Annotated in this window: 49 protein-coding genes (1 of these 49 running past the window's edge); 17 read left to right on the plus strand and 32 right to left on the minus strand. The window is 40.7% G+C overall.

Features of this window, described 5'->3' with window-relative positions; all coding sequences use genetic code 11:
- The 7 genes from ASL19_RS18435 to ASL19_RS02215 form a co-directional block, all read left to right on the plus strand.
- The coding region (locus ASL19_RS18435) for a cadherin domain-containing protein (RefSeq protein ID WP_235528909.1) at positions 1–7,484 on the plus strand (7,484 nt) is incomplete at its 5' end.
- A 184-nt stretch (positions 7,485–7,668) separates the two neighbouring features.
- Complete coding sequence (locus ASL19_RS02190) at positions 7,669–8,580, plus strand: alpha/beta fold hydrolase (RefSeq protein ID WP_057177106.1); 912 nt, start codon at positions 7,669–7,671, stop codon at positions 8,578–8,580.
- Positions 8,581–8,725: 145 nt separating this feature from the next.
- Positions 8,726–10,156 carry a dihydrolipoyl dehydrogenase gene (lpdA, locus tag ASL19_RS02195; protein ID WP_057177107.1) on the plus strand — a complete coding sequence of 477 codons (1,431 nt, stop codon included), beginning with the start codon at positions 8,726–8,728 and terminating at the stop codon, positions 10,154–10,156.
- 66 nt (positions 10,157–10,222) lie between these two features.
- Positions 10,223–11,107: an indole-3-glycerol phosphate synthase TrpC gene (trpC, locus tag ASL19_RS02200; protein ID WP_057177108.1), complete on the plus strand. Its 885-nt coding sequence runs from the start codon at positions 10,223–10,225 to the stop codon at positions 11,105–11,107.
- Positions 11,108–11,206: 99 nt separating this feature from the next.
- Positions 11,207–12,361 (plus strand): alanine--glyoxylate aminotransferase family protein, encoded by a 1,155-nt coding sequence (locus ASL19_RS02205; protein WP_057177109.1) that lies wholly within the window; start codon positions 11,207–11,209, stop codon positions 12,359–12,361.
- A gap of 139 nt (positions 12,362–12,500) precedes the next feature.
- Positions 12,501–13,049: a GNAT family N-acetyltransferase gene (locus tag ASL19_RS02210; protein WP_057177110.1), complete on the plus strand. Its 549-nt coding sequence runs from the start codon at positions 12,501–12,503 to the stop codon at positions 13,047–13,049.
- Between the two features lie 11 nt (positions 13,050–13,060).
- Positions 13,061–13,594, plus strand: coding sequence for a hypothetical protein (locus ASL19_RS02215; protein ID WP_057177111.1), 534 nt, complete (start codon positions 13,061–13,063; stop codon positions 13,592–13,594).
- A 143-nt stretch (positions 13,595–13,737) separates the two neighbouring features.
- Here ASL19_RS02215 and ASL19_RS02220 read toward each other — a convergent pair whose 3' ends face one another.
- Both ASL19_RS02220 and ASL19_RS18780 read right to left on the minus strand, forming a co-directional pair.
- Positions 13,738–14,628: an outer membrane protein gene (locus tag ASL19_RS02220; protein ID WP_057177112.1), complete on the minus strand. Its 891-nt coding sequence runs from the start codon at positions 14,626–14,628 to the stop codon at positions 13,738–13,740.
- A 501-nt stretch (positions 14,629–15,129) separates the two neighbouring features.
- Positions 15,130–15,255: a hypothetical protein gene (locus ASL19_RS18780; protein ID WP_255356415.1), complete on the minus strand. Its 126-nt coding sequence runs from the start codon at positions 15,253–15,255 to the stop codon at positions 15,130–15,132.
- Between the two features lie 88 nt (positions 15,256–15,343).
- Here ASL19_RS18780 and ASL19_RS18075 point away from each other — a divergent pair, with 88 nt between their 5' ends.
- Entirely contained in the window at positions 15,344–15,493 is a 150-nt protein-coding gene (locus tag ASL19_RS18075; protein WP_181407034.1) for a hypothetical protein, read from the plus strand.
- A gap of 20 nt (positions 15,494–15,513) precedes the next feature.
- Here ASL19_RS18075 and ASL19_RS02225 read toward each other — a convergent pair whose 3' ends face one another.
- The 12 genes from ASL19_RS02225 to ASL19_RS02280 form a co-directional block, all read right to left on the minus strand.
- Complete coding sequence (locus tag ASL19_RS02225; RefSeq protein WP_057177113.1) at positions 15,514–16,062, minus strand: FKBP-type peptidyl-prolyl cis-trans isomerase; 549 nt, start codon at positions 16,060–16,062, stop codon at positions 15,514–15,516.
- A 12-nt stretch (positions 16,063–16,074) separates the two neighbouring features.
- Entirely contained in the window at positions 16,075–16,398 is a 324-nt protein-coding gene (locus ASL19_RS02230; protein ID WP_006278184.1) for a phasin family protein, read from the minus strand.
- Between the two features lie 144 nt (positions 16,399–16,542).
- On the minus strand, positions 16,543–17,490 hold the full coding sequence (locus ASL19_RS02235) for a F0F1 ATP synthase subunit gamma (RefSeq protein ID WP_006278183.1): 948 nt from the start codon (positions 17,488–17,490) through the stop codon (positions 16,543–16,545).
- A 90-nt stretch (positions 17,491–17,580) separates the two neighbouring features.
- Positions 17,581–19,101, minus strand: a complete 1,521-nt coding sequence (gene atpA, locus ASL19_RS02240) for a F0F1 ATP synthase subunit alpha (RefSeq protein WP_057177114.1) — start codon at positions 19,099–19,101, stop codon at positions 17,581–17,583.
- A 110-nt stretch (positions 19,102–19,211) separates the two neighbouring features.
- Positions 19,212–19,766: an ATP synthase F1 subunit delta gene (gene atpH / locus ASL19_RS02245; RefSeq protein WP_006278181.1), complete on the minus strand. Its 555-nt coding sequence runs from the start codon at positions 19,764–19,766 to the stop codon at positions 19,212–19,214.
- A 5-nt stretch (positions 19,767–19,771) separates the two neighbouring features.
- The gene (locus tag ASL19_RS02250; protein ID WP_006278180.1) at positions 19,772–20,329 is read right to left on the minus strand and encodes a F0F1 ATP synthase subunit B; all 558 of its coding nucleotides are present in this window, start codon (positions 20,327–20,329) and stop codon (positions 19,772–19,774) included.
- Positions 20,330–20,441: 112 nt separating this feature from the next.
- Positions 20,442–20,933, minus strand: coding sequence for a F0F1 ATP synthase subunit B' (locus ASL19_RS02255; protein ID WP_006278179.1), 492 nt, complete (start codon positions 20,931–20,933; stop codon positions 20,442–20,444).
- 142 nt (positions 20,934–21,075) lie between these two features.
- Complete coding sequence (atpE, locus tag ASL19_RS02260; RefSeq protein WP_006278178.1) at positions 21,076–21,321, minus strand: ATP synthase F0 subunit C; 246 nt, start codon at positions 21,319–21,321, stop codon at positions 21,076–21,078.
- A 197-nt stretch (positions 21,322–21,518) separates the two neighbouring features.
- Complete coding sequence (gene atpB, locus ASL19_RS02265) at positions 21,519–22,274, minus strand: F0F1 ATP synthase subunit A (RefSeq protein WP_006278177.1); 756 nt, start codon at positions 22,272–22,274, stop codon at positions 21,519–21,521.
- 76 nt (positions 22,275–22,350) lie between these two features.
- Entirely contained in the window at positions 22,351–22,740 is a 390-nt protein-coding gene (locus ASL19_RS02270; protein WP_167317752.1) for an ATP synthase subunit I, read from the minus strand.
- Positions 22,741–22,989: 249 nt separating this feature from the next.
- Positions 22,990–24,171 carry a bifunctional 2-polyprenyl-6-hydroxyphenol methylase/3-demethylubiquinol 3-O-methyltransferase UbiG gene (locus ASL19_RS02275; protein WP_057177115.1) on the minus strand — a complete coding sequence of 394 codons (1,182 nt, stop codon included), beginning with the start codon at positions 24,169–24,171 and terminating at the stop codon, positions 22,990–22,992.
- Positions 24,172–24,217: 46 nt separating this feature from the next.
- The gene (locus tag ASL19_RS02280) at positions 24,218–25,633 is read right to left on the minus strand and encodes an isochorismate synthase MenF (RefSeq protein WP_057177116.1); all 1,416 of its coding nucleotides are present in this window, start codon (positions 25,631–25,633) and stop codon (positions 24,218–24,220) included.
- 200 nt (positions 25,634–25,833) lie between these two features.
- Between ASL19_RS02280 and menA the strand changes: the two genes are divergently transcribed.
- Genes menA through ASL19_RS02295 form a run of 3 tightly spaced genes read left to right on the plus strand, consistent with a single transcriptional unit; the run spans position 25,834 to position 29,196 of the window.
- Positions 25,834–26,727: a 2-carboxy-1,4-naphthoquinone phytyltransferase gene (gene menA / locus ASL19_RS02285; protein WP_006278173.1), complete on the plus strand. Its 894-nt coding sequence runs from the start codon at positions 25,834–25,836 to the stop codon at positions 26,725–26,727.
- Between the two features lie 4 nt (positions 26,728–26,731).
- A complete protein-coding gene (locus ASL19_RS02290) occupies positions 26,732–27,745 on the plus strand; it encodes an o-succinylbenzoate synthase (protein WP_057177117.1) in 1,014 nt (337 codons plus the stop codon).
- Positions 27,727–29,196 carry a 2-succinylbenzoate--CoA ligase gene (locus tag ASL19_RS02295; protein WP_057177118.1) on the plus strand — a complete coding sequence of 490 codons (1,470 nt, stop codon included), beginning with the start codon at positions 27,727–27,729 and terminating at the stop codon, positions 29,194–29,196. Before ASL19_RS02290 ends, ASL19_RS02295 begins: the two co-directional genes overlap by 19 nt.
- Here ASL19_RS02295 and ASL19_RS02300 read toward each other — a convergent pair.
- From ASL19_RS02300 to ASL19_RS02310, 3 genes are all read right to left on the minus strand, one after another.
- Entirely contained in the window at positions 29,189–29,638 is a 450-nt protein-coding gene (locus ASL19_RS02300) for a thioesterase family protein (RefSeq protein ID WP_057177236.1), read from the minus strand. The genes ASL19_RS02295 and ASL19_RS02300 overlap by 8 nt on opposite strands.
- A gap of 28 nt (positions 29,639–29,666) precedes the next feature.
- Positions 29,667–30,878, minus strand: a complete 1,212-nt coding sequence (locus ASL19_RS02305; RefSeq protein ID WP_082604641.1) for a T3SS effector HopA1 family protein — start codon at positions 30,876–30,878, stop codon at positions 29,667–29,669.
- A gap of 134 nt (positions 30,879–31,012) precedes the next feature.
- Complete coding sequence (locus ASL19_RS02310) at positions 31,013–32,272, minus strand: phosphotransferase family protein (protein ID WP_057177119.1); 1,260 nt, start codon at positions 32,270–32,272, stop codon at positions 31,013–31,015.
- A 320-nt stretch (positions 32,273–32,592) separates the two neighbouring features.
- Between ASL19_RS02310 and ASL19_RS02315 the strand changes: the two genes are divergently transcribed.
- From ASL19_RS02315 to ASL19_RS02335, 5 genes are all read left to right on the plus strand, one after another.
- Entirely contained in the window at positions 32,593–33,921 is a 1,329-nt protein-coding gene (locus tag ASL19_RS02315) for an ATP-binding protein (RefSeq protein ID WP_235528910.1), read from the plus strand.
- The gene (locus ASL19_RS02320) at positions 33,902–34,912 is read left to right on the plus strand and encodes a hypothetical protein (RefSeq protein WP_057177121.1); all 1,011 of its coding nucleotides are present in this window, start codon (positions 33,902–33,904) and stop codon (positions 34,910–34,912) included. The genes ASL19_RS02315 and ASL19_RS02320 overlap by 20 nt, the downstream gene beginning before the upstream one ends.
- A gap of 77 nt (positions 34,913–34,989) precedes the next feature.
- Positions 34,990–35,673: a magnesium protoporphyrin IX methyltransferase gene (gene bchM, locus ASL19_RS02325; protein WP_057177122.1), complete on the plus strand. Its 684-nt coding sequence runs from the start codon at positions 34,990–34,992 to the stop codon at positions 35,671–35,673.
- Positions 35,674–35,706: 33 nt separating this feature from the next.
- The gene (locus ASL19_RS02330) at positions 35,707–36,462 is read left to right on the plus strand and encodes an ATP-binding cassette domain-containing protein (RefSeq protein ID WP_057177123.1); all 756 of its coding nucleotides are present in this window, start codon (positions 35,707–35,709) and stop codon (positions 36,460–36,462) included.
- Between the two features lie 34 nt (positions 36,463–36,496).
- Positions 36,497–38,071, plus strand: a complete 1,575-nt coding sequence (locus ASL19_RS02335; protein WP_057177238.1) for a glycine betaine ABC transporter substrate-binding protein — start codon at positions 36,497–36,499, stop codon at positions 38,069–38,071.
- Between the two features lie 24 nt (positions 38,072–38,095).
- Here ASL19_RS02335 and ASL19_RS02340 read toward each other — a convergent pair whose 3' ends face one another.
- The 12 genes from ASL19_RS02340 to ASL19_RS02395 all read right to left on the minus strand — a co-directional run bounded on the left by ASL19_RS02340 (position 38,096) and on the right by ASL19_RS02395 (position 52,777).
- Positions 38,096–38,590 (minus strand): DUF427 domain-containing protein, encoded by a 495-nt coding sequence (locus ASL19_RS02340; RefSeq protein WP_057177124.1) that lies wholly within the window; start codon positions 38,588–38,590, stop codon positions 38,096–38,098.
- A 34-nt stretch (positions 38,591–38,624) separates the two neighbouring features.
- Positions 38,625–40,181: a radical SAM protein gene (locus ASL19_RS02345; RefSeq protein WP_057177125.1), complete on the minus strand. Its 1,557-nt coding sequence runs from the start codon at positions 40,179–40,181 to the stop codon at positions 38,625–38,627.
- A 171-nt stretch (positions 40,182–40,352) separates the two neighbouring features.
- Complete coding sequence (locus ASL19_RS02350) at positions 40,353–41,954, minus strand: mechanosensitive ion channel family protein (protein WP_057177126.1); 1,602 nt, start codon at positions 41,952–41,954, stop codon at positions 40,353–40,355.
- 163 nt (positions 41,955–42,117) lie between these two features.
- Positions 42,118–43,230, minus strand: a complete 1,113-nt coding sequence (locus ASL19_RS02355) for a mechanosensitive ion channel family protein (RefSeq protein ID WP_057177127.1) — start codon at positions 43,228–43,230, stop codon at positions 42,118–42,120.
- Positions 43,231–43,560: 330 nt separating this feature from the next.
- Positions 43,561–44,541, minus strand: coding sequence for an L-histidine N(alpha)-methyltransferase (gene egtD, locus ASL19_RS02360; protein ID WP_057177128.1), 981 nt, complete (start codon positions 44,539–44,541; stop codon positions 43,561–43,563).
- A gap of 80 nt (positions 44,542–44,621) precedes the next feature.
- Positions 44,622–45,971, minus strand: coding sequence for a 5-histidylcysteine sulfoxide synthase (gene ovoA, locus ASL19_RS02365; protein ID WP_057177129.1), 1,350 nt, complete (start codon positions 45,969–45,971; stop codon positions 44,622–44,624).
- Positions 45,972–46,123: 152 nt separating this feature from the next.
- Entirely contained in the window at positions 46,124–47,281 is a 1,158-nt protein-coding gene (locus ASL19_RS02370) for an FtsW/RodA/SpoVE family cell cycle protein (RefSeq protein ID WP_057177130.1), read from the minus strand.
- Between the two features lie 85 nt (positions 47,282–47,366).
- Positions 47,367–47,573, minus strand: coding sequence for a phycobilisome linker polypeptide (locus ASL19_RS02375; RefSeq protein ID WP_006278152.1), 207 nt, complete (start codon positions 47,571–47,573; stop codon positions 47,367–47,369).
- Positions 47,574–48,044: 471 nt separating this feature from the next.
- On the minus strand, positions 48,045–48,530 hold the full coding sequence (gene apcB, locus ASL19_RS02385) for an allophycocyanin subunit beta (RefSeq protein WP_006278150.1): 486 nt from the start codon (positions 48,528–48,530) through the stop codon (positions 48,045–48,047).
- A 68-nt stretch (positions 48,531–48,598) separates the two neighbouring features.
- Positions 48,599–49,084, minus strand: coding sequence for an allophycocyanin subunit alpha (apcA, locus tag ASL19_RS02390; RefSeq protein ID WP_057177131.1), 486 nt, complete (start codon positions 49,082–49,084; stop codon positions 48,599–48,601).
- A gap of 133 nt (positions 49,085–49,217) precedes the next feature.
- Positions 49,218–49,361, minus strand: a complete 144-nt coding sequence (locus ASL19_RS18080; RefSeq protein ID WP_167379334.1) for a hypothetical protein — start codon at positions 49,359–49,361, stop codon at positions 49,218–49,220.
- A gap of 26 nt (positions 49,362–49,387) precedes the next feature.
- Positions 49,388–52,777 (minus strand): phycobilisome rod-core linker polypeptide, encoded by a 3,390-nt coding sequence (locus ASL19_RS02395; protein ID WP_057177132.1) that lies wholly within the window; start codon positions 52,775–52,777, stop codon positions 49,388–49,390.
- 269 nt (positions 52,778–53,046) lie between these two features.
- Here ASL19_RS02395 and ASL19_RS02400 point away from each other — a divergent pair, with 269 nt between their 5' ends.
- Positions 53,047–53,478, plus strand: coding sequence for a DUF29 domain-containing protein (locus ASL19_RS02400; RefSeq protein WP_040009658.1), 432 nt, complete (start codon positions 53,047–53,049; stop codon positions 53,476–53,478).
- Positions 53,479–53,490: 12 nt separating this feature from the next.
- Here the strand turns inward: ASL19_RS02400 and mrdA are convergent, their stop codons facing one another.
- The 3 genes from mrdA to ASL19_RS02415 all read right to left on the minus strand — a co-directional run.
- Complete coding sequence (gene mrdA / locus ASL19_RS02405) at positions 53,491–55,284, minus strand: penicillin-binding protein 2 (RefSeq protein WP_057177133.1); 1,794 nt, start codon at positions 55,282–55,284, stop codon at positions 53,491–53,493.
- A gap of 84 nt (positions 55,285–55,368) precedes the next feature.
- On the minus strand, positions 55,369–56,106 hold the full coding sequence (locus ASL19_RS02410) for a cytochrome b/b6 domain-containing protein (RefSeq protein WP_057177134.1): 738 nt from the start codon (positions 56,104–56,106) through the stop codon (positions 55,369–55,371).
- Between the two features lie 45 nt (positions 56,107–56,151).
- Positions 56,152–57,671 carry the 3' portion of a tetratricopeptide repeat protein gene (locus ASL19_RS02415; RefSeq protein ID WP_057177135.1) on the minus strand. The gene runs 313 nt beyond the window's last position, so the window shows 1,520 of its 1,833 coding nt (coding positions 314–1,833); its start codon lies beyond the right edge, outside the window; it ends in the stop codon at positions 56,152–56,154.

Raw genomic sequence — 57,671 nt, forward strand, 5'->3', positions numbered from 1 at the left:
CAGATACTGGTAACACCTTCACCTATAGCCTAGTTACGGGAACAGGTTCTATCGATAATAGTTCCTTCACCATAGATGGTGGTCAACTGAAAACTGCTGCTGCCTTTAATTTTGAAACCAAAAACAGCTACAGCATTAGAGTTCGCAGCACAGATCAAGGTGGACTGTTCTTTGACAAAGAGTTAACCATTAATGTTACCAATGTTAATGAAACACCCACGGACCTGACTCTATCAGCTACTAGCATTGCAGAAAATCAAGCAATTGGCACAGTGGTAGGTAACTTCTCTACCACAGACCCAGATACTGGTAACACCTTCACCTATAGCCTAGTTACGGGAACAGGTTCTATCGATAATAGTTCCTTCACCATAGATGGTGGTCAACTGAAAACTGCTGCTGCCTTTAATTTTGAAACCAAGAACAGCTACAGCATTAGAGTTCGTAGCACGGACCAAGGTGGACTGTCTTTTGAGAAACAGTTAACCATTAATGTTACCAATGTTAATGAAGCACCTAGCTTTGCTAATACCACTGCTACCTTCTCCACAGCGGAAAACAGAACTACTGTAGGAATCATCACTGCTACCGACCCAGATGCAGGCGACACCCTTACCTACAATCTCTCCGGTGCAGATGTGGCCAAGTTCAACATTGATAATACAACCCGGTCACTGACTTTTAAAACTGCTCCTGATTTTGAAGCGCCAGGTAGTGTAGCAGGAACTAACACCTACAGTGTGACCGTTATCGCCACCGATGGAGGGGGCCTAACTGCTACCCAAGCAGTTACTGTTAACGTCACCGATGTGGATGATACCCCTCCTGATGCTCCCCAAATTATCAATTTCATAGATAACGTGGCGCCAGTTACAGGAACCTTTGGCAACGGTACTACCACAGATGATCTCACCCCGACCCTGAATATCAAAGCGGAAGCAGGCAGTTCCGTACGGATGTTCCGTAATGGTCTTACCTATGGTGATGCTACTGCTGCCAACACTCCTGGGGATTATACCTTCACCACTGCTAACCTAGCTCCAGGAACTTACGATTTCACTGCCCGTGCTACGGATGCTGCGGGTAATGTCAGCTCTCTTTCCAACCCATTTACTCTGACTGTTGGTCTGCCTGGCTATCAGCGGTATAACTTTACTTACCGCTACGGTAATGGCGATAGCTATAGTGGTTATGTGTATGCTCCAGTGGGAACCTACACCCAGGGTCAAAACATACCTGTTTCCAATCGGAATGAAACTGGTCAAACAGGATCCTACACCATTGACTCTTTTGGAGAAATTACCACTAACATTTCCTTTAACAACCTGGTTTACCTTACCAGCTACAATGACGCTGATACAGGATTTGGACCAACAACTAATATATGGCCGCCACAGGGTACAGTTAGTGGTTTCTCTGGTTTGGGTTCAGAATATGGTTTTGCATACGATGCTAACTTTTTCAGCTCTGACCCTTATTTTAGCAACTTCTTTGAAGCCGATATAAGAAGTAATAATGTCTTCTTTGAATTTACTTATTATTATGGCGAAGACACAAATAATGACTATTACAAGGGCTATGGCTATGCCAGTCGAGATTACATTAACGCTCCAGGGCGATACCTTGCTATAAATTCAAAACCCAATGATACGGGTAAGACTGGTTATTATCAAGTCACTTCTGTTCAGAATAGCTTCGATTTTGGTTTAAGGAACATTAACACTTATATTTGGGTTAATGAGTATTTTGATATTCAAACTGACCAAGATGGAATTGGCACAGGGGGCTATGGAAAAGCCAATTATATTTGGTCCTATGGTGGTAACAGGGGTTTAGGTAGCGAAGAAGGCTATGCCTATAATTTAGGATTTGAGGGTGGTGATAATCAGTTTAATCATATCAATTCCGCAGATATTGCCACCACCAAGACTTTTCTTTCTATTCGTAACCCAGGGAATGCATGGCTGCAAACTCGTTTTGAAGGCAATCAAGGAACCCCCACAAACTACACCTTTGAAGTTGTCCGCCAGGGTAACCTGAATTCAGCCCTGAGTGTCAACTGGAATACTCAAAGCTTCTTCTTCCCGAATGCTGATGCTAACGATTTTGTCGGTAGCACACTCCCTTCAGGAACGGTTAATTTTGCACCGGGGCAATCCACTGCTCCTTTGACTATCAGCGTTCAAGGGGATAATACCATTGAATTTGCAGAATGGTTTCAAGCTGTTATTAACAACCCAGATCCTGCATCGATCTCGCTTTCACAAAATTATGCCCTGGCACGGATCTTAAATGATGATGGTCTATTCTGGGGTTGGGGTTTTGGAGATCCTCACTTGGTAACCCTAGATGGACTGGCCTATGACTTTATGGCAGTGGGCGAATTTGTCCTAGTGGAAACAACCCCTGGGTCCGATAACCCCTTCCAGGTGCAAGTCCGCTATGAACCGTATCCTGGTTCGGAAGTGGTGTCTATTACTACTCGTATGGCTGTTAAACTCGGTGAAAGACGGATTGAGTTGCAGCTAGGGTCAGACCAGCTCTTGGTGGATGGAGTAATTGTATCCATTGACCCTGCAGATATAAATGGCGATGGTAATATTGACCCTGCAGAGGGAGGTGTGGATATAAATGGTGATGGTAATTTTGATATACAGCGGAGGGCAATTACTAATGGCAACGAATACACCATTACCCTAAACGATTTAGGAGAGCAGGTTAGAGTAGAGATTTACGATGCCTTTATGGATGTAAATGTCTTAGTTGCTGAAAGTCCTACAGGTAGTACTCGAGGATTTAGAGGATTACTGGGCAATCGGAACAACGATAGGACAGATGATCTAACCGGGCGAGATGGCACCCTCTATTCTCAGCCAGTCAGTTTTGAGAATCTTTATGGAGCCTTTGCCAATAGTTGGCGGTTAGATGCGGTAGGTACAAACAATGGTAAGGATTCCCTTTTCTCCTATGGTGTGGGAGAAAGATTTGGCGGTTTTGACCGCAGTAATTTCCCTCAAGGCGTTATTGACCTGAACCAAGTTCCTGCAGATTTATTAACAGCAGCACGCACTGCTGCTGCAGGAATTACCGATCCTGTATTACGGGATGCAGCCATTTATGATTACCTCTTAACGGGAGAAAGATCTTTTATTCAAGGTGCGCAGGCGTCTCCAGATGAACCTGAAGGGAAGACTGCTCCAGCAGAAGCTCCAGTTATTACTTCCGTTGGTGTAGGGGCTACTCCATTATCTATTACAGAAGGAAACAGCGCTTCACAAGATGTTACCTTCCGGGTATGGCGCACCAACCCCAGCGGTAATCTCACAGTGGACTACAGATTGGAGGGGTCCATTAATGCTGGTGATTTATCTCCTGGTACTCCATTGTCTGGTTTAATCAACTTTGCAGATGGGGAAACGGAAAAGCTGGTGAAGGTCACCGTATTAGGAGACACTCTCATTGAAACTGATGAACAGTTAGTAATGAGGATAGAGACTCCTAATATAGGCTCAGTAATGGTAGCAGCGGGACAAGCAGCAACAACTATTATTAGTGATGACTTGCCACCAGTAACCATTGGAGTCATTGCTGGAAATGACATTTTGAATGCAGCCGAAAAAGCAGCGGGTGCTGTTATTACGGGAACTGCAACCGGACTAGCTCAGGTACAAGTCACCATTGCTGGACAAAGGAAAACAGTAAACGTCAATGGTGGAAACTGGACTGCTAATTTTACACCCCAGGAGTTGCCAGGAGATGGTTCATACAGTGTTGAGGCCATTGGCATTGCTCAGTCCGGATCCCAAACCATCCCAGCTTCTCGTACTCTGTTATTAGATACCACCCCACCCAACGCCCCTGTCATTAATCCGGTTACAGGTGACGATATCATCAACCCTCCAGAAAGATCAAGTGGCATTACCATTACAGGAACTGCAGAGGCCAACTCCCGAGTTCGATTGACCTTTGGTAATGTGACACGCACGGTCACCGCTATTAATGGCCAGTGGTCAGTGAATATTAGCGCGGGTGAATTACCTAGTGAAGGAATACTTTCTTTACTGGCAACTGCCACAGATACTGCTGGTAATACCAGTGCAGCGATCGCACGGGAAGTGAGACTTAATAGGGCTCCCAGCTTTGCCAATACCACTGCTACGTTCTCCACTGCAGAAAACAGCACTACTGCGGGAATAATTACTGCTGCTACCGATCCAGATGCGGGAGATACCCTCATTTATATCCTTTCTGGAGCAGATGGGGACAAGTTTAACATAGACTCTTCTACCCGCTTACTCAGCTTTAAAACTGCCCCTAACTTTGAAGCGCCAGGTAGTGCAGCAGGAACTAATGCTTATAGTGTGACCGTCACCGCCACTGATCGTGGGGGGCTAACTGCCACCCAAGCAGTTACCGTTAACGTCACCGATGTGGTGGAAATTGGCAACCCACCAGTGATAACCAGTGGATCCACTTTCTCCATCGCGGAAAACAGCACCACAGTGGCAACTATTATCGCCACCGATGTAGAAAGTAGCACCCTTAATTACAGCATTAGCGGGGGAGTAGACCAGAACTTGTTCGCCATCGACCCCACTACGGGAGTTCTGAGATTTGTTACTGCTCCTAACTTTGAAGCCCCGACAGATGTAGGAGCTGATAATCGCTACAACCTGCAGATCCAAGTCAAAGATAGTGATAATAACACGGTTACCAAGGACTTGATTATCACTGTTACCGACGTTAATGAAGCGCCCAGCTTTAATACTCCTACTGCTACCTTCTCCACAGGGGAAAACACGATTCTTGTGGGCAGTGTAGTCGCCACCGATCCAGATAGGGGAGATACCCTCACCTACACCCTTTCCGGTGCAGATGCAGGCAAGTTCGATATTGATTCTACCACCCAGTTTTTAAGCTTCAAGACTGCTCCCAATTTTGAAGCACCAGGCAGTGCAGCAGGGAACAACACCTACAACGTGACCGTTACCGCTAGGGATGGTGCTGGCTTAACCACTAACCAAGCAGTTACCATTAGTGTCACCAATGTTAATGAAGCACCCAGCTTTGCTAATCCCACTGCCACTTTCCCTGTAGCGGAGAATAGCACTAACGTAGGAACCATCGCTCCTGCTACCGACCCAGATGGTGGGGATATTCTTAACTACACCCTATCGGGAACAGACGCAACCAAGTTTAATTTTAATACCATTACTCGCGCCCTTAGCTTTAAAACTCCCCCTGATTTTGAAGCGCCAGGTAGCAACACCTACAGTCTGACCATTACCGCCACCGATGTTAGAGGTTTAAACGCTACCCAGACAGTTACCGTTAATGTCACCAACGTTAATGAAGCACCCACCTTCGCTAATCCTACTGCCACTTTCCCTGTAGCGGAGAATAGCACTACTGTAGGAACCATCGATCCTGCTACCGACCCAGATGCGGGGGATACCCTCACCTATACCCTTTCTGGAGCAGATGCAGGCAAGTTTAATATAGACTCCTCAACCCGCTTACTCAGCTTTAAAACTCCCCCCAACTTTGAAGTACCAGGTAGTGCAGCGAGAAGCAATACTTACAGTGTGACCGTTACCGCCACCGATGTTAGAGGTTTAAACGCTACCCAAGCAGTTACTGTTAACGTCACCGATGTCCCAGAAGTTGGCAATCCACCGGTGATAACTAGTAGCTCCACCTTCTTCGTGGCAGAAAACAGCACGGCAGTGGGAAATATTATCGCCACTGATGCGGATGGTAATACCTTGACCTACAGCATTAACGGGGGAGCAGACCGGAGTTTGTTCAACATCAATAGCACTACGGGAGCTTTGAGCTTTGTTACCGCTCCTAACTTTGAAGCCCCAACCGATGTGGGAGCTGATAATCGCTACAACCTGCAAATCCAAGTTACGGACGGTAATAATCCAGTTACCCAGGATCTGATTATCGATGTCACCAACGTTAATGAAGCACCCACAGACCTGACTTTATCAGCCACCACTATTGAGGAAAACCAAGCAAGTGGCACAGTGGTGGGTAACTTCTCTACCACAGACCCGGATGCTGGCAACACCTTTACCTATAGTCTAGTTACGGGAACAGGTGCTACCGATAACAGTTTCTTTACCATAGATGGTGGTCAACTAAAAACTGCTGCTGCCTTTAACTTTGAAACCAAGAACAGCTACAGCATTAGAGTTCGGAGCACCGACCAAGGTGGACTGTTCTTTGAGAAACAGCTGACTATTGGTGTTAATGATGTTAATGAACCACCTGTTTTCTCTGCTGTCTCCTTCCCTGTTCGTGAAAATAGTAAATTAGTTGGTAGAATCAGTGTTCAAAATCCGGAACCGGAAGACGTTATTACCTTTGCCCTAGCAGGAGTTGATGCTAAATTGCTGTCCATTGATTCCCAAGGTAACTTGACGTTTAATAAAGCACCAGACTTTGAAAAACCCGAGGATGAGGATAAGAATAATATTTACCAAGTACAAGTCACGGTCGGAGATGGTAAAACCCCTCCCGTAACCCGAGATATCGATATCAAGGTTGAAGATGTCAATGAAGCACCCGCTGCTATTGGTGACTTTTTAGCCATTGTTGGAGATACTAGCGGATCCATTGAACCTTTGAAGAACGATACTGATCCTGATAGCGGTGATAAACTGAAAATTATTGGCGTAACTGACGGTAAACAAGGTAAGGTGGAAATTATTGGCAATCAGCTAAAATACACCCTCTCGGATGCTGCATATATAGGAGATGATGTTTTTAGCTATACTATCTCTGACCAAGGAAATTTAACAGCAACTGCAAACGTCAAGGTTAATGTGACCGGAACAAAAGTTGTAGTAAATTCGGGCGTAATAACAGATGTCCAACCTGGTGACCCCTTAATTCCTTCAGAAGCTGGTTCCCTATCTGGTATTGTTAATAATGTGTCCTTCAATTTCCGTGCTGGCTACAATCCAACTCAAGCAAGGGATATTCTGCAAAGAACTTTAGGTCGCACTGATGCAGCCTTTAATAACCTATTTGGTCTTTATGAAATAGATGATGCCACAGGTACAGTTGATGGCATCGCTCCAGGACAACCTGGCTATGCTAGGGCTGCTTTAAACAGAGCAGTATCTAGTTTTGCAGTACGAGCTGGGGGTTCGGGAAATGGCATAACTGGAAATGTGGTTGTGGGCGGGGATAAATTTTACGCTCCCTTCGTCATTGCCAATGGTGGTAACTTGTTCGGTAGTATGCAGGATGCTATTAACACCTTCTTCCAACTCAATGCTGATAATAGTCGAGCCACCGCTGAAAACTATACCTCTTTCCCAGTTGCTTACTTTAGCTTTGGTGCAGCTAACCCAGATGGTGCAGCTCACATCAAGAGCTTTGGCAATAATATCTTTGGATTCGAAGATTTACCCGCTGGTGTAGGGGTCAATGATTACGACTTCAATGATACGGTCTTCTCCTTTGGTTAATATGTCGATGTTGGGTTTAATATTAAACTCAACCTACAATCAACACCGACAAAACCAGTCGTTTTTTAACCGACTTTGGCTTTCAGACAGGGAATTCATTCCCTGTCTCCCCCACGGACAGTCTCTTGACATTTGCTGTAGACCAAGTCATAATGTTATGGGTTAAATATAAGCAAACTCACCTGTGACAACAGCTTTATCTTGGCAAAAACGAGTCGGTAATCAAAGGGACTGGGTATGGAGAGGTTGGCAAATCCGCTATACTTTTATCCGCCCTGTGAATCACCACCAAACTGCAACTCCTTTAATCTTGCTACATGGCTTTGGTGCTTCTATTGGTCATTGGCGACATAATTTAGAGGTGTTGGGAAAACACCACACGGTTTATGCTCTGGATATGCTGGGTTTTGGCGGTTCTGAAAAGGTTCCCGCTAATTACAGTGTCAATCTGTGGGTGGAGCAACTTTATGATTTTTGGCAGACTTTTATCCATCATCCTGTAATATTAATAGGTAACTCTCTTGGTTCCCTAGTTACCCTAGTAGCAGCAGCAGTTCATCCCGATATGGTTCAGGGTATGGTGATGATGAGTTTACCCGATCCTAATCTGGAACAGGAGGTTTTACCACCTTTTCTTCATCCCCTGGTGAGGGGAATTAAGGGTATATTCGCCTCTCCGCTGTTGCTCAAACCCCTATTCAATTTCATTCGTCAACCAGCTGTGCTCAGACGCTGGGCTGGTCTTGCTTATGCCCACCCCCAAGCTATCACGGATGAGTTAATTGATATTTTGGCAGGACCACCCCAAGATAGAGGTTCTACTCGTGCTTTTATCGCCCTGTTTAAAGCCTCTATTGGTGCAGAATTTAGTCCTAGCGCTAAGACTCTATTACCCAATTTAACCATTCCTATGCTGTTGATTTGGGGAGAAAAGGATAGATTTATCCCACCTAAATTGGCTTCTGAATTTGCTAAATATAATGATAAGTTAGAAGTGTTATATTTACAAGAGGTGGGTCATTGTCCCCATGATGAGTCACCTGAACTGGTTAATCAGGTGATTTTAGGTTGGATTGCACATAATTGCCCTGAGTAATACAAATGTGTTTAATTCACATCTTCATTAAACAACCAGTGGATAAATTTTTTCTAGTTGCTCTTTTTAGTAATTGCCCGATGGTAACTTGAGATCAGGTGAAAAATGAAAAAGCAACTCAGTTTAAAGCAGTGGGGAGACTAACGTGACTTCTGGATTTGATTACGATTTAGTGATTGTTGGCGCAGGTGTGGGCGGACATGGTGCGGCTTTACATGCTGTCCATTATGGTCTGAAAACGGCTATTATTGAAGCAGCTGATATGGGTGGCACTTGTGTTAATAGGGGTTGCATCCCTTCTAAGGCTTTGTTGGCAGCATCGGGAAAAGTGCGCGAATTGCGTGATGCTCACCATCTTCAGTCCCTGGGAATTCAGTTGGGAGGAGTCTCCTTCCAGCGAGATGCGATCGCCCAACATGCCAATAATCTTGTTAGCAAAATACAAGGGGATTTAACTAATAGTCTCAAGCGTTTGGGTGTAGATATTATTAGGGGTTGGGGAAAGTTAGCTGGGCCACAAAAGGTGAGTGTGGTGACAACTGGAAGTGAAAAAATCATCACTGCCCAAAATATTATTCTTTCTCCCGGTTCAGTTCCCTTTGTCCCTCCTGGAATCGAAATAGATGGCAAAACAGTATTTACCAGTGACCAAGGGGTAAAATTAGAGTCTTTACCTGATTGGATTGCCATTATTGGTAGTGGTTACATTGGGTTGGAATTTGCCGATATTTATACGGCTTTAGGTTCTGAGGTAACAATGATTGAAGCCGTGGATATATTAATGCCAGGATTTGATCGGGATATTGCCAAACTAGCAGAAAGGGTATTAATTACCTCTCGTGATATTGAAACTAAGGTAGGTATTTACGCTAAGAAAATTATTCCCGGTTCCCCGGTTGTAATTGAATTGGCAGACTTCCAAACTAAAGAAGATGTGGAAGTGTTAGAGGTAGATGCCTGCTTGGTAGCTACAGGACGTATCCCTGCCACTAAAAATCTGGGTTTAGAAACCGTGGGTGTGGAACTGGATAAACGGAACTTTATTCCTGTCAATGATGGTATGCACATACTTGCTGGTAGTGAAATTGTTCCTAATCTCTATGCGATTGGCGATGCTAATGGTAAAATGATGTTGGCTCACGCTGCTTCCGCTCAGGGAATTATTGCAGTGGAAAATATCCTCGGTAGAAACAAAAAGGTAGATTACCGTAGCATACCCGCTGCTGCATTTACCCATCCAGAAGTTAGTTATGTGGGTCTCACAGAAACAGCAGCTCAAGAATTAGGTTTGGCTCAAGGTTTTGAAATTGGCACTACTAAAAGCTACTTTAAAGGTAACTCTAAAGCTTTAGCAGAAAACGAAGCAGATGGTATAGCCAAGGTGATTTATCGTCAAGACACTGGGGAAGTATTAGGCGTACACATTTTCGGTGTACACGCTTCCGATCTGATTCATGAAGCATCCTCCGCTGTAGCTTATCGTCACTCTGTTAAAGACCTAGCCTATCTAGTTCATGCCCATCCCACACTTTCAGAAGTTTTGGATGAGGCCTATAAACGAGCGATCGCCAGCTAGAATATCCAACCATAGGGGAGAGGTCAATCCTCCCCTAGGTGTTAAACCCTCTCCTGTTTTAACTTCATGCAAATACGTCGTCGTTCTCCCAGTCCCGCAATAGACGTTTCTATAGTGCGCTACCAAGTCGTTCTAAAGGACGCATCGCCAAATAACATTTTAGAAGAAATAGTTTGGTCAAAAGAGATAGAAGTAGAACAAAGGAGGGACAAGGTACCTCTAAGGGAACTGCAAAAGCAGGTTTTAGTTGCACCTCCAACCCGTGATTTTCTAGCTGCACTGCGCCAAAGTAAAACCAAGCCTGCTCTAATAGCAGAGGTAAAAAAAGCATCTCCCAGCAAAGGGGTATTAAGAAAAGACTTTAACCCTGTGGAAATTGCCCAATCCTATGTAGCAGGGGGTGCAAGTTGTCTTTCGGTGTTGACAGATGGCAAATTTTTTCAAGGTAGTTTTGAGAATCTATCATTGATTCGTAGTGCAGTAGATCTGCCATTACTGTGCAAGGAATTCATTATTTATCCCTATCAAATGTACCTGGCCAGAGTCAATGGTGCGGACGCAATTTTATTGATAGCAGCGATTTTAAGTGATCAAGATTTGCAGTATTTCATCAAGATTGCCAAAAGTTTGAAAATGACCGCATTAATCGAAGTGCATAGTTTAGAAGAACTAGACAGAGTATTAAAACTAGATGGAGTAAATTTAATTGGTATAAATAATCGTAACCTAGAAGATTTTTCCGTTAACTTGCAGACCACCGGTGAACTACTCAAACAGAGAGGAAGTCAAATCCAAGAAAGAAATATTTTAGTAGTTAGCGAGTCAGGAATACACACACCAGAGGACATCAGTATAGTAGAAAAAGCAGGTGCATCAGCAATACTAGTAGGCGAGTCCCTAGTCAAACAACCAGATCCGGAATTAGCAATTAAGCAACTTTTTGGAAAGTAAAGAATTATTTAGATATAATCAACCAATGATATGATTGAGAGTTCGTGGAAAATCAAAAACCTAGTAGTGTTAGTGTTATAAACAATTAAGGTAGAAATAATGGAAAACAAATTAATGTTGATGATTCCTGGACCAACTCCAGTACCAGAAGCAGCTTTACTAGCATTAGCCAAACATCCCATTGGTCATCGAACCGGGGAGTTTAGCAACATGATGGGTGAGGTCACAGAAAACCTAAAATGGTTACATCAAACCACTAATGATGTATTAATGCTTAATGTTAGTGGTACAGGAGCAGTAGAAGCAGGAATCATTAACTTTCTCTCCCCAGGCGATCGCATATTAGTGGGTAATAACGGCAAATTTGGGGAACGTTGGGTAGAAGTAGGAGAAGCATTTGGTTTAAACGTAGAAGTAGTAACTGCTGAGTGGGGAAAACCCCTAGACCCAAGCAAATTTGGGGAAATATTAGCAGCAGACAGCAAAAAGGAAATTAAAGCTGTAGTTATCACCCATAGCGAAACCTCCACAGGGGTGATCAATGATTTAGCAGCGATTAACAGCCATGTAAAAGCACACGGTGAGGCATTAATTATAGTTGATGCAGTTACCAGTTTGGGAGCATATAATGTAGCAGTAGACGAACTAGGATTAGACATAGTTGCTTCCGGTTCTCAGAAAGGGTATATGATACCACCGGGTTTAGGATTTGTTTCCGTCAGTGCCAAAGCATGGGAAGCCTATAAAACTGCCAAATTACCGAAATTCTACTTAGACCTAGGCAAATATCGCAAATCCACAGCCAAGAACACCACACCATTTACCCCACCAGTGAATTTAATTGTAGCATTACATACCACCTTGGGGATGATGAAGAGGGAGGGATTAGAATCAATTTTTGCCCGTCACGAGCGGCAAAAAAATGCTACCCGTGCAGCGATGAAAGCATTGAATTTGCCCCTATTTGCACCGGATGAATGGGCCAGTCCCGCGATTACTGCGGTATCAGTACCCGGGATGGAAGCAGATAAAATTCGCTCTTTGATGAAAAAGCGGTTTGACATCGCTTTAGCGGGTGGACAAGATCATTTGACTAACAAGATTTTTCGTATCGGTCATTTGGGATTCGTGAGCGATCGGGATATTCTTAGTTGTGTTTCGGCCCTGGAGGTGGTTCTTGGGGAGCTGGGTTATGAGAACTTTATTCCTGGTGCTGGTGTTGCTGCTGCGGTGAAGGTATTTACCACTATTTAATATATGTGTACTCCCACCATAGTTACCCCAATTTGGTGGGAGAGTTATTATGTACTACTATCCTCTTTGATCTGTTACAGCTTAGGGTGCGGAATGTGGGCTAAAATATTAATAATGTAGGGGTATATTTGACGAAGCAATGCAACGAAAAATTTCATTAAAAAGAGGTATTGATAATACCTCTGTTGAAGCATATTTGGTATATTTGGGACAAAGACACGTTGATGATTATGTAAATGATTGGGTCGAGAAGTTAAGGTTATTTACTCAAGAAGATAAATACTGGGACTGGATGTTTAAATTAAGATATATTGCCAATCAGGCAAATCTTGAAGGTTATGCAGTTGAGTGCGAAAACACAACTCAAGGTTTAATGATAATAGAAACACAAATGCACGGTTCCCGGTTGAATATTGGTAAGAGACTAGTTTATGTTGATGGTATTGCCACTACCCCCACTAACCGAATTGAAATTCAGCGTCCGCCTCAATTCAAAGGTGTTGGTCAAGCACTTTTAAATTTTGCCAGAATTAGAAGTGTTGAGCTTGGGTATGAAGGTAGAGTGGGGTTACATTCTTTACTAAGGTCTGTAGGATTTTATGAAAAACAAAATATGTTTAACTGCGGACCTGATGAAGAATACGATAATCTAGTTTATTTTGAGTATGGGGCATTAAGACGGAGATAAGGTAACAATTTATGAATCATCAACAGCAAAATAATAATTTTCAGGTGAATGAGCCAGTAACAACCCAAGAAGCCATAGATTTACTTTTGGGTGAAGGATGGCTCGATGAGGCTACTCGTATCGAAGATGAAGCCAATTGCACTATTAGTGCTGGTTTAGATTGGGGAAATGTACTACCACCTTTAATGCTTAACCTTCCTTTATTTAGTCGCTTATCAACGCTGCGTGTATCACTTAACCGTGAAATCAGGCTAATAATTGAAACATGGGATTTAGGTGTAGGTACTTCTTCAGCAATAGAGACTGCAAGGAGACGCATTAAAGAAAGGTTGCTATCTCCTCCACCTGAGCTATTACCTTACTTAGAAGCCACCTTGTTGCAAGATAATTTATACTCGGAAGAGTTTATATCTAACCGCGAAGCTCTTAAATCGCTACTTGCAGTACTTCTTACTGATTCTGATAGAGCAGAAATTGCAGAGACAGCTGCTAATTCAATACGCGCACAAGTTATGTCTTTTGAAATTCAGAAACAAAAATGGTAGAGCAGTTGAGAAAACCTTGTATCCAACTGGGTTAATCCCTCTGCTCCCCAGATGTGAGAAATATGCTATTGAATGCGTCATTCCATTGATTACTGGGGTATCAGTACTGCCAATGGAATCAGAATCTCTTTTGTATTTAAAAACTACAGACCCTGACGGTAGCCCACACTAAACCCGTAAGCATTTGAAGAACCCACTTTGAGTTCCAGGTCATCCTTGTTTGAGGTGTAACCACTCAAACCTAAATATTTAAATTCAGCAAAAACATTACCCTTCTTAACAACTTCATACTGGGCGCCTAGCTTTGCTTGATAGGCAAAGGATGTACCATTATCTACAGACACTGGGTTATTTCCGATAGGTTCATTACTAATAAAGCCCAGGCCTATTCCCGCACCAACGTAGGGACTAAATTTGGAACTGCTGAAATGATAGTAGGCATTAAGTAAGGCGGTTGTTACATTTAAATTCCCAGTTACTGAAGTAGGTCTAGTATCACTGGTAGCTACTGTTACTGTTCTTGTCTGGAGATCTAGCTTTCCAGGAACTGGTTTGGATACATCAAGCCCAAAGGAACTACTACCAATTTCTAATTCAGCACGGACATTGTCCCATTGGTAACCACCAGCTATGTTCCACTGGTTGCCAGAATATAACCCAAGGTTATTTTCACTTTCATTTAGTATTCTCGCATTTTGTAAAAGTCTAATAGTGGCTGCATCCGTAGCTTTTCCTTTAGCATTTACATCTCCAGGGAAAGCACGACCAACACTTGCACCGAGATAGAAATAATTACTAGCAGGCAATTGGGAGTTATCGCCACCGGTATACAAAGGAGCAGAACCTGTTGTAGGAGATGTTGTCGTAAAACCGGGGTCAGAAGTTTGAGCCAACAAATTAGACGAGTCCTGATTATCAGTGCTGACTCCCATTAAGTCAGCAGCTTTAGTCGAAACTTCCTCAGCTTTAACCGATGTCGCAAAAGCCAAACTAGCGAGTACCGCAGGAAACCAGAAGAATGAGTAAATTTTCATATTTCAGATGGAGTGTAATTTTTACTTGGAGTAAACAAACACACCGTAATTGATTATCACATTTTATTTCATCTATCTTTAGATAGATATTTGGTCTCAGACATTAAAATGATGTAACTAAATTTAACCAGGTCTAATCCATAACAAAAATAACTTAATAGGTAAATAAATCTTGCGTAAATATATTGAGTTTAGTAATGACCTAAGTCTTAGTTGATTTGTACTTACAAAATAAGATACTTTATATATAATCAGTATTTAGACTCAAAGCCACAATTGGCATAGTTATATATCAATTTTTTAGTATATTAAAATACAGTAAATATAAATATATTTTTATGACAATTAAAAAGCACAATCTTTACTGAGATGTAAAAAAAGCATCTAAATTAATGATGAAATATTCAGGGAGACAGGGAATAAATTCCCTGTCTGAAAGCGCAAGTCGGTTTTCAATCGACTAGTTTTTTCGGTTGGGTTGAGGAACGAAACCCAACAACCCTAATGTCCATACCAATCATTACGCAAAGCGATCGCATTTGCTATCTTTTGAGCTACCATTGCACTTGAAGGGACTTTAATCCGAAATAAGATAATAGTAGCAGGTAATTTTAAACAAAAAGCCAATTCTCCAAAATCCTTTAAACCGAAATAGCGTAAACTTTTTCAGATTTTAGCGAAACATTTGCGTAATTCAGACAAGCTTGTATATTCTTTGACGTTGTTTTTAAAAATTGGTTTAGCACAATTATTGGTAGGATGGGTTAGTGGTGGTGTAAGGGATGGGGATGTTGGGTTTCATGCTTCAACCCAACCTACGCTGATTTTCTATTTAGAGGTTCTAGATGGGTTAGTGGTGGTGTAAGGGATGGGGCGGTTGACTTTCTACTCGACTCCCAACAACTCCACATCAAAAATTAGGGTAGCATTGGGTGGAATTACCCCACCTGCACCACGAGATCCATAACCCAGGTCTGGGGGAATAATTAGTTGACGACGACCACCTACTTTCATGGTACTTAGTCCTTCATCCCACCCTTTAATTACTTGTCCAACCCCTAGCTTAAAGCTGAAAGGTTGATTGCGATCGCGTGAACTGTCAAATTTTTGACCATTCTCTAAAGTACCAGTATAATGAACTGCTACTTTTTGTCCCTTTTGGGGTATTAAACCAGTGCCTTCTTGTAATTCAACATATTTAAGACCGGTAGAAGTAGTGACGGTGTTAGTATCAGACATGTTGTTGCTCGCAGTTAAATTTTTATCTTTTTGATTATTTTCTTGGTCTTGGGTTTTGCTTTCTGTAATGATAGCTGTGGGTGTAGTTTCTGTGAGTTTAGCTGTGGTGTCTTGTTTACCACTATTAATTTGTGCTATTACCAAAGCTGCAACACATACTATTATCAATACAGCACTAATAAAAATACCTTTCAAAATAAACCCTCCCTAACGCCAAAATTTATTTTCCAAATCCCGTATTTGACGTTCTAAGCGGTCAATTCTCCCGCGTAATTCGTCAACTTCGGACTGGCGCGGAACTCCAAAATCCTGCATCATGTTCCGCAGTTGTCTTTGAACTTGTCCTTCCCAGTTCCCCTGTTCTGATTTCAATTGGTTAACAATATCATCCATTAATGTCCCCACTTGCTCAGGATTGAGTTTTCCATCCCTGACCAGTTCATCCCCAACCTGTCTAAGTTTATCTGCTACTAGGGAAGTTGTACCTATTCCCACCATCATCAGTTGTTCTAACCAGTTGTTGTTTTCCATATATGTCTTTAGCTTTTAGGGGAAGGAGGCGAACCAGAACGCCCACCTAGCCCTATTATATATCTATATTCATCAAATAATCGGCAATAAGTTAATGGTATATTTGTACTATTACCTATTGCCAATTACTTATGTAGGTGCTTATTAGCCAAGTGCTTCTGCACCACCAACAACTTCCAGGAGTTCTTGGGTAATTGCTGCTTGACGGGCTTTATTGTAAGAAAGAGTGAGGGAGCTAATGAGTTGACCAGCATTATCACTGGCATTGCTCATTGCTGTCATCCTTGCTGCTAGTTCACTAGCCGCCGATTCTTGTAAAGCTCTTAATAACTGATTGCTCAGATATAAAGGTAACAGGGAATCTAAAATTTGTACGGGGTCTTGTTCAAAAATCATATCCCGGGGTAGGGGTGCTACTGTGCTGGTAACTTTTTCCCGCTCTACTTCAAATTTGCCCCCACGAGTAGTTAGTCGGAATATCTCGTCATCGGGGGTTTCCAAACCTTGAGTATCCAAGGGTAACAGGGTTTGGACTACGGGACGGGAACTGACTAAAGAAACAAAACGAGTGTAAACTAATTCGATTCTGTCTACCTTTTCTGATAAAAACAGAGAAAGTAACTCGTCAGCTATATTTGTAGCTTCGGTAGCAGTGGGAATTTGTTCTAGACCGCTGTAGGTGGCATCAATTTTGTAACCCCGTCGTTGGAAGTATTGATTAGCTTTACGACCTACAATAACAAAGGTAACATCCAACCCCTCAGCTTTTAATTCCTTGGCTCGGTTTTCCGCTCGTCGGATGACGTTGGAATTGTAACCACCACATAGCCCTCTATCACCGGAAACTACTAATAAACCTACAGACTTCACTTCCCGTTTTTTTAGTAGAGGTAGATCTACATCCTCAAATTTTAACCGGATCTGTAAACCATATAGTACCTGTGCTAAACGGTCAGCAAAGGGACGGGTGGCAATTACCTGTTCCTGGGCACGACGCACCCGCGCTGCAGCCACTAGCCGCATAGCTTCGGTGATTTTTTTAGTGTTCTTGACCGACTGAATGCGATCGCGTATTGCTTTGAGATTAGCCATAATTTAGTCCTTAGTCATGAGTTCTTGGTTATTGATGATTAGTCTTGGGAATTACCAATCACCAATCACCAATTACCGATTACACTGTGATTACACCGTAGCTAGAAAAGTCTTTTTGTAATCAGCTAAAGCTTCTTTCAGGGCTACTTCTTCCGCTTCTCCTAGGACTTTGCTGGTTTGCACTCCTTGGTAGTAAGAGTTATTACCACTCTTTAAGTAGTCACGGAAACCTTTAACAAAGCTGGTCACCTGGTTAACAGCTATATCATCTAAATAACCGTTAATACCGGCGTAAAGAATAGCGACCTGTTCAGCAACAGAGAGAGGATCATTTTGGGGCTGTTTCAACAGTTCCCGTAAACGTTGTCCTCGTGCTAACTGATCCTGGGTAGTTTTATCTAGGTCAGAAGCAAATTGGGCGAAGGCTTGTAAGTCATCAAACTGTGCCAATTCCAATTTAATCTTACCTGCTACTTTCTTCATTGCTTTAGTTTGGGCAGCGGAACCCACCCGGGATACGGAGATACCCGGATTCACTGCTGGACGAACACCAGAGTTAAACAGGTCAGAAGAAAGGAAAATCTGTCCATCAGTGATAGAAATCACGTTGGTAGGAATGTAAGCAGAAACGTCACCAGCTTGGGTTTCAATGATAGGTAAAGCAGTCATACTACCCTTACCCAATTCATCACTCAATTTTGCTGCTCTTTCTAATAAGCGAGAGTGAATGTAGAACACGTCTCCTGGATATGCTTCTCTTCCGGGTGGACGACGTAACAGCAAGGACATTTGACGATAAGCCTGAGCTTGCTTAGAAAGGTCATCGTAAATCACTAAGGTAGCTTTACCTTGGTACATAAAGTACTCGGCAATAGTAGCACCTGTGTAGGGAGCCAGGAATTGTAAAGTAGCTGGGTCACTGGCATTAGCTGCTACAACTACCGTATATTCTAAAGCGCCTTTTTCCTGTAGGGTTTGAACCACGTTAGCAACTGTGGAAGCCTTTTGACCCACTGCTACATAAACGCAAACCACATCTTCACCTTTTTGGTTAATAATGGTGTCAATAGCAATAGAGGTCTTACCAGTTTGACGGTCACCAATAATTAACTCCCGTTGACCCCGACCAATGGGAATCATGGAATCAATAGCTGTAATACCCGTTTGCATGGGTTCATGTACAGAACGACGGGCAATAATCCCAGGGGCGGGGGACTCAATTAAGCGACTGGTAGTAGCCTTAATTTCACCTTTACCGTCAATTGCTCTGCCTAAAGCATCTACTACCCGACCGATGAGGGCTTCACCCACACCTACTTGGGCAATTTTAGCGGTTGCAGTAACGGTACTACCTTCTTGAATATTTCTGCCTTCACCCATTAGTACGGCGCCCACGTTATCTTCTTCTAAGTTTTGGGCGATACCAACAGTGCCATCTTCAAATTCTAAAAGTTCCCCGGACATGACTTGTTCTAAGCCGTAGATCCGGGCAATACCATCACCAACTTGTAGTACAGTACCAACATTAGCAACCTTGACTTCTTGGTCATATTGCTCGATTTGTTGTTGGATAATGCTGCTGATTTCGTCAGGTTTAATGGAAATGCTCATGTGCCTATTTTCGGTTTTCTTGTGAGACGGCAGAAGTTTTTGGTAATTGCTAATTGGTAATGAGTAATTGGTAACAGATGAAATCTATCCAAATTCCCCATTTTCCCTATTTAACCACTGGTTAAGCGTAGAGAAAGACGACGTAGTTGACCACGTAAGCTGGCATCAACTACTTGGGAACCTACTTTAATCACTACACCACCAATTAAATCGGTGTCGATTTTAGTTTCAATTTCTACTTCCCGAGCTTTGGTAATAGAAATTACCTTTTCTCTTACTGTTTGTAGTTGTTCATCGGTTAGGGGAATGGCAGAACTAACTTCTGCTAAAACCGTTTGGGTTAATTCCCGCAACAGAATGATATACTGCTGTAAAATTGGTTCCAAAAAGGAAATCCGTCTTCTATCAACTAACAGCAAGATGAAATTTCTCAGGTAGGAATTAACACTTTCCCCCAACAGTTGTCTGAGTAGATTCTTTTTGTTTTCTGGTCGAATAAAGGGGTTATCCAAAAAGTTTTGTAGTTCCCCAGAACCAGAAATCAAACTAATCAAAGTCCGCGCATCTGTGCCGAACTCTTCTGTCAAATTGTTGGCTTTAGCCACTGATAACAAAGCCTGTGCATAGGGCTGTGCTACTTCTGCTGTCGCTGCATTACTTTTCATGGTTCCTAACCTCCCAATTGAGCGATGCTACGGTCAATAATTCTTATTTGAGCATCCTCAGCAATGCCAGCTTTGAGTTCTGCTTCGGCTTTTTGTAAAGCTTGAGCTACCACTTTCTGCCGTAATTGAGAAATTACCCGCTCCAGTTCCGCATTTAAATCGGCTGCCCCAGCAGCTTGCATCTTCTCAACGTCAGCAGCAGCTTGGACTAAAATTGCTTCCCCAGCTGCTTTGGCATTGGTTTCCGCATCAGCTTTAATTCTGTTAGCTTCCACCTGGGCTTGTGTTAGTTTTTCCTCAGCTACCTTTAACTGCTTCGCAGCATTTGCAGCTCTTTCCTCTGCACTCTTAATCGCTGTTTCGATGTTTTCTCGACGAGTTTTTAGGGTATTACCCAATACTTTACGTCCAAAAACAAACAGCACAGTAATAATAATGGCAAGGTTAATTAGGTTGGTCTCAAAAATATTAGTATTTAGACCAATACCGCTATGTTCTGCTCCCTCTGCCAATTCACCCGTGACAGCGGTTGCTTCCGCTATCAATAGTAAAAAAGTCCCCATGTTTTTTCATCCACAACTGCGCAGCCAAATTCAAATTTTCTTGTCAGTGGTCATTCTTCAAATTGATGATTTATGACACCATGACATTTCTGTAAGTTAGTTTTGACCTAATTTAGCGTTGGCTTATTAGATCAGCACCTAACAGCTTCTCCAATATTTGGCGACTGAGGGCATCCACTTGCGCTTCTAAAGAAGCTAAAGCTTGTTGTTTTTGCTGCTCAATTTCACTAGCTGCTTTTTCTCTTTGTGCCTGGGCTTCTTGCTGTGCTGCCGCTATTTTTTGAGCCGCTACTTTTTGCGCCTCTGCTTGAGCTTGAGCAATCACTGCTTGCGCTTGTCTTCTTGCACCAGCTAGTTCTTGTTCATACTGAGCCGCCAGTTTTTCCGCCTGGGACAAACGCTGTTGGGCATCCAATTGATTATTCCGGATGTAGTCATTACGTCCATCAATGGCTTGACCCAATGGTTTATAGAGGGTTGCATTCAATATCAGGGCTAAAACTAGAAACTGAATTGCCATCAAGGGCAAAGTCGCGTCTAAGTCAAACAAGCCCCCTTCCTTGGCAACCTCTTCTACTGCCAACAAGGTGATCCAATGTGTCATTGTTGCTTGTTCCTATGTATGGTTATAGTCCTGAGTTATAACTAGAGGATGAGTTATGAGTTAGTGAGTGATTAATTCAATCCCTAACTCTTAACTCCTAAATCCCATCTTTTGTCACTCAGTCCAATAGACTGGTTACTACTTATGCGAAGGGGTTAGCAAACAACAATACTAGGGCAACTACTAAGCCGTAGATGGTTAGCGCTTCCATAAACGCCAAACTCAGCAATAATGTACCGCGAATTTTGCCTTCTGCTTCTGGTTGACGAGCAATACCTTCTACAGCTTGTCCTGCTGCATTACCTTGACCAATACCAGGACCAATAGCAGCTAAACCAACAGCTAGAGCAGCAGCTAATACGGAAGCAGCAGAAATTAATGGATCCATGATCTTCTTTCCTTACTTTAGAGATACGGTTGATTTGGGAATATAGTGTTAGTAGTCAGCTATCATCTATCAGTTATTGGCGATCAGATGCTATTAATTGGTGAAGCTCCCTCGGTTGACTTTTGACTACCTGTTGTCACCCTGGCACTTTCACCTCTCACCTGTCACCTCATCACTGACTGTTTTTTTTGAGGGGTCTAATGACTTCCCTCATGCTCTTCGCCATGATGATCTTCCATCGCTTCACCAATATAAGCAGCAGCGAGGGTGGCAAAAATTAGGGCTTGAATGGCACTTGTGAATAGTCCCAAGGCCATCACTGGCAATGGTACAAACAGGGGCACTAGTAACACTAGCACGCCAACTACCAGTTCATCAGCTAAAATGTTACCGAATAAACGGAAACTTAGGGAAAGAGGTTTGGTGAAATCTTCAATAATCTTGAAGGGCAACATAAAGGACACTGGTTGCACGTAGTTGCCAAAGTACCCTAAGCCTTTTTTGCTGAATCCAGCATAAAAATAAGCTAAAGATGTTAACAACGCTAAGGCAACTGTTGTATTGATATCGCTGGTAGGAGCGGCCAGTTCACCTTCTGGCAAATGAATTAGTTTAAATGGAACTAATGCTCCGGACCAGTTGGAGACGAAAATGAACAAGAACAACGTGCCCACAAAAGGCACCCAGGGGCGATATTCTTTTTCGCCAATCTGGTTTTTTGCCAAGTCCCGAATGAATTCTAGGGCAAACTCCATTAGGTTTTGAATGCCTCTAGGAATGCGTTTCACATTGCTGCTTGCCAGAATGGAAGCTAGTGTTAATACGCCGATTACAAACCAGGATGTGAGAAACACCTGTCCATGGAGCTTTAGGTTGCCTATTTGCCAGTACAGATGCTTACCCACCTCCAATTCTGCTAAGGGAAAGGAGTAGAAGTTCAGAAAATTGAGCATTTTCTTTCTAATGGGGTCGCTTCTTTCATCTTACTGGAGAAGCGGAGCTTTTTAAGGTTCCCGCAGCTTTGTAGAGTCACAAGACAAAAGCCATCCTGATTACATAGATGATGAGCGTGGCTTTGTAGGTCAGAAATCCCAAGAATATGGGCATGATTTGCAGTTGATTCCACCGTGATGCTAACAATATCAGCACGACTAATAAGGCTAATCGGGTTTTACTCAGCTGTTGTTTCTCTGTGCCTAAACGCTCTACATCTCTGGCCAACATCCTTAGGTAAAGCACTCCCGCACATGCCCCTAATAAATAGTTTAAGGCCATGTTCAGGGAATAAGCAATCCAAACGGCTGTGAAAATTACTGCTGTTAGGACAAGGGTAATGACCAACAGCTCTTGATAGAGTTGGTAAAACTCTTTCATGGCAGAGTTTTTTTGTTCCTCTGGTTTGAGAATCAGGTTGGTCATCGTTTTTTGTTGTCGGAGTGGATACATTTTGTTCTTGATGACAAGCTCACGGAACTTGAAACCAGTTCAACTAAATAGGGTGACTGCTTATTCAGTCAGCTGAATCATACCACGTTAGTGGTAACAATACTTTAGAAAAAACAATTAACTTAATTTTTTTGGCAATTTTTTGCCGGAAGTTGGCAAAGATTGTTCTTGTTTCGCTTACCTTCATCTCCCTCGCCTTTAACAATGCGATCGCACTTCCAATTAAAGGTTGGGACTGAGTATCAATAATTGCTGCTCTATCAATTTCCTGACTCCAGCTAAATCCACTTGACTTTCTACGAGAATTTGTGATATGGTTTGGGAGCCATTACATTTTTCCATGAACTCTAACTCCTGGGGAGATAGATTAATAATCTGGTAGTCGTAATTAAATATACATCGACTGGGAAATCCATCCAGACAAGGGTTTAGTTCTGGTATGGCTGCTAGTAGGGCATGATCATCTTGCCAATGGCTTTTTTCTAAGGGAGGAGAAGTCAGGAAAAACTCGTAGTGGGCAACTTCGGGGTCTAATAGTTCTATGAGGCGATATTGTTCTCTGGGGGATAGTTCTTGGGCTCTTGCCATCAGTTCTGGCGCTCTCCCCAATAATCTCTCCAGATTCCAAAAGCCTGGATTGGAAAATCCTACAAACTCTAACCCAGAAGCATCTATGAGCTGGAATAAAGAATCAATATTATAATCTATTTCCTGGGGATGGACGTACATGTCAGCAAAACACTCGTCCTTTTGATTTTCCCATGACCATCTGGCTTTCTCTCTATTGACAATTCTATTGTTTTCTGGTAGGGTGGCAAATACTTTTCTACCCACTTGCACCCCATCTCCATAATCGCCACGTTTACTTCCTTGGAGAAGTGCGATCGCCTTTTGCATAAGTTGTATTTCCCATCTACCCAATTCACCATAAACAAAGATGTGCATAATTCCTCCTGGTGCCAGTTTACCAGCGAGGGACTGAATACCAGTGATGGGGTCAGGTAAATGATGGAGTACACCAACGGAATTAATCAAATCAAACTTTCCTGGTATTTGGTCCACATCATAAATACTCAGGTGGTGAAATTCCACCCGGTTAGCACCGGAACTTTGACAGCGTTTTCTAGCAACTTCTAGGGTACCTGGACTAATATCTATTCCTACTACATGTGAGTAGGGATTCAAATGTACTAAATATTCCGTGCTAACTCCCGATCCACAACCAGCATCTAAAATCCGGATATCTTGTTTTGAGGGTTTTCTCCCGGTACAGAAGTTATAAGCAGCTAACCAATTCCAGCGCCAATTATATCCTGGTGGTGGTTGGTCTAGAATTGGTTCAGGGGGGAACGGGTAAGTGTCATAAAGTTTGGCTACAGCAGCAGTGATTTGGGTGTCGGACATTGTTAGAGATTAACGCAGCTGGTCCTAGTTTACCAGAAAGTACCCACTACACCAAAGCTTTAAGTAAGGCTTGTAATTTAAGCTGCACCTCAGCAAATTCTCGTTCAGGGTCAGAACCCGCAACAATACCAGCACCAGCATATAATCTGGCACAATTATTGTTAATAAGAGCGGAACGAATACCCACAATAAACTCGCAATTTCCCCTACTATCTAACCATCCTAGGGGTGCAGCATATAGACCCCGATCAAATTTTTCGTAGTGCCTAATTTCCGCACAGGCAATTTCTCTAGTCGCCCCTGCTACAGCAGGTGTGGGGTGTAATTGGGCAACAATTTTTATGGGGTGAACATTATTGGGAACCACAGCAGTAATTGGTGTCCAGAGGTGTTGAATATTTGCCAGTTGTCGTAGTCGTGGAGTTAGGGGTTGGGGAAATAACCCCAGTTGTGATAGTCTCTGACTAATAAAATCAATTACCAGGTTATGTTCGTGTTTTTCCTTGCTACTGTTGACTAATCTATGGGCATTAACTGCATCTTCCTTAGGTGTTTTACCCCTGGGAGCTGAACCAGCTAGTGCATCGGTGATTAGCTGGTGGTCTTGAATGCTAATTAGTCGTTCTGGACTGGCGCCTAGGAAGTTTTCTCCTCGACCATTACTAATACAAAACACATAACAGTTAGGATGTAAGTTCCTTAAATTATTTAGGGATTTTAATAGATTAAACGAACTATATGAATATACATCTAATGTGTCTGCCAAAACAATTTTGCTTAACTGTTTAGCCTCTATTTTTTTGAGAGCTGATAAAACTGAGTTTTTAAAAACGTCCGGATTGTTTATCTGGCTTCTGTGGGAACTTTTGCAGGTAGTCACAGCCATGGGGAGACCATTGGTTAGAGATTGTAAAGTCCTGATTTTATTTTGGATATCTTGGAGTATGTGGTTAACATCAACATCAGCATCAACTAGCTTGTTGATTACTAGAGTACAAGAGGAATTTTTCACAGCTACTTGTAATTTGGGTAGAAAAATTGTCGCTGCTGGAAAGGGATAATTTGAATGCTGGTGCTGTTCAAAAAAACTAAAACTGCAAAAAAAGTGACTACCTGTGAACGGTTCATTAAGATTACCGAAATTAATGATATTTTTTAGACAATCTTTGATAAAATCTTCCGTTTTGTTAAATCTGTTTTGACCATTAATATCTAATTTCTTTATGGCATCAATAGCCACAATGGCTTCCCCTTTACTTTTATTTTCAAAATAAAAGTTCAATGTGTTCCTTTGTCCTAACTTATCTAATACAAATAGGGGATCTATAAAATCAATTGCCAGGGAGATGCTAACAATTTGCTGGTGATGATTTTCATAGCATCTTTGTTGCACTGCTAACAGTAGTTGATGCAAATCTTTATAATCTGTGAGGAATCTTGGAAGACATGGTGAAATTGTCATGGATGTGTCTGTTAATTTTTTTTAAGTTTTATTGATCAAGTGTAACAAATGGATTGTAATATTTTAATTCTATTACTAGTTCTATTGCAGGTTTTATTAGTTCAAATTAGCATCTTCTGGGAACTTGGAGCTATAAGAACTATAAAATTTCAGTATAGGATCCGGTGGTAAATTTATTAGATTGTAGTTGATGAGGAATAATGACCACAAGACAAATACCCAATCGTAAGTTATGGATGGCTGCTATTAAACCACCAATGTACAGTGTTGCTATTATGCCTATATGGGTGGGATCTTGTGTCGCTTTTGCGCAAACTCAAATTTTTCATGGAGTCCTATTTGGGATTTTTGCAACTGCGGCAATTTTGATTCTAGCGTGGGAGAATATCACTAATGATGTTTTTGATGCGGAAACGGGTATTGATAAAAATAAACATCACTCATTAGTAAGTTTAACAGGTAATAAGCAATTAATGTTTTGGTTGGGTAATTTGTGCCTAGTTTTGGGTTTGTCAGGAATAATTGCGATCGCCTGGTTACAGAGAGATCCAACTGTGATTGGACTTATTCTATTGTGTTGTAGTTTAGGTTATGTGTACCAGGGACCTCCCTTTAGATTAGGGTATAAGGGTTGGGGAGAAGTTTTGTGTTTCTTTGCGTTTGGACCTGTGGGGATGACAGCAGCATACTACAGTCAAACCCAAAATTGGTCACCTACTAATTTAGCTGCTTCGGTTATTGTGGGTATTGTAACTAGTTTAGTATTATTCTGTTCTCATTTTCATCAAGTAAAAGATGACATTGCTGCGGGAAAACGGTCACCCATTGTGAGGTTAGGAACACAAAGGAGTGCGGAAGTTTTAGTATGGTTTACCGCTAGCATTTATGTGATATGTTTATTATTGGTATTGTTAGGGATTTTTCCCTTTTGGACTCTATTAAGTTGGTTGAGTTTACCTTTTGGGGTGAAATTATGTGGTCACGTGTGGAAAAACCATCATCTTCCCGAAAAGGTGAGTAATTGCAAGTTCATTGCCATCGGGGTGCATTTTTGGAGTTGTTTGTTATTAGGGATAGGGTTTATTTTGGGTTAGAAAAATGGAGTACCAATTTTCTTTTCGTCACTTTAGTCAGAAATTTACCCATGCTGTGATTACCAATCATGGTGTTTGGGATATGCGAGAGGGCGTAATGATTAGACTAGTTGACCGAACTGGGAAAGTAGGTTGGGGGGAAATTTCTCCTATTGCTTGGTTTGGTTCAGAAACCTTAGAACAAGCTAGGGAGTTTTGTAGTCAACTACCAAAGATAATTACTCTGGAGATGATTTTGGGCATTCCAGCGCACTTACCAGCTTGTCAATTTGCTTTTGAATCTGCCAGAGAAAATTTTTCCAATTCAATGCCTGTTTTTAAAAATCAACATTTAGGAGATGAAAGCCTAATAAGTAAAAAGATGAAATATAGTGCTTTATTACCTAGAGGAGAAGCTGCTGTTCAGGGATGGAAAAATTTATGGCAAAAGGGTTATGAGACCTTCAAACTAAAAATAGCGGTGGATGACATAACTCAGGAATTAGAAATTTTGCACTTACTGGTTGGTCAACTACCAGAATCTGCCAAAATTCGGTTAGACGCTAATGGAGGACTCAATTATCAACAGGCTAAATTATGGTTAGAAGTTTGTGATCAATTTTCTGAAAAGATTGAATTTATCGAGCAACCGTTGGGGATGGATAGGTTGGAAGAAATGCTAGAATTGAGTCAGGTATATTTAACAGAAATCGCTTTAGATGAGTCTGTTGCTACCTGGCAAAAGTTAGAAAGTTGTTATCAAATGGGGTGGCGAGGAGTTTTTGTGGTCAAACCAGCTATTTTAGGTTCACCATCTCGGTTGAGGGAATTCTGCCAAAATCACACCATTGATCTGGTATTTTCTTCTGTATTTGAAACTCCTATTGGTAGAGAAGCTGCGCTCAAGTTAGCTGGGGAACTATCTTATGGGATATCTAACCTATCTGGTAATTGCCGTTCTTTAGGTTTTGGTATTGATCATTATTTTGCACTACAATCTACAAACTGGCCAGAAGTTTTATGGAATCCTATTTATTAAAAAGTTTATCAGATCTAGAAGATAAAAACATCTCTCGGGAAAATTGGTTAATAGTTAAAAATGGTGAACAATTTGAACCCCTTGTTAAGGAATTATATGGTGAAATACGTCACCAATTAGATAGGCAAATTGACCACAACCATGAACCCGTATATAAACCCCTAAAAATCATTTTAGCCCAGCGAGATCCGGTAAAATTTCTGGCGGGATTTATTGCTGGTTGTGCAGCTGAGTGTGCAGTTTTTTTATGTAATCCCGACTGGGAAAAAAATGAATGGGAGCAAGTTTGGAATTTAGTAAAACCAGATATTATTTGGGGTGATGAGATAAAATTTCCGGATTTTACCACCACTAATATTCCGGAAGAACCTATGATTAGTGGCATTATGATTCCCACTGGTGGTTCATCGGGAAAGATTAAATTTGCCATTCATACCTGGGAAACTCTCACTGCGTCAGTGCGGGGATTTACAGAATATTTTAATTTAAGTTCGGTGAATTCTTTCTGTGTTTTACCACTATATCATGTGAGTGGTTTGATGCAGTTTATAAGAAGTTTTACCACCGGTGGAAAATTAGTTATTACTTCATTTAAACAGCTTACATCTGAATCTAACCAAACATCAGATATTTACAAGATAAAAAACTCAGACTTTTTTATATCTCTAGTGCCAACTCAATTACAAAAACTATTAGACAATCAAAAATTAACCCAATGGCTATCGGAGTTTGAAACTGTATTATTGGGAGGTGGACCATCATGGAACGATTTATTAATCAAAGCTAGAGCAAATGGCATTAGGTTAGCTCCCACATACGGTATGACCGAAACAGCTTCCCAAATAGCCACCTTAAAACCAGATGAGTTTTTAAAAATAGCACCGGATGAGTTTTTAAAAACTAAAAATAGTGGTCGGACTCTCCCCCATGCAGAAATTGTGATGGAGCATTTTCTGGAAAATGAACATTATGAGGGAAATCATCTGGGAGCTATTAGGATTAATGCTAAATCCTTGGCTTTGGGCTACTATCCCACAATTTGGCAGGATGATCAGGGTTTTTTAACCGATGATATGGGATTTTTAGACCAGAATGGTTATTTACATATTATGGGACGTAGGAGTAATAAAATTATTTCCGGTGGTGAGAATATTTATCCTCCAGAAGTGGAAGCAGCAATCCGAGCAACTAATCTGATTATGGATGTGTGTGTAATTGGCATACCAGATCATAATTGGGGGGAAGCAGTAACAGCTATTTATGTCCCCCAATCTCCTCCCACTCCCATCCCAGAAATCAAAAACCAACTCCAGCAAACATTAACCAGGTTTAAAATTCCTAAATATTGGATTCCCGTGGTTAGCTTACCTCGTAATCCACAGGGAAAAATCAACATTTCACAACTTCAACAGATCGTCCTGGAATCTCTCGATCAGGAAATGATCATATAATCTCCTCCCTGGATTTTTTTCTCTCGATATCTTCTACGTCTCTACGATTAGTTTCTAACCAGGAAATTATCTCACCTGACATTTGTCTCTTATTCCGTGTAGCTACATCAATACACACGTGTCTGGTAATTGCTTTGGCTACAATCACGTTATTCACACTAATTTCATAGTTAATGTCAAATTTGTCCTCGGTGATTTTTTTGGGAATCAAGTTAATTATTAATTTGTCTCCACAATAAATTGGTCGTAAATAATCTGCACTTGCATGTACAATGGGATAAGCTATTGATGGATGGGTAAAGAAATTCCTCATGTTGATGTTAACATGTATTAGGGAATCTTCATAGGCTTCGTGACATATATTTAAAATGTTCGCGAAGTAAACAACCCCTGCTGCATCAGTATCCGCAAATCTTATGGTTCTTTGATAAGTGAAAATCATTGTTGATATGTAGATATATAGTTGATAATCAATAAACATCCTGAGAGCTGGGATTGAGGTAAGGGTAATGTAAATCAATTAGCTGAGATGCAAAATGTTGCTGAATAATCTGTATTCGCTCTTCTATGGCATTTTTACCTTTTTGCCAAGCTTCTAACAGAGCATTGGCAATTATTTGACAACGGTTCATACCAAAACTCTCTTCTGGAGAGAATTTTTGGTTCGGTTCTTCAGCTAAACTCAATCCAGGGGCTAAGTATTTGGTAAATAGGGGTATTTGGGGCTGAAAATAAATTTCGGTCTCTAGGTAAGTTGGTTCTAAAATTTTACGGATAGCTGGATAGTCTTGACAGTTAAAATGCAATGTGGCTGTATCATACCTTCTATAAGAAATAGGATTATATAATACTTCAAAACTAAAGGGAATGCTGGCATCGTTTAGTCGTTTTGTTAAAATGTTCATCAGGGCGATCGCTCCGGATGGGGTAATGTTAAAATAGATTTTTACTATTTTTTTAGAATAATAATTTATATTATGGTTATAAGATAGATGTTGCTGATTACAGTTGCCAACTGCTATGTAACAACCATTTTGCAGTCGGTTCTTTGGCATCCAAATCCCTATTAAATCACCAGGATTAGGAGATCGGTTGGACTTGAGATAACATTCTGGTTCTACATACAGTGTGAGATTATTTTTCATCACGGCAATAGTCCCATCTGGTTCTGTTCTTAATACCTCCCATTCAGCATCATAGTTACCTATACCGTGATTATTTTCATGTAGCTGTTGGTAAAAATTTCGGTCAACACCTAATTTATAATTTGGTTCTAATCCGTTGGTTAGTAAATGACCACACTGCTGATTATTGGTAGATAAAATGGGTTGCAGTGCCCCGTTATAATAAATACCATGGAGGAAATTGCGCAGCAATAGGTTTAGATATTTTTGCTGCAAATCCGGTGAATTGTGTCTAAATCTTTGTGCCACCGTACTAGGTATGGCAAAAGGTTGATATTGGGGATGTTGAATAGAGAAATCCGCTGAAATCTCAATATTTCTAGCAATATCAAATAGGGACTCAATAACGGACAGGTGATAATTATCTAGTCGACTTACTGGGGAACTTTGAGAACTACTGATTTGGCTTATTTGACTATTTAGGGGGGAATTGTTTAACTGCAGACCATGCAAATGGCTATTTATGGGGGAATTATTTACTTGGTAACTACTCAACATCTTAATAGACTTGCACCTCCGAAATATAACTCAAATATACTGGCAATTTAGGCTCTAACAGCAAATAGTACATAAAGTTTTAACAAACATCCATAGGATAGGATGAACAATCCTTAACATAATCACTAATGGGATCAACAACCGCGTAAACGAGTTTTAGGGTAGTAGATTGGTGCTATTTGGCGATCGGTTTCCCGGCCATTTTTTTTGCTGTAAGTTTTAACCCCTATCTTAACTCCTATCACAGATGGCAGAATTTCCTGGGGTGAAGTGCCAAAAATATTTAATAGTGAGTTTTCTGGCATGGTTAATAGTTTTTTGCCAACCTCTAACATAGATAAATGAGTTTTGTCAAAATACTTATAGTAGTTGATGCATTTTTGAATATAATGGATAAGTGCCAATCCTGTAAATTGAACTACCCGGATAATAAACTGTGGGAAGTATTCTAAAACCATGGGAAAGATCTGGAGATAGGTTCGCATAATTGCAATTAGGGAGGGTTGAACCGTATCCAGGGAAACAAGGGCTAAATCCAGGGATTCTTCTAGGTCTAAACTGGAATCTACCACCAAACTAGAAAGCCATATTTGTAGATAACTAGCGAGTAGAGTTCCTAAATCAAAAGCGGGATCCCCCCAAGCATATACTCCCCATTGCTTAAATCTGACTAGACAGTCATCTAAGTTTTGCCAGCGGGAATGAACTAGAATATTATCTAGTTGTAAATCATTGTGGGTTAAACAACATGGTTTCCAATGGTATGATAAATCCGCAATGGCAGATTCTATTTCTTCATAATGTTGATAAAGCGCGTGAAATTCCAGTGCTGCTGTGGGAATTTTGCCCCACACCTGCTGGGTAAGGGAGCTTATTCCTTGAACCGGATTGTAATAATTGTAGCGTAACTCTCCCTCGGGTGCAGTATCTATAAAATCACGGTATTCCTGCTTCTGGAAAGTGGAACGATGTAAACATGCTAATGCACTACCAATAGAAGTAGCAATTTCTAGGGGGAAAATACTGCGATTTTTGTAAAATTCCTCCAGTTCCATATATTCGCTCAGAAAAGTACAGACCAGGATAGAGTTTTCCGCATCAAAGTGTAATAGTAAAGATGCGATCGCCGGAATATTACCAAGAAGGGGAAATTGCACTAGTAATTGGTGAAAAACCCACTCGTTCGAGAACTGGTAGTTACTGGGATATTCCCCATTAGGGGTTTCTTGTTTAATTAGAATTTGGCGGTTACCAGAGAGTTTTACCAAGAAAATATGGTTATCAATAGTAGTTTTAGGTAAATCAGATTCAGGGGATGGAGAATCTTGTGAACTGAACAGACCTGTGTCATAAAGGTACTGGATCACATTTTCGGAAGACAGTGATATTTTCATGTATAACTTTCCCAGTTACTTAAATTACCGAGCGGATTGATGGGGAAATTGAGGAGTTTTCCGTTGTGAGGATTAAGTAGATAGCGACAATACACCAACCATTAAATATTGCTGTTATCTAGTAATATCTTGTTTATTTAGTGAAAACTTGCCAATATGGCAAATTTACCTTGATTTGCACTTCAATTGCAGTTCAAATTATACGGAAGACTCTATAGTCCTGTAAAATATTGACACCACTGACGATAATACTCCCAGTATACATTGAATTTTTAGTTTTTATCCGATTCATGGTAAAATATACATATACTGATCAGCTCATGTCCACCATTAATACTTCATTCCACACCAAAGTCCAATTTTTACAGCGTCAAGCGGCGTCTGTGTTACTTTATCAGTCAGTATTACAAACGGAAGTAGGAATAGCGTTTCTAGAATTACTCCAGGCCATACGCTATACGGATGGAGATGGACGTAATTGTCTCCAAGCTTATGGCAATTACTTTCATTCTTTAGCAAGCAGTCAGCAAACTTGGGAAGAATATTTAATTAGACAAATTCTCCTATCAGACAATCCCTTTACTAAACTGGCTCAAAAGCGAGAATTTACTGATTTACCATCAGCATTAATCGCTGCTGCGCAACATGATCTACAGATATTACAAAACTTGTACGAGTGTAATTGTGCCCTTTTGAGTGAGTGGGTACAGACTGTATGCCATTTACCGGTTTCCCCAGTTGTATGGTATCAGGAACCCCAACCTCAACCAATCCAAACAGTAATACTTCAAGATTTAATGAGCACTTGGCAACAGTTAGAAAACTGGGGTGATATCATTGGGGACCTGGTGACCTATTATCAACACCAGGGAAGCGGGTTATTTGCTGAATATCGAGCTTTTAGATGGGAGAATGGGGAGTTTTTTGGCATACCCTATCCTGATAGGGTTAAACTGGAAACACTGGTAGGTTATGAGGAACAAAAACAAATCCTGTTAAAGAATACTCGGTTTTTATTATCAGGACAACCAGCGCTCCATGTATTACTTTATGGTAGTCGTGGTTCTGGAAAGTCTTCCTTAGTAAAATCCCTATTAAATCAGGATGGTTACCACAATCTGCGCCTGGTGGAAGTAAGAAAATCAGAGTTGTATAGTTTACCACAAATTGTGGAATATTTACGGGATTTACCTCAGAAATTTATCATTTTCGTTGATGATCTTTCCTTTGAAGAGGATGATGATGTCTTCAAATCACTAAAAGTTGTTTTGGAAGGTGGTTTAACCCCCCGTCCCAATAATGTGGTTGTTTACGCTACATCTAACCGTCGCCATTTAATCAGGGAGTATTTTACTGACAGACCAAACCCAAAGGATCACCAAGAGGTTCATAGTTGGGATACAATGGAGGAGAAACTTTCTTTTGCAGATCGTTTTGGTTTAACACTAACCTTTGAAGCTGCTGATCAGAGAACCTATTTACAAATAATTCATCACTTAGCAGCAGAAACGGGTATGGATTTAGGCGGGGAAGATCTAGAATTTCAAGCTCTCCAATGGGCAACCCGTCATAATGGGCGTTCCGGTCGTACAGCACGACAGTTTATTGACTTCCTACAAGCCGATTCAAATGACAATAACAACTACTAATTCTCACCAGATAAATACAGTCAAAGTCAGCAAGATACCATCAATTATAGGTAGTAATAGACTGATTATAGGTGTGCTATCGTTCAGTATAAGTTTTGGTTTAAGTATTGTCCCTCGATGGGATTTTAGTCATGCTTTGATTAGTGCTATCATTACTGTGATTGCCACTTATGCAGCTGCCTTATTCGCTGACAAACGACGGAGAAATCATGAATTAATGGTTTTAAATTCCCTTTACCCTAAGATCAGGCAAATGGAGCAGTTGAAATATCGCATTGTCAGAGAAATCGAACAATTAGAACAACATAAGGTTTTAGCATATACAGAATCAAAACAACTGGAAAATCAAATACTAGATTGTCGTAATAAGAGAGATACTATTCACCGGGAGATAGGTAACTATGCTGCGGAAAAAAGGCAATTAGAGTTGGAAATTGGCACGATGGAAGAAACCATGGGTGAGCTACAAAACAGTAGGCAAGAATTGCATAAGTCTTGTATAGATCTAACAGCTGAGAAGCGTCGTCTGGATACTAATTGTCAGGTTTTACGGTCAGAAATTGGCCAGCTACAATCTCAAATAGCAATTTATAAACAAGAAAAAGAGGAACTAGAAAGCAACCTAGTTCTTTCCCAGAGACTTAAACCTCAACTAGAAGAGAAGCTCCATGAACTGAGAACGGAAAGTCAAGATTTAGAAGATAAGGTCTTGACACAAAAGAACCTATTACAGGAAGCTATAGAAACTGAGCAGGGTTTACAAGCCAAAATGGTTGACCTACAACACCATAAACAAAAACACGAAACAGAAGTGAGTCAATTGCAAAATCGAATTTCCTTACTCAGGGATGAACATGACCTATTACAAAACCAAGTTTGGGAATTATTGCAAAACCTGGAAACCCTAGCTCCACAAACTACTCTTGCAGATGATGAAGATAACAACGAGGAAAATAATGTTGAATTGTTCCCCTTTGATGATTTACTATAGTTGTTTGCTAGCTGTCCACAAATTAACCTCTTCCACTTTTGAACTAGTCAAAACTTAATCAAAATCTAATCAAAACTATGAACGCAACTGATGATAAAACAATAGTACGTGAATATTTTAATTCTACGGGATTTGACCGATGGAAACGTATTTATGGTGATGGGGAAGTAAACAGTGTACAATTAGACATTCGTACAGGACATCAACAAACTGTAGATACAGTTATTACCTGGTTAAAGGATGACCAGAATTTGTCCCAACTCACCATTTGTGATGCTGGATGTGGTGTGGGTAGTTTAAGTATTCCCCTTGCTGTGGAAGGAGCTAAAGTTTACGCCAGCGATATTTCCGCAAAAATGGTTGCAGAAGCTCAGGATAGAGCTGTAATATCCCTGAAAAATACCGCCAACCCTACCTTTACTGTTCAAGACTTAGAATCTTTAACTGGCAACTATCATACGGTAATTTGTTTAGATGTGCTAATTCACTATCCCCAAGAAAAAGCAGATGAGATGATATCCCATTTATGTTCCTTAGCGCGATCGCGGATCATTATTAGTTTTGCTCCCAAAACCTTTTGGCTGACCATTCTCAAGAAAATAGGTAGTTTTTTTCCGGGACCGAGTAAGGCGACTCGTGCCTATTTACACCGAGAAGTTGATGTAATCAACATCTTGGCAAAAAATGGGTTTACAGTTCAACGAAAAGCCATGACCAGAACCCGTTTTTATTTCTCCCAATTGCTGGAAGCAACACGATAAAATAGTAATAAAACCATAAAACGATTGATTATTATGTCCTCAGATGGGAAGATAGCAGTTGAATTTCGGGATGTGAGTTTTGAAATTAATCACCGTATTCTTTTATCTAAGCTCAATCTAGAAATTAATCAAGGGGAAGCACTGATATTGCTGGGACGCAGTGGTAGCGGTAAAACCACTACCCTGAAATTAATTAATCATTTGCTTGTACCTACCCAAGGGGAAGTTTTTGTGCAAGGTCTCTCCACGAATAAATGGGATGTGATTAAACTGAGGAGAAGCATGGGTTATGTGATTCAAGAAACTGGTTTGTTCCCCCATTTTAATGTGGCTGAAAATATTGGACTTATACCATCCCTAGAAAAATGGTCTGGCAAAAAAATTAAAACTAGGGTCTATGAAATGCTAGACCTGGTTGGGTTGGAACCAACTAAGTTTGTCCATCGTTATCCCCACCAACTCTCGGGGGGACAAAGACAAAGAATAGGAGTTGCTAGAGCATTAGCAGCGGATCCACCCATATTATTAATGGATGAACCCTTTGCAGCTCTGGATCCGATTACACGTTGGGAATTACAACAACAATTCCAGCATTTACAACAACAACTAGGTAAAACAGTGGTATTTGTGACTCATGATATTCAAGAAGCATTCTTTTTAGCATCCAGAATTGGATTGATGTGTGAGGGGAACTTAGTTGCTTTGGGTACAACAGAACAATTCCTTCAATCTTCACATCCGGAAGCTAAGGCATTTTTGGCATGTTTAAATGCTGGCAAACGCCGATAATAAGTGCCCCGATCCCCAAAATAAAGTTAAAGCTATGTTTTTATTGCAACACAGTAAAGAAATTCTGATTGGTAGTCTGGAGCATTTAGTGTTAGTCAGTATTGCTATGATGATAGCAATTACTATTGGTATTCCTTTAGGAATTTATATTACTCACAGACCCAAATTTGCGCCAGCGATTTTAGGTTTAGCTAATGCTATTCAGACCGTTCCCAGCTTAGCTATATTTGGTTTTTTAATTTCTGTACCTTTTTTGGGGGGGATTGGTAGAAATCCTGCTATTGTTGCTTTAACCCTTTATGCTTTACTACCTATTATTCGTAATACTTATATTGGTATTAATGGCATTAGTCCTGCGATTAGAGAAGCGGGAATTGGCATGGGAATGACAGAGAGGGAATTGCTATTAAAGGTGGAAATTCCTTTGGCTTTACCGGTGATTTTAGCTGGTGTAAGGGTAGCAACTGTCATATCTGTAGGAATTGCCACTATTGCTGCTGCTATTGGTGGTGGTGGTTTAGGAACATTTATTTTCCGGGGAATTTCTACAGTTAATAATGAACTGATTTTGGCGGGTGCAATTCCTTCTGCTGTGATTGCTCTAGGTGCGGATTTTTGCCTGGGTATGTTGGAAAATTATCTGACTCAACAAATAGTTGGTAAGGGTAATAAAGAACCAGTTTCTGGGATCTTTAGTAAAAGTTTGGGGATAATTTCAGTGATAGGTTTGATATTATGTGGATTAGTGATTTTTAATGTATTTAATAATGTACTTAATTTACAGTCTAAAACACCAAAATTGGCAACCATTACTATTGGGTCGAAAAACTTTACCGAGCAGGTGATATTGGGAGAAATTTTAGCACAACAAATAGAAAATCATACCCAGTTACGGGTGGAACGTAAGTTTAATTTGGGGGGTACTTTTGTTTGTCACGAAGCAGTAAAAGCTGGTAAGATCGCAGGTTATATAGAGTATACTGGCACTGCATTTACAGCAATTTTAAAGGAGAAGCCAATTACAGATCCTCAAACTGTTTATGAGAAAACTAAACAAGCATATCGGGAAAAATATAACTTAACTGTGATGCCATCTTTAGGATTTGAAAACAACTATGCCCTAATTATTCGCAGTGAAGATGCTAAAAAATGGCAGGTTAAAAATCTTTCACAAATAGCTAGTTATAGTAACCAATTAAAAGCTGGTTTCGGCTATGAATTTTTGGAACGAGCAGATGGTTATCCAGGTTTGTCTAAAACATATCAATTACAATTTGCTGATATTAAACAAATGGAGTTGGGTTTAATGTATGAGGCTTTGAAGCAAAAACAGGTAGACTTAATAGCTGCAAATTCTACAGATGGATTAATTCCGGTTTTGGATTTGGTAATTCTAGCAGATGATAAGAAATACTTTCCACCCTATCAAGCTGTCCCTGTGTTTAACCAACAAATTCTGGAAAAATACCCAGAATTGGAACCTGCGATTAATCAGTTGGTCGGGAGAATATCTACCACTCAAATGCAAAAGATGAATTATCAAGTAGACAATCAATCTCTTCCTGTAGAAGATGTGGTGAGGGAATGGTTAAAATCGGAAAAGTTATAATTTTTCAATTCCCTCCTGATTGGATCACCACCAGTTTGTACCAGGTTCACCTTTAAATGGACCAACAACATCAGAAGTGATCCATCCACCATAAAAACTACCAGCTTGAGGTTTAACTAATTCATCATTGACATAACAAGCATCCATTAAATTGGGATAAAAACTATAGTGTTGTTGAATGGATTTAAAGTTGGGGGTGGGGTGAATATAACGCCAAGCTGCATTACTTACATATTTACTTCCCACAGCAACATCATAATACTCAGACATACCTTTCCACTCACACATGGTCTTTCTGGATGTTGCTATTAAATACTCCATTCTGATGTCTTCAGCAGGAATGTAATAACCAGGAGGATGACTGGTTTCTAAAACCCTTTTTGCTTTAGTCGTCTCAGCTAAAACAATACCATTAAATATGATCTTAATGTGCTTGTTAGCATCCTGTAAAATAGCAGGACGGGGATAGTCCCAAACTGATTCCTGTCCTGGTTGTGGGGTAATGGGTTGTGGTTTCATATCATATTAGGGAGATACAGAGAAGCTGTTTAATTCAAGATTTTTCTAACACTATTTTTGAGTCATTGGAGGAAGCTCCACTTACCATACCCGAGTATTCACCATTATAATTAGTGAATTCTGCTGGTGACCGACGAATATTAGAAAGGCGAATTTGCCAATCGGAAACCTGCTCATAAGTCAAATGATGGGTATTGGAGGTCGTTGTCCATACTCCCCATAAACAGGTATCTTCAAATTGTAGCAGACCTGCTTTGCGTAAATTAAAGGACTGAGGGGTTCCAGGTAGGGGAATAATGCTGTAGCAGGAGGTCTGAAATTCTAGTTGAGGGTTAATCTCTACTAGTTCATCTACCAGGTCAGAAATTGCTTCCTCAAGACGTAATAAGTCATCTTTGTCATCATCTGGTAACCCAATTATAATACCATAGGTGATTACAGGAACACCAGTTCTGACTACTGACTTCATCAGAGTACAATGTTCTCGCCAAGGTACAAGTTTCTTGTATGCTTCTCTGCCAAATACAGGACGTTCAGCAGGTATATAAGCTAAAGGACAGCCAACTCTTCCATCCCAACCAAATAGGGCTTGAATTAGTTCTTCATCAGGTCTTAGGTCACTACTTTCATAGTTACGACCACTTCCCAAAGTGGTTTTTCTTAATTCTAATCCATTGGGCCACATTAAAGATACTCCTATCTCTCGTGCACCATTGGTAATTGCTAAAATCTCTTCCCTACCCTCAGGAAATAGTCCCCTCGCCAAAAATTGGTCTGAACCTATGTTGATGGAAACTGCTCCTGCTTGTTTCTGAATATCTAGCCATTTTAGCGCGGTTTCCGGTGACATCCTTCGATAACCAGTTCCATAAGTGGGTGTCATGCAAAAATCACATGTGCGATCGCAACCAATATCTGCTACAAGGGAACCAACAGGTACTTTTCCTTGAACATTGGGAAGGGTACCTAAACATTCTTTTGCTACCTCTAGTGAGGGTAAGGACCACTCCTCTGGACTTTTAGCTTTAGTCTTTCTGGGGTATTGTTTACCGTTGGCAAAAATCGCTCCGGAGAGTTCTTCCCGTGGGGTTTTTCCTAATACATAATCAAAAAGTGCCCAATTTGCGCCGCCAGATTTATCCTGTACCACTGCTGTTGCACCTGCTTTTAGGTAGTGTTGTGGTTCGGCCAAAGCATCAGAACCACCAACCACAATTGGTCGACCCCCCTTGGACAAGTGTTCAATAACCTGACATGTAACTTGACGATCTTGAGAAAAATTTACTGTTACCCCCCAAGCATCAAAACCTTGGGGATCAACATCAGAAATTTTGCCACCAACATAGGTTTTCTTCAAGGTCATTCCCTTCCATGACACCTGACCAAACTCTTCGCTGTAGTAGTCATCTCTCAAATTTACTAATTTTGCGTCAAATCCTCCCGCTTGCAAATCGGGAATCAAAACCTGTTTACTGATTAGTGAACGATGTCTATATAAGGAAGTCCAATTCTTACCATCAGAATCGTATAGTCCAGTAGCTGGCACTTCAACTAGTCCAATTGTTGGCTTATTACCAGTTTTTAAACTCATTATTCATTTTTCTCCTGATTTTACACAAATAATCTCAACTAACACGCTAATGTACCATAATCGCAGCACCTCAATAATTGATGAAATATAAATTAACAATGTAATGATATCTCATTTTTACCAATCATCCCCACCGCTTTCTGGCTAAAGCTATAAATTATTAATCTTTAACTAATCCTCAACTTTTGTAATATTAGGAGGAAGTAAAATCCCTAGATCCTGAAAATTGTCTATGTAAAGTTGACGCAAAACACGCTGAATGTGAAGATGTTTTCCCGGTTTAACTTTTGTCAAGGTTCGTAACAATAAGTGGGACTCACTTAAACTTTCTACACCTTCTACAAACGTTGACTCCAGCACATCTAACTGATCAATTTTTAGCTTTTTTCCTATTTCTTCAATCACCTGACATACGCTCGACAAATTGCAGTTGGCAGGTACACTAACATCTACCGTAGCAAATATATATTGTTTAGAATAGTTGGTAATAGATCCAATATCCCCATTACGAATTATGTGCAATTGCCCATTAGTGTTTCTAATACGAGTAGTTCTCAGTTCAATAGCTTCAACAATACCTTCAACAGTTTTGTCTTCTGCTTTTCCCGCTTGAATATAATCACCGACCAAATAATAGTTTTCAAACAGAATGAAAAAACCACAAACTATATCATTAATTAGGGTTTGTGCTCCCAATCCTACAGCAATACCGATAATTCCCGCCCCTGCAAGAATGGGGGTGGGATTAATCTCTAAGGTATAAAGGGTGGAAACTGCAACTCCAAAGTAAATTAAATACTGCAACAAACTACGAAACAAGGGAATCATAGTTAATCGTCTACTTCTTTGTGTGTCAGTTAAGTCCTGTTGGGTAAACAGAAACTCTTCTAGCAGTAGGTAAATTATCTCGAAAACAACCCGACTGATAAAGATGATGGCAATAATTTTGATAATTTTTACGCCAAAATTTGCCAAATTAGCTATTAATTGTACTTGCTGAACAACTAATGTGGCGGTAGATACGTAAACTACAAATTCCAAACACCGTTTCAAAAAAGGAACTAAGTGTCGTAGTCGTTCATAAAACCTCAATAAATTATCTGGACTAGAGTATCTAACGCTAAGAACATCCAAAATATCAACAACTGCTGCTACTGCTTTGAGTATAAGTAACCCAATAGCAATGCTTAGATAAATTCTTAGTCCTATATAAAGGTATTCTGTAACTATTGATGGTAGTTTCAGGAATTGGGTACAAACAACCACTATCCATAACCAAACTCCCAGGGTTATTCTGCGGTTAAGAGTGGTAAAAAAAGCATCTACGCTTTCATCGTCAGCTGTATTTTGATCTAAACTTTTAACTTTTTTAACGCCTATCTTCAACCAATAATTAAGTAATTTGATCACAAAAGCTGCTGCAATTATTAACCCTAGACTCTGGGTAATGCCAACTCCCAATCCTAACCAAAATCCTGATGGAATAAGGTCGATCAAGTTTATGGTATATTCTTTTAGGTTTTCGCCCTGATAGATTAAGAAACTGTTGACACCAATAATTCCAAGACTTACTACTAAGCAAGTAAGCAACAGTAAAGCAGTAACATTGCGACGAATTAGTCTAATTTTGGTGGTTTTCCCCTCAAATAAGGGTATTTGAACCAGGAAGTGGCAAAATTTGGTTAGTAACCACCTTGATATCAAGAAAAAAATTGCGATCGCCAGTATCTCAACCAGGATAATTGAGGTGTTAACAATAATTAGTTGGTTCATGCAGTACCTTTGATTTTCGGTAAAAAAATAGTTGCAAGATAGATGCACAACCCAGCATTAGTGCTATATTAGCACGATTATAATTTTATGGGAGTGAAAACTATAAAGAAACTATTACCAAACCATAAAGAACTGACTACCAACATTAAAGACGTACTAATCTTCAATTATTGTCAATAGAGAGCTTATATTTTTCCGGCTCAGTTCTTAGATCCACATAGAGGAAATCAATACCCTCTTGCTCTAACATTTCCAAGATTGCTAAATTTAATTCCCTCTCGGCCTGAAAATAGAGGTTATCATCATTAACAAATGCCATTATCTCAATTACACGGGCGTTTTTTTCAATGTTTTTGAACCTGACTGTAGAAATAGGAGATAATCCAGCAATAGACTTTGGCATTTGTTGAATGCTATCACAGATTCTGGCAGTTTGTCGTGCGGAAATGCCATCTATTTTGAGAACCAAATTCAGACCCCACCTTAATTCTTCCCCTGGATTTTGGGACCAATTTTCCACCACTCCACCAATCAACCGAGAATTGGGCATCTTGATAATTGAACCCCATTTAACTACATGCAGTGTTGTAGTTCTAAAACCAATATGTAGAACCTGTACAAAACCATCCAGTCCTGATACTCCTACCCAGTCACCTTCTTTAAACAGAGCATCAGAATAGATAATCACCGTACAAAACCAGTCATAAACGATATCTTTAAGTAATAAACCAAAGGTAATACCAGCACCACCTAACAGACCAACAAGTGCACCTGCAGATTGACCTAAAAATATTTCACTGATCTTGATTGCCAAGACAACCACTGCAGCTGATTGAAAAATCTTGGGCATTAGTGGTCTGAGCAACTCATCTAACTCAGTTTCAGTTTGCAGCACAAAGTTGGCAATTATTTGCCCCAAAATTGAAGAAGAACGATAAACAATATAACCAATAATGAAGATCACTATTAGATTTAAACTCTTGCCAATAGTCTCTGTCAGCTTGACACCCAACTCCTGAGCAAGAATTTCCTTAATTATCCAAAATCCCCCTATCAAAATTAACCAGTTTAAAGCTGGCTTAAGAATACTAATTAACTCATCATCCAGTGTGGTTTTTGTTTTCTTTGTCAGATTTTCTATGGTTTTGATTACTACTCCCACAAAAAACCTTCTCAACACTTGTATTAGTGTTAGTATTATCAAAATTGCAGCTATTTTGACAAAAATAGCATTGGACTGGTTAATTCCCTGGAGCATTTTCATTACTGCTTCCATAGCTTTTCACCTCAAGTAAGTAAATTTCCTAACCGAGCGTTTATCCTACCATACTAAAGTGGAAAAATTTGGAACTTTACAATCCGTCATTAATACTGAAAGTACCTCGGCGTGGATATCAACTAAGTAGGGAGGCACAATTATTTGTAGGATGCCCATGGGGGCGTTGGGTTTCGTTCCTCAACCCAACCTACGTTCATCTTGCGTTTAATTCCACTCACCCACTTATCCTATTTATCTTTACATAGTTTGGTCTTTTAACGCCAACTTACTTAATCAATTGATTGATATTGAATGAAAAAGGTGCGTTAAATAACGCACACGGACGAATTACAAAGATTTTTGACAAAGAATTAATCCAAACCACCCATTGTCATCCTTCCAAGTTCTCACTGTTTTTAATCCTTTGCTTTCCAGTTGCTGGGACATTTGGAGTAAATCAAATTTGCGGGAAATTTCTGTTAGTATGGACTCACCTGCTTCAAAGAAAACCTGTAAATCCAAAGATGCTAAAGTTGCCCAATGACTTTCCTGACAGTGGAGACGCATTTCAATTTGCCTTTCTTTCAAATTATACTTTGCTTGGTGCTTAAACAAGTTTGTGTCAAAATTTCCATTAAATCGCCAATTTAAATGGGTAAGCATGTTCAAGTTAAACGCAGCAGTTACGCCTTGAGCATCATTATAAGCTGGTTCTAAAATTCCTTTGTCTTTGTGTAAATCAACCCCCAGCAAAAAGAAATCACTGGTTTTTAAAGTTTTGGAAACCTGGGTGAGGAATCTATCACATTCCTGCTGACTAAAATTGCCCAGAGAATTACCTAGGAAGAACAACAAACGGGATTGTAAATAATTGGACTCTAAATGAAATAAAGCTTGTTCGTAAGTTCCCAGCAATCCATGAATATCAATTTGAGGATATTTATCCTTCAACTGCAAAACACTATCTTTGAGAATACCTCCGCTCACATCAACCGGTATATAACTAAAAAGATCCCGTACTTTATGATATGCATTCAATAAAAGTTGAGTTTTAGTAGAACTACCACTACCCAATTCTATCAACTCACAACAATTGGTAATTTGGGCAATCTCTTCAGCGGATCGCCGCAAAATTGAAGCTTCTGTACGAGTAGGATAATATTCTGGCAAATCACAAATTTCCTCAAATAATAGGGAACCCCGATCATCATAAAAATACTTAGGGGGCAAAGTTTTGGGACTTGCAAGTAATCCCTCAATTACATCCTTATAATCATCATGCAAGTGTTGATATTGTTGTTCTAAAACTGTTATGGGTGCTAAAAGCATTTGTTTTATCCTCTTATTTTTATTTCTCTGATTTTATCAAAATCTCAGGATTTTGAGTCATTAGTAACTGGAAATTTCCCTTACAAACTCATGGCAGTTCTAAAACCCACATGCTGATAGAAATAGGGGCGAAACCAGTTGCGATAACAGGGTAGGGCCATAGTGCCATTTGTAGCCCAAGAACCACCAACCATCATTTGATGCTTACCATCAAAAAATGGTGCTGACTGGTCTTCATATAGATAATGGGTGGTAAATCCAGGTAGGGGAGAAAATGTACTAGATAACCACTCCCACACGTTTCCTCGTAGGTCAGCTAACCCGGATCTTTTTGAAAACATGCCCACGGGACTGGGAGAAATATATTTCAGGTTGAGATTATAATTATTTTCCTCAGTCCTATTTCCCTGGTTATTGGTGGAAAATTTCCAAGCCCGATTCCATTCTGGTTCTGTCATTAAACGAGTACCTTGCCATTGACAGTAAGCCATTGCTTCATAATAATTGACTTCCACTGGCCAATCTACAGGCAATTCTAAAATATCAAAAGTTGCCCGATACTTGTAATTGTGGGAATTTTCCAATAGCCAAAATTTAGGATGTTGCACATTATTTTGTTGTTTCCATTGCCAGGATTCACCATGCCAATATTCTGAATTTTCATAGCCACCAGCTTGTATAAATTGTAAAAATTCTCCATTGGTAATTAGATTCTTACTGGCTAAAAATGGTCGAACTACAATTTCTAAACTGCCATATTCGCTATCCCAACCAAAAGTTAAATCATCTTCTTTTTTGCCTAATTTAACTAAACCACCAGGAATTTCCTGCATTTGATTAGGGGGTATTTTACCATGACTGGGTGCATAATTCCATCCTGATGGTAATCTTAAATGCTCAATTGGTAACTGACGTAGCAGCATAGAAGAGGTCTCAAAATGTATGCGACTGTGTTCAATTCCCATTAATAATGCCCATAGGGGATGTTGGGCGTGAATAGGCAAATTTAAAGGTGTATTTTCAATTATCTCAGTAATTGCTTGTCTGGCATTTTCTCTATATTCCCAAACCTGGTCTACATCGGGCCAGATAATATGTTGGGTTGCCAATTCTAGTTCATCAGGTGTTTCTGGGTCAACACCAACCTCGAACAAAATCTCAAATTGGGGATTGATGGGATTTGGCAATAATCCAACTCGAACTAACTTGTTAATGTAAAAAACTGCTGAGTGTCCCAAATAAAAAATTAATCGGTTTCTCAAAGGATCCGGATTCAGGTAAAAAGCATCCGGGTGAGTGATGCTTCTTAATAGGGTTGTTTCTAACTCCCAAGAGTTGTTAAAGTAATCAAGCAGGTTTTTCCTACTACAACAATCTAGGTTGATGATTTGGGTAGATGCTAGATGAGGAAGTCGGGATAGGGTTGGCATTTTTTGAGGTTAAATTTTATCCGGGTTATCAGCACACTATTTATGTACGTGCTGTTATATAGATACTACACCCAGTGAAGTTTTTTTCATTATTAACCAAAATTTAACCATTATGGTTCACCTCCCCAGCAATGGTTATTTCGCTGATTGAGTTAGTCTGATTTTTTCAACGACAAAATCTCAGCTTCACTACTTTCTCTAGCAACGCGAATTAATAAGGAGCAAGCCATTAAACTGGCAACCATGGAATTACCCCCATAACTAAACATGGGTAAAGGTAAACCCGTGGTTGGTATGGCACCTGTTGTAACAGCAATATGTAATAGTGATTGTCCAATTATAAGTACAGTCACACCTGTTGCTACTAATTTGTGAATGGGATTTTTAGCCTTCAAGGCAATTATTAATCCCAGGGTTGCAAACATACCCAACACTAATAAAAGCACTATACCACCCACAAAACCAAACTCTTCAGCGAAAACTGCAAAAATAAAATCCGTATCTTGAATGGGTAAATAAAACAATTTCTGCTGGGACATACCAAATCCCACTCCCCAGGTTTGACCTGTACCCACTGCTAGTAAACTTTGTACCAACTGATATCCATCCCCTGTAGGATCAGCCCAAGGATTTAGAAAAGACATGACTCGACGCCGTTGGTACTCCTTAATACTCATACTTAATAATGCCAGGGAAAACCCTCCTAATGCTGTTCCTACCAAGTATCTGTAGGGTATGCCACTGGCTAGAGCAATAAACCAAATTGTCATGCCACAAAGCGCAGTGGTACTAAGATTAGGTTGGGCAAGAATCCCTAACAGGACTAAACAAAACACACCTAACCAAAACAGACGAACTTGTGGGGAGAGTTTTTCCCACTGGGCAAAAAGTCTAGCACTTTGTAGGACTAAAAATGGCTTGATTAATTCTGATGGTTGAATGGGAATAGGACCAATGGCTATCCACCGCGCTGCATCAAAAGCCTTTTTTCCTACCCCGGGAACAAGGATGAGGAAAATTAGTAATAAAAATAGGAATAAAAACCAATGGGATGCTGCTAAAATTTTAGATAAGGGGGTATTTACAATCCAGTTAAATAAAATGAGACCAACAAAGACCCAAATAATTTGACGTTTAAAGTAATACAACCCATCATCCTGGCGTTCAGCAGCTACGGGATAAGATGCAGAAAAAAGCATAATTAACCCCAGGATTAACCATAGCAATGTCAACCAGCGCAACAAACGTGCTTCCGGGGCCCAATTACCAGCAGAATGATCAAAAAATGGAATGAGTTGACGTAGGTTCACGTTAAAACTATATATGTTTACACCGCCCTACAGCGAGTAAGGCGGTTGGAGCGGGGGAGACTTGACTAGTTTTGACCTATGAGAATCATGCCAAACCAGTATTAGTACCTTGCCTACCAGTTGCTAATTCTACCTTAACAATTTTACCACCCATTTTCTGAATTCGTTGCTGCTCGCGGAACCAGTTTTCGTAGGGAACCAACTTGGTAAAATAAGTATTCTGTAATTCCCTTTGGGTGCGGGTGCGGGTTAAGCTGGGAACGCAAGCGGTCACTTTAAATAAACGAGCCATTTTTTCTAAACTCCCTGTGTTTTGGAAAACCTTTTTTATCGGAAAAATCTTGAGACTAAATCCTGTCTCAAATCTTTGAATTTATAGCTCTAGTCAGAACGCTATAGACAGGGTTGATGGGTAGCTATTCTGAAGGCCTTTGCACCTTTGTAGGTGACTACGGCTATATCTATATCTATTCTATTCCGCTCTATAGGATCTACCCAAAGCTACTCAGACCTTTACAAATCTGGACTTTAGAACCTACTTGCTGTTTCATCGTAGTCTCAAGATGATTCTTGAGAGGTTTGTCTACTCCACAAGCTATCTCAGTAGAGCTTACCCTCAAAGTCTGGAAATCTAACATCAATACTAGACCGCTAATACTCACCCGAAGCATATAGAACGACCTAGAACTCATATTTGATTTCCAGACCTTAATCAAGTAGCACTGCTAACATTCATAGAATGCCAAAAAGTGCTAACTCACTCTTAGCTCAAACCAGAGGAAATATAGTCGAAGTAAACTCCCATTTCCTTACCAGCATCAGCACCAACCAAGCTAGCAGTTACTTCTTTCATGGCTTGGATCGCTTGAACTGTAGCACCAGCGGGTACACCCAAGGAGTTGTAGGTTTCTTTCAAACCGTTTAATACACGCTCATCTAAGATGGAAGCATCTCCAGCTAACATGGCGTATGTAGAATAACGCAAGTAGTAATCCAAATCGCGGATACAAGCTGCGTAGCGGCGAGTGGTGTACATGTTACCACCGGGACGGGTAATATCTGAGTACAACAGGGACTTAGCTACAGCTTCTTTTACGATCGCAGCAGCATTAGCACTGATGGTGGTAGCTGCACGGACGCGCAGTTCACCAGTGGCAAAGTAGCCTTTCAGCTTTTCTAGAGCAGCGGTGTCCAGGTATTTACCTTGAACGTCAGAAGAATTAATTACAGAGGTAATAGCGTCTTGCATTGTTGTTATTTCCTTATTTCCAACCTGATTGCAAAAGTTTTCGGTTCTAGCTGTGGAATCGCTCTAACCTATGACATTGCACCAACAACGTAGTCGAAGTAACCACCTGCTTCAGCTGAGTCTTCAGCGGATAACAGGGTAGCAGCAACGGATTTCATTGCAGCAACGCCACCAGCTACAGCGTCAATGGGTGTACCCAAAGACTTGTACATTTCACGTACACCAACGATACCGATTTCTTCAATGGGGGTCACATCTCCAGAAACGATTCCGTAGGTTACAAGACGCAAGTAATAGTCTAGGTCACGAAGACAGGTAGCTGTCATTTCTTGACCGTAAGCGTTACCACCAGGAGAAACAACATCAGGACGCTTTTGGAACAATTGGTCGCCAGCTTGCTTAACGATGCGCTCGCGGTTGTCAGTCAATACTTGGGCAATACGAAGACGTGCTACACCACCGGAAACAAAGCTCTTAATCCGATCTAACTCACCAGGGCTGAGGTAGCGAGCTTCTGCATCAGCACTCACGATAGACTTCGTGACGATACTCATTAATGGATTCCTCCAAAACTAATGACACCAGGTTTGAAACTGGTAGGATTTTTATTGGTCGATAGCAGTTTTGTATCTTAATACATTCTGGGTTACATTTGCTCCCCAAATGTGAAGAAGTTACCAAATTTTTCTATCCTTCCGGAAAATATTTTCCAGCATTATGTTGAGCATTCATTACTGCTCTTAATACTTTGTAATATTTTTTTTCACAATCGCTCATTTTCCGGGTTTTGGGTCTGGGGAATTGTAAAACAGGAGTAACTTTACCTGTCACTACCTGTCCTATTCCCCACATCTACCTTATCTGTTAGTACCGCGACCGGTTAAAACGGATGGAGATAGACTAGACCAAGACTGTTTAACTAGATCTGCTTCAGCTTTCACACTACCTAGGTAATTACCAGCAGGTAAGGATGGGAAGCGGTTATAGGGGACAACATCTTCACCAAAGTAACGACTGTATTCCCCAGTGTTGACTATGGTTTCTACAGCTGTTCTAAGACCACTATCTGCCAATATTTTGTTATATTGACGGATTTCACCTTGAGTTGCAGGGGCTCTCCCTAAAATGTGACGGAACAAGAATTCAATCACTTTGGTGTTGGGATAGGGTGTGTAGAACCGCTTGCGATAAATCTCCGAACTGGCTAGTTCAATCACAAATTCACGCACGGTGATTTCCCCATTACGCAGTCTACTGTCTAAATCACTGCGTCTGATATAGTCGGGAATTTGCCCACTAAATACATCCATTACCTGAACGTAAATGGCATTGATTACCTGGTTGATCTCAGGTTTGTTTGTACCTACGGTCATGCGGTAGATACGAGCCGGTTTGCGGCGACTTGTGCCTACACCAACTTCTACTGATTGACCACGACCATCGTTAAAGGAACGACCCAGTTCAATGAACAATGGTTTAGATTTGTCCATTTGTTTAGCTTTAATGGCTAAATCTGCGATCGCATTGCCCAGAAGTGGGGTATTTTCCGACTTAATCCGAGGTTGTAGGGTTTCAAAGCTAGGCACAACCAAATCATCATTTTGTTTAGTGAGCTGGTTGTAGAGTTTTTCGGTATTGGGGAAGTTAGCAGCAGGTAGGGTGGGGAAGCGACGGTAGGGGACAGTATCTTCACCAAAGGATTCAGCATATTCCGCAGTATTTACCATGGCATTGATAAAGGCTTTAATGCCTTGAGTAGCCAATATTTGATTATACTTACGGATTTCTGCCTGATCTAGGGGTGCGCGACCAAGGAAATGCTTAGTACCCAGCTCAATTACCTTAGTATTGGGATAGGGTGTGTAAAATTCCTTAATGTAAAGACCAGAACCACCCAAAGACTGAATAAATTCCCTAACAGTGATTTCCCCATTACCCAACTTACTTTCTAAATCGGTAAACTCATTTTGGATAATGTAGGGTGGAATATCCCGCTCAAATACCTGACGGTAAGCAGCTCCAATCAGGGTTTGAACTGCTAGTTTATCCGTAGCAATTAGTTTGAACACTTTAGTTTGTTCACGCTGTTTGCTTACACCTTGGTTAATGCGGAAATCCACACTAGGTTGGGTCCGTAATTCCTTAACTGCACCCAATTCCACGAAGCGAGGAGTTTCTTCCTTCTCCACCTTGTTGATGTCCTCGCGGATAGTACCAACTCGCAGTTGACGGAGGGAAAGACCAGCGGGAGTCAAATAACGTTCATAGGGGACAGTATCTTCACCAAAGGACTCGCTATACTCTACAGTGTCAAGAATAGCATCCACAACAGCATAAAAGCCCTTCTTAGAGGCAATATCAAAATACTTGTTGTTTTCTTCACGACCATAGGTAGGACGACCAAGTAATCGTCTATGAATGTACTCGATTGCCTTACAAACATATAAGGAAGTCCAGTACATCTTCCGGAATAAATCGGACTTGGCTAAGATTCTGATAAACTCTCTAACAGTAATTTCACCGTTTTCCAGTTTAATTTCTGCTACTTTAAGTCTTTGCCCCTCGTAAACATCGCGACCAAATACTTGTAAGTAACAGGCTTTAATTACAGCTTGGGTAGAACTTTCCGAGAATTTAACACTAGCACCCTTGGCAGCTTTTTTACCAATAGTTCCAGGTAACTGATCTAACTTGAACACTTTTGCACCCAAGGAACTGGGGGCCAGACCCCTAGCTTTAGGATTGCTCAATTGGTTATTAATACCTGGTCCTTGGTGAATGAGGATGCGACGAGTGTCCTTACCAAAAGGTGCAGGACTGCTGCTGGGGTTACGAGTTTCTTTGGGGAAGATAGCGCCGAATTGAATTTCTAGAGGGTCATTACCCGAACCATAAGGGTGCTGGTCTGGCAATGGCTGTTCATAAGCGGCAAAAGTGGTAATAAATTGGGGAACTTTTCGGAAAGGTGCACTGTATTTAAACAGATCCTGTTGTGGTCCCCAGTTACGACACTCTTGAGCTTCTTGTCCCAACCCGCGAATATAGGGTACGGTTTCTTCCCCAAAATAATCGCTATACTCTCTGGAATCCACCAAGGTATCTACTAAAGCGGGTAAACCACCATTGGAAATAATTGCAAAGTATTTTTGCACTTCCTCCCGACTACTAGGTCCACGTCCTAAAATGTGACGGAAAGCCAGTTCAATAACTCGGCTATTAATAAAAGGTTGGTAAAACTGTTTTTGGTAAAGGGGAGATTTAGCTAAACGACGCACAAACTCCTTCATGGAGATGGAGCCATTTTTCACCTTCGATTCCAAGTCGGAGATGGATAAACTATAAGCACGGGTAATATCGCGCTCAAAGATCTGACGATAAGCAGCCTTAACCACTTCTGTCTTCTCAGTAGCAGACAAACCAGGTTTCATCACATATTTAGGACGACGCTCGGCAGCGTTAAAATAAATTTGTGGTAATTGTAAACCCTGTTGATCTGCGGATGGACGTTGACGAACCTTTGTGGAAGGGGTTGGTGCTTGGAACTCAGTCAGCAGAACATCCATGTACTGAGTGACAATTTCTGTAGCTACTGGATCTTTGCGGAAGAAAGACAAAGAAGCAACCTTGATTTCCTGTAAAGCAACAATAGTAGCTTCACCAGAACAAGCATTTTCAATGATTTCCCTGAGTCCTCTGGTATTAACAGAAATGATGTTTGGGTCTCCTGCAACAATGGCATAAGTAGCATAGCGCAAGAACCAGGACAAGTCCCTTAAGCTCTTGGACATGTTACTAGGACCATAACGGGCAATATTAATCGGTCTAAACCCAGGAGGTGTGGGACCACCTGCAGAAGTATTGAAAATGGAACGCAAGCTCTCGAAGAATCCTCCCCGACTTTCTACATAGGTGATGGTTCCCAGTTTCATACCCTCTTGCACATTCATGGTACTACCACCCACCAGAGCCATTTCTGGTTCTTGGGGTTTTTCTAAGAATGCCATGGGTGAACCACCAACAAAGATGCGGTTAGCTGCACGAGAAACAATGGTCTCTGAGTTTTCAGTCAGAACTTGTGCAATTTCTAGGCGCTTTGCACCGGATGCAAAATAGCTTTCCAGTTCTGTTAGTTCCCCTCTCCCTAAAAAACGGTCTTGCTGTTCCGCTTGGGAAATGGTCGCTACCGGTAAAGTTTGATATAACTGTGGACGTGCTACGGAGCCTCCACCACTTGCCTTAACACTCATCGAATTGTTAAAACTCCTATAAGTTAAGTCTATGTGTTAAGTCTGGGTTGTTTTGCGGCTTGATATACTTGACATATTGGTATTTTTATGCTTAGCTCGCCTACAAAACTGCCAGTAAATTAACCCAGTCAATTTTTAGATTAGAACTTTTTGTGGTAACGCTGTTGATTTATTAAGAAGTGTGACAATTTTGTGATTTATTCTGTGATTTCAATTTCTCCTCACTAATGCTAAACTGGGGGGGAGTTAGGATGGATAAAGGGACAGTTATGAATTCCTCACTGTACCATGACGATTTTGTGCTGTGGACTCAAGAGCAAGCAAAAAGGCTGGAAGATAAGGATCTAGATGGTATTGACTGGATAAATATTAGGGAGGAGATAAGTAGTTTGGGACGCAGTGAGAAACAAGCTCTGCAAAACCGCTTAGAAGTCCTATTGGAACACCTACTAAAAAGATGCTATATAAACAATACTTATGACAACCGAGGTTGGGAGTTAACTATTAAAGAACAACGCAGACAAATTAAGCGTTTGTTAGCAGTGTCACCTAGTCTCAAGAACTATTTTGGGGAAGTTTTCCCAGAAACCTGGGAAGATGCTGTATCAGATGTAAGGGATATATATCCTGGTGTTGAACTCCCCACAACTTGTCCTTTCCCCCAGGATCGGTTACTAACCGATTGTTTTTGGAACCAGTAGTAGTGTAAATCCTTACTTACGTTTCCTGGAAAAATAATCTTCCAGAATTTCCAAAATCATCGGTGCAGCAACACTACCACCACCACCACCAGAATGTTCCGCAAAAGCGACGATAACAATTTCTGGTTTGTCTGCAGGTGCATAAGCACCAAACCAGGCATGATTTTCTTTCACCTTATTCCTCCATGCTTCCGCAGTACCACTTTTACCAGCTACTGGGGGAATGGTAGGTTTATTTAAGACCTTACCTGTACCTTCAGATACTACCTTTCGTAAACCATCTCGTAAGATATTAATAGTTATGGGCTTCATATTTAATGAATCACGCCATTTTTTAGCATCTCCGTTATCTTTTATCAAATGTGGCTTAACTCTGTAGCCATCATTAGCAGGTACGGCAAACATAACTGCCACTTGTAAAGGTGTAGTCAGAAGCGCACCTTGTCCGATGGTCATATTAATAGTGTCACCTATACTCCAGGGAATTTTCCAAGCCTTCTGTTTCCAATTGTCATCAGGTACTAAACCCCTAGCTTCTTCTGTGACAAAGTCAAAACCGGTTTTTTTCCCAAATCCATATTTACGAGTCCATTCAATCAATGTGGGACCACCAATACCTTTGCCAATTTGGTAGAAAAAAGTATCACTACTCCACTGCATTGCACCGACAAAACCAAGGGGGCCAAATCCCGCATGATTCCACTCCCCAAATCTAGTTCCACCAATAGTTAAAGAACCATAGGTTTGTAACACAGTATTAGGAGCAAACTTGCCTGATTCTATGGCCGCTGCAGTGGTCACAATTTTAAAGGTACTAGCGGGGGGAAACGCACTCAAAGCTCTATTAACTAGAGGGTGATCCGCACCCTGCACACTTTCCCAGTCTCGCTGAGAAAGTCTTTGTTTGGAGAAAACATTCGGATCAAAAGTAGGATGGGACACCATGGCCAGCACTTCACCATTATTAGGATTAAGAGCAATTATTGAGCCATTACGCCTACCTAAAGCTTTTTCAGCTGCTTTTTGAATGTCTAAATCTATAGTTAAGTGTAAATCATTACCTGCCCTAGCTTCTTTTTGACCTAACACCCGTAGGGGTCTACCAGCTCCATCCACTTCTACCTGTTGACCACCCCATTCTCCTCGCAGTGTTTTTTCGTGAGCTTTTTCCACCCCCATCTGACCAATCACATCACCCAGACGATAACCTTCGGACCTACGTTTTTTCAGTTGCTCTGCTGTTAATTCTCGTGTATAGCCAAGCACATGAGCTAAAATTTTTCCATGGGGATAGTATCTAACAGCATCGGTATTTATTTCTACGTTTGGTAATTCCGTGGCATATTCCTTTAAAGCTGTAATTTGAGCTTCATTTAAATGACGAGCAATACGAACTAGAGAAGAAGAATAAGCTCCAGCTTCTTCCAGCTTATCTTCTAAGTCCACCTGGGGGATATTCAGAATTTTCGATAAACGAGGGCCAACAACAGACCAAGATGGTTTAGTATGTGTCATGGGCCACAAATAAACGGATCTTGGGTAGCGGGTGGTAGCTAATAGTTTGCCATTACGGTCAAAAATATTTCCTCTTTCTGGTTGTTTGGGAATTATTCGCACGCGGTTAGATTCTGCGCGCACCCGCATTTTGGGTCCTTGAATGATTTGTAAGTAAACCAAACGAGCAGTGATACCAGAGAGCATTAACAAGGTGAATAGTATTAAGTATATGGATTGTAGACCACGCCCAACAGTGCGGTCACTTTTTTGATTGTTTACTGTCCGTGGTAATGGTGGTAATGTAATCATGATAGGAAAATATGGGATGTGGAATATGTATTATTTAAAAACAAGAGTAGTTTACAAGTTTCCACTCTGCTCTAACATTACTGGTTAATCACCGGATGAGAAAAATAGAGGTAATAGGAAAGCAGCAATAATTCCCAGTATCACTAGCAATTCAATCAAACTTAAAATTGTGTTACTTTGTAGCAACTGATAAAGGTTTGCCAAGCTTTGCCTATAATTATGAGTTAGAGACCAATTACGTAAACGAGTTAACCAGTGCTTGGGACTGTCTTGAGTGCGCACTTTCCATGAAATCATGGAAAGCAGTAGTGGCGCACCACCAACTTTAGCAGACATTAACAGGTGTATAGCTAAAGAACAGATTAGAATTAACCATGCTGTTAAATGGCAATAATACCAAATATGATCCAATTCTCCCAGTGGTAACCATTCTTCTTTCATCATTCTTCCAGATGTCACTGCTAAAACTGCAGCAATTAACATGAAGGTATTTGCCAACCGTTGTAAACTTAGCCACCAAATCGGTTGATTAAATTCATTGAGCTGGGATACTTTCTGTAGCGAGTCCGCTTGCAATAAACGTATTTTTCCGCCATGGAAGCTATAAAGCGAAAACAGGGGTAATAAGAGTAAGAATAGTAAAGCAACAGTACCGTGTATATCTTGAATAGGATTAATCTTGGCGATGGGAAGACTGCCAAATCTTTTGTCGAAGGTATTATATACTAAAAATCCAGTAATAATTGCAGCAAGCACTAAAATCCCACTCAAGGAGTGTAGAATCCTCAAAATTAGCGGTTGATATGGTGTTGAACGACTTATGAGTTAATATTGGGTGTATTGGTGTTAATTTCTGCTATTATAACCTTATAACCCTTCCAATAGTTCCGGAATATAATCATAACCATCAACACCAATCACAGAAATGATTTTGGCTCGGTTTTTTCCCAGTAGCTCTTGAAAGCTATCCTTACCTATTTGTCTGATTATAGTGTTTAATAGCATTGCTGGTTGATGCCATTCTTGAGATGCGATCTGCTCTAATAGGTACACAGCTAAGGAACCTGTATAAACTGCTTTCTCAAAATTCAACAATTGATAATAGGTTTCTGATAAGTAGGCTAGGTTACAACCCTGGGTATATAAGTCTCCAGTAACCTGAGCGGTTCTAAAACCCATTTCTAAATATTTAATTGCTGTTTGATGTTGTCCGATGACTAAGTGAGCAATACCCAGACTGCTAAAACACAAGGACTGGGTGGCAAGATCCTGTAATTTTTCCGCCAGTTTTAGTCCCCGCTCCAGGTAATTAATTGCCGATTCGTAAATTTCGGGTTCCAGGTTTTCCAATTCCCTTCCCTGCATAACTTCGCTGTAGCCCAGGTTTACTAAGGCGTTACTTTCTCCAGTTTTATCTCCCTTTTGTCTGCTTAGTATTAAGGCTCTTTGACTATAATTTATTGCCTCTGCATAGTTCTTACTCTGCACGTAAGTACGGGCTAAATGATTCAAATTAGCAATTTCACAGGATGTGTCTTCGCCATTCCTGGCAATTTCTAAGGCCTGTTCATGAAAATTTAAAGAGCGCGAATAATTACCCATAGCACGCTGAGAATAACCTAACAAAGTTAAAATTCTGGCTTTTTCCTGTGTACCTGCTACGGTGTTTAATGGTGCATCCAAATAATCGAGCGCATCTCGCAAGTAACTACCCCAAAAGGAAGCAAAAATTCCCCCATAGAGGGGAAAATAGGAACGCTGGGCAAAAGCTCGCAATATTTGTAGAACGATTTGCGATGCACCATCCCTATATTTAGCTTTTTGGTTCTCCCAACCGTATGCTAGCTGACTCCAAATGATAGCAAAGGTTAAAAATGTAGCTATGGATAATTTTGGACCAGCTTGAATATCATAAACCTGCTGGTCAAACCAACTAACTAAACCTCGTTGTAGAAATTGTAAGATTATTGCCAGTTCCACCCAATCGCTTAAACTCATACCTTGCTGCTTTCGAGCAAATTCTATGGCGGAATCTTCCATGGCTAGAGTTTGAAACAATGATTGCGGTACTTCACTTTTCACCAGTTTTGCCCAACTGGCCCAAGGACCACTTTCCCCCGGTATCCCACCAAATCCCAGCAAGTTCTTTTGTTCATACATCCAACTTAATAGGTTCTCTTGTATCCGTTGCCAACTGCTAATACCCAGCCCAATTCCCTCACATATTTCCTTTATATCTCTATTAACCGTACTAAACTGATCTAATGATTTAGCTATTTGTTGGAGTTGGGACAGGTTTAGAGCATGTTTTTGATTAGGATCTAAGTATCGTAAAAATTCAGTTAAATTTTCTTCAGGACTAGCACTGATAATTTCTCTTACTGCTG

The organism is Cylindrospermopsis sp. CR12, assembly GCF_001432185.1.
Taxonomy (GTDB): domain Bacteria; phylum Cyanobacteriota; class Cyanobacteriia; order Cyanobacteriales; family Nostocaceae; genus Raphidiopsis; species Raphidiopsis raciborskii.

Bases quoted from the DNA above. Each gene is read 5' to 3' on its own strand.
- trpC (WP_057177108.1), top strand. From the start codon at position 10,223: ATGCAAATACGTCGTCGTTCTCCCAGTCCCGCAATAGACGTTTCTATA.
- ASL19_RS02205 (WP_057177109.1), top strand. From the start codon at position 11,207: ATGGAAAACAAATTAATGTTGATGATTCCTGGACCAACTCCAGTACCA.
- ASL19_RS02210 (WP_057177110.1), top strand. From the start codon at position 12,501: ATGCAACGAAAAATTTCATTAAAAAGAGGTATTGATAATACCTCTGTT.
- ASL19_RS02215 (WP_057177111.1), top strand. From the start codon at position 13,061: ATGAATCATCAACAGCAAAATAATAATTTTCAGGTGAATGAGCCAGTA.
- ASL19_RS02220 (WP_057177112.1), bottom strand. From the start codon at position 14,628: ATGAAAATTTACTCATTCTTCTGGTTTCCTGCGGTACTCGCTAGTTTG.
- ASL19_RS02230 (WP_006278184.1), bottom strand. From the start codon at position 16,398: ATGGAAAACAACAACTGGTTAGAACAACTGATGATGGTGGGAATAGGT.
- ASL19_RS02235 (WP_006278183.1), bottom strand. From the start codon at position 17,490: ATGGCTAATCTCAAAGCAATACGCGATCGCATTCAGTCGGTCAAGAAC.
- atpA (WP_057177114.1), bottom strand. From the start codon at position 19,101: ATGAGCATTTCCATTAAACCTGACGAAATCAGCAGCATTATCCAACAA.
- atpH (WP_006278181.1), bottom strand. From the start codon at position 19,766: ATGAAAAGTAATGCAGCGACAGCAGAAGTAGCACAGCCCTATGCACAG.
- ASL19_RS02250 (WP_006278180.1), bottom strand. From the start codon at position 20,329: ATGGGGACTTTTTTACTATTGATAGCGGAAGCAACCGCTGTCACGGGT.
- ASL19_RS02255 (WP_006278179.1), bottom strand. From the start codon at position 20,933: ATGACACATTGGATCACCTTGTTGGCAGTAGAAGAGGTTGCCAAGGAA.
- atpE (WP_006278178.1), bottom strand. From the start codon at position 21,321: ATGGATCCATTAATTTCTGCTGCTTCCGTATTAGCTGCTGCTCTAGCT.
- atpB (WP_006278177.1), bottom strand. From the start codon at position 22,274: ATGCTCAATTTTCTGAACTTCTACTCCTTTCCCTTAGCAGAATTGGAG.
- ASL19_RS02270 (WP_167317752.1), bottom strand. From the start codon at position 22,740: ATGACCAACCTGATTCTCAAACCAGAGGAACAAAAAAACTCTGCCATG.
- ASL19_RS02275 (WP_057177115.1), bottom strand. From the start codon at position 24,171: ATGTCCGACACCCAAATCACTGCTGCTGTAGCCAAACTTTATGACACT.
- ASL19_RS02280 (WP_057177116.1), bottom strand. From the start codon at position 25,633: ATGACAATTTCACCATGTCTTCCAAGATTCCTCACAGATTATAAAGAT.
- menA (WP_006278173.1), top strand. From the start codon at position 25,834: ATGACCACAAGACAAATACCCAATCGTAAGTTATGGATGGCTGCTATT.
- ASL19_RS02290 (WP_057177117.1), top strand. From the start codon at position 26,732: ATGGAGTACCAATTTTCTTTTCGTCACTTTAGTCAGAAATTTACCCAT.
- ASL19_RS02295 (WP_057177118.1), top strand. From the start codon at position 27,727: ATGGAATCCTATTTATTAAAAAGTTTATCAGATCTAGAAGATAAAAAC.
- ASL19_RS02300 (WP_057177236.1), bottom strand. From the start codon at position 29,638: ATGATTTTCACTTATCAAAGAACCATAAGATTTGCGGATACTGATGCA.
- ASL19_RS02305 (WP_082604641.1), bottom strand. From the start codon at position 30,878: ATGTTGAGTAGTTACCAAGTAAATAATTCCCCCATAAATAGCCATTTG.
- ASL19_RS02310 (WP_057177119.1), bottom strand. From the start codon at position 32,272: ATGAAAATATCACTGTCTTCCGAAAATGTGATCCAGTACCTTTATGAC.
- ASL19_RS02315 (WP_235528910.1), top strand. From the start codon at position 32,593: ATGTCCACCATTAATACTTCATTCCACACCAAAGTCCAATTTTTACAG.
- ASL19_RS02320 (WP_057177121.1), top strand. From the start codon at position 33,902: ATGACAATAACAACTACTAATTCTCACCAGATAAATACAGTCAAAGTC.
- bchM (WP_057177122.1), top strand. From the start codon at position 34,990: ATGAACGCAACTGATGATAAAACAATAGTACGTGAATATTTTAATTCT.
- ASL19_RS02330 (WP_057177123.1), top strand. From the start codon at position 35,707: ATGTCCTCAGATGGGAAGATAGCAGTTGAATTTCGGGATGTGAGTTTT.
- ASL19_RS02335 (WP_057177238.1), top strand. From the start codon at position 36,497: ATGTTTTTATTGCAACACAGTAAAGAAATTCTGATTGGTAGTCTGGAG.
- ASL19_RS02340 (WP_057177124.1), bottom strand. From the start codon at position 38,590: ATGAAACCACAACCCATTACCCCACAACCAGGACAGGAATCAGTTTGG.
- ASL19_RS02345 (WP_057177125.1), bottom strand. From the start codon at position 40,181: ATGAGTTTAAAAACTGGTAATAAGCCAACAATTGGACTAGTTGAAGTG.
- ASL19_RS02350 (WP_057177126.1), bottom strand. From the start codon at position 41,954: ATGAACCAACTAATTATTGTTAACACCTCAATTATCCTGGTTGAGATA.
- ASL19_RS02355 (WP_057177127.1), bottom strand. From the start codon at position 43,230: ATGGAAGCAGTAATGAAAATGCTCCAGGGAATTAACCAGTCCAATGCT.
- egtD (WP_057177128.1), bottom strand. From the start codon at position 44,541: ATGCTTTTAGCACCCATAACAGTTTTAGAACAACAATATCAACACTTG.
- ovoA (WP_057177129.1), bottom strand. From the start codon at position 45,971: ATGCCAACCCTATCCCGACTTCCTCATCTAGCATCTACCCAAATCATC.
- ASL19_RS02375 (WP_006278152.1), bottom strand. From the start codon at position 47,573: ATGGCTCGTTTATTTAAAGTGACCGCTTGCGTTCCCAGCTTAACCCGC.
- apcB (WP_006278150.1), bottom strand. From the start codon at position 48,530: ATGCAAGACGCTATTACCTCTGTAATTAATTCTTCTGACGTTCAAGGT.
- apcA (WP_057177131.1), bottom strand. From the start codon at position 49,084: ATGAGTATCGTCACGAAGTCTATCGTGAGTGCTGATGCAGAAGCTCGC.
- ASL19_RS02395 (WP_057177132.1), bottom strand. From the start codon at position 52,777: ATGAGTGTTAAGGCAAGTGGTGGAGGCTCCGTAGCACGTCCACAGTTA.
- ASL19_RS02400 (WP_040009658.1), top strand. From the start codon at position 53,047: ATGAATTCCTCACTGTACCATGACGATTTTGTGCTGTGGACTCAAGAG.
- mrdA (WP_057177133.1), bottom strand. From the start codon at position 55,284: ATGATTACATTACCACCATTACCACGGACAGTAAACAATCAAAAAAGT.